The organism is Pseudomonas sp. RP-B7, assembly GCF_059803535.1.
Genome location: NZ_JAPFHC010000002.1, coordinates 1 through 57,671 on the forward strand (window position 1 = coordinate 1; position 57,671 = coordinate 57,671).

General features: G+C 62.3%; 41 protein-coding genes (1 of these 41 running past the window's edge). 22 read left to right on the forward strand and 19 right to left on the reverse strand.

Annotated elements, in window-relative coordinates; translation table 11 throughout:
* Positions 1-62 precede the first annotated feature (62 nt).
* From OPU96_RS02860 to OPU96_RS02870, 3 genes are read right to left on the reverse strand one after another with little or no spacing between them, the layout of a single operon-like run.
* A complete protein-coding gene (locus tag OPU96_RS02860; protein ID WP_226455045.1) occupies positions 63-383 on the reverse strand; it encodes an AtuA-related protein in 321 nt (106 codons plus the stop codon).
* A complete protein-coding gene (locus OPU96_RS02865; protein WP_498558620.1) occupies positions 380-1,702 on the reverse strand; it encodes an acyclic terpene utilization AtuA family protein in 1,323 nt (440 codons plus the stop codon). Before OPU96_RS02865 ends, OPU96_RS02860 begins: the two co-directional genes overlap by 4 nt.
* Position 1,703: 1 nt before the next feature.
* Entirely contained in the window at positions 1,704-2,996 is a 1,293-nt protein-coding gene (locus OPU96_RS02870; RefSeq protein WP_192296933.1) for a CitMHS family transporter, read from the reverse strand.
* Between the two features lie 111 nt (positions 2,997-3,107).
* Between OPU96_RS02870 and OPU96_RS02875 the strand changes: the two genes are divergently transcribed.
* The gene (locus OPU96_RS02875) at positions 3,108-4,004 is read left to right on the forward strand and encodes a LysR family transcriptional regulator (RefSeq protein ID WP_226455043.1); all 897 of its coding nucleotides are present in this window, start codon (positions 3,108-3,110) and stop codon (positions 4,002-4,004) included.
* A 104-nt stretch (positions 4,005-4,108) separates the two neighbouring features.
* Here the strand turns inward: OPU96_RS02875 and OPU96_RS02880 are convergent, their stop codons facing one another.
* Both OPU96_RS02880 and OPU96_RS02885 read right to left on the reverse strand, forming a co-directional pair.
* The gene (locus OPU96_RS02880) at positions 4,109-4,711 is read right to left on the reverse strand and encodes a glutathione S-transferase family protein (protein WP_192296935.1); all 603 of its coding nucleotides are present in this window, start codon (positions 4,709-4,711) and stop codon (positions 4,109-4,111) included.
* Positions 4,712-4,722: 11 nt separating this feature from the next.
* A complete protein-coding gene (locus OPU96_RS02885; protein WP_226455042.1) occupies positions 4,723-5,889 on the reverse strand; it encodes an aminotransferase-like domain-containing protein in 1,167 nt (388 codons plus the stop codon).
* Between the two features lie 81 nt (positions 5,890-5,970).
* Between OPU96_RS02885 and OPU96_RS02890 the strand changes: the two genes are divergently transcribed.
* The 3 genes from OPU96_RS02890 to OPU96_RS02900 all read left to right on the forward strand — a co-directional run bounded on the left by OPU96_RS02890 (position 5,971) and on the right by OPU96_RS02900 (position 8,568).
* On the forward strand, positions 5,971-6,405 hold the full coding sequence (locus tag OPU96_RS02890) for a MarR family winged helix-turn-helix transcriptional regulator (RefSeq protein ID WP_498558621.1): 435 nt from the start codon (positions 5,971-5,973) through the stop codon (positions 6,403-6,405).
* A gap of 177 nt (positions 6,406-6,582) precedes the next feature.
* Positions 6,583-7,929, forward strand: coding sequence for an NCS2 family permease (locus OPU96_RS02895; protein ID WP_192296938.1), 1,347 nt, complete (start codon positions 6,583-6,585; stop codon positions 7,927-7,929).
* Between the two features lie 12 nt (positions 7,930-7,941).
* Positions 7,942-8,568 carry a LysE family translocator gene (locus tag OPU96_RS02900; protein ID WP_498558622.1) on the forward strand — a complete coding sequence of 209 codons (627 nt, stop codon included), beginning with the start codon at positions 7,942-7,944 and terminating at the stop codon, positions 8,566-8,568.
* Here OPU96_RS02900 and OPU96_RS02905 read toward each other — a convergent pair.
* Together OPU96_RS02905 and uraH are read right to left on the reverse strand one after the other, a co-directional pair.
* The gene (locus OPU96_RS02905; protein WP_498558623.1) at positions 8,516-13,627 is read right to left on the reverse strand and encodes a dermonecrotic toxin domain-containing protein; all 5,112 of its coding nucleotides are present in this window, start codon (positions 13,625-13,627) and stop codon (positions 8,516-8,518) included. The genes OPU96_RS02900 and OPU96_RS02905 overlap by 53 nt on opposite strands.
* Positions 13,628-13,782: 155 nt before the next feature.
* On the reverse strand, positions 13,783-14,136 hold the full coding sequence (gene uraH / locus OPU96_RS02910; protein ID WP_226455039.1) for a hydroxyisourate hydrolase: 354 nt from the start codon (positions 14,134-14,136) through the stop codon (positions 13,783-13,785).
* A gap of 386 nt (positions 14,137-14,522) precedes the next feature.
* Between uraH and puuE the strand changes: the two genes are divergently transcribed.
* From puuE to OPU96_RS02945, 7 genes are all read left to right on the forward strand, one after another.
* A complete protein-coding gene (gene puuE / locus OPU96_RS02915; protein WP_192296941.1) occupies positions 14,523-15,449 on the forward strand; it encodes an allantoinase PuuE in 927 nt (308 codons plus the stop codon).
* Positions 15,446-15,961 carry a 2-oxo-4-hydroxy-4-carboxy-5-ureidoimidazoline decarboxylase gene (gene uraD, locus OPU96_RS02920; protein ID WP_226455037.1) on the forward strand — a complete coding sequence of 172 codons (516 nt, stop codon included), beginning with the start codon at positions 15,446-15,448 and terminating at the stop codon, positions 15,959-15,961. Before puuE ends, uraD begins: the two co-directional genes overlap by 4 nt.
* 80 nt (positions 15,962-16,041) lie before the next feature.
* On the forward strand, positions 16,042-17,037 hold the full coding sequence (gene alc / locus OPU96_RS02925) for an allantoicase (RefSeq protein ID WP_226455036.1): 996 nt from the start codon (positions 16,042-16,044) through the stop codon (positions 17,035-17,037).
* Positions 17,038-17,226: 189 nt separating this feature from the next.
* The gene (locus OPU96_RS02930) at positions 17,227-17,730 is read left to right on the forward strand and encodes an ureidoglycolate lyase (protein WP_305392791.1); all 504 of its coding nucleotides are present in this window, start codon (positions 17,227-17,229) and stop codon (positions 17,728-17,730) included.
* 51 nt (positions 17,731-17,781) lie between these two features.
* Complete coding sequence (locus OPU96_RS02935) at positions 17,782-19,068, forward strand: urate hydroxylase PuuD (RefSeq protein WP_498558624.1); 1,287 nt, start codon at positions 17,782-17,784, stop codon at positions 19,066-19,068.
* A 195-nt stretch (positions 19,069-19,263) separates the two neighbouring features.
* Entirely contained in the window at positions 19,264-20,613 is a 1,350-nt protein-coding gene (locus OPU96_RS02940) for a nucleobase:cation symporter-2 family protein (RefSeq protein ID WP_498558625.1), read from the forward strand.
* 228 nt (positions 20,614-20,841) lie between these two features.
* Complete coding sequence (locus OPU96_RS02945; protein WP_305391284.1) at positions 20,842-21,627, forward strand: outer membrane protein OmpK; 786 nt, start codon at positions 20,842-20,844, stop codon at positions 21,625-21,627.
* Positions 21,628-21,751: 124 nt separating this feature from the next.
* On the opposite strand, the gene OPU96_RS02950 is transcribed toward OPU96_RS02945, so the two are convergent.
* Both OPU96_RS02950 and OPU96_RS02955 read right to left on the reverse strand, forming a co-directional pair.
* Positions 21,752-22,900, reverse strand: coding sequence for a patatin-like phospholipase family protein (locus OPU96_RS02950; RefSeq protein WP_498558626.1), 1,149 nt, complete (start codon positions 22,898-22,900; stop codon positions 21,752-21,754).
* Positions 22,901-22,978: 78 nt separating this feature from the next.
* Entirely contained in the window at positions 22,979-23,914 is a 936-nt protein-coding gene (locus OPU96_RS02955) for a lipid A biosynthesis lauroyl acyltransferase (RefSeq protein ID WP_226455031.1), read from the reverse strand.
* 119 nt (positions 23,915-24,033) lie between these two features.
* Here OPU96_RS02955 and minC point away from each other — a divergent pair, with 119 nt between their 5' ends.
* The 7 genes from minC (at position 24,034) to OPU96_RS02990 (ending at position 30,820) form a co-directional block, all read left to right on the forward strand.
* Entirely contained in the window at positions 24,034-24,771 is a 738-nt protein-coding gene (minC, locus tag OPU96_RS02960; RefSeq protein ID WP_192297237.1) for a septum site-determining protein MinC, read from the forward strand.
* A 200-nt stretch (positions 24,772-24,971) separates the two neighbouring features.
* Positions 24,972-25,784, forward strand: coding sequence for a septum site-determining protein MinD (gene minD, locus OPU96_RS02965; protein WP_192296950.1), 813 nt, complete (start codon positions 24,972-24,974; stop codon positions 25,782-25,784).
* Positions 25,785-25,787: 3 nt separating this feature from the next.
* Positions 25,788-26,042: a cell division topological specificity factor MinE gene (minE, locus tag OPU96_RS02970; RefSeq protein WP_003175252.1), complete on the forward strand. Its 255-nt coding sequence runs from the start codon at positions 25,788-25,790 to the stop codon at positions 26,040-26,042.
* Between the two features lie 96 nt (positions 26,043-26,138).
* Complete coding sequence (locus OPU96_RS02975) at positions 26,139-26,774, forward strand: RluA family pseudouridine synthase (RefSeq protein WP_005789965.1); 636 nt, start codon at positions 26,139-26,141, stop codon at positions 26,772-26,774.
* A 187-nt stretch (positions 26,775-26,961) separates the two neighbouring features.
* Positions 26,962-28,251, forward strand: a complete 1,290-nt coding sequence (locus OPU96_RS02980; RefSeq protein ID WP_192296951.1) for a M18 family aminopeptidase — start codon at positions 26,962-26,964, stop codon at positions 28,249-28,251.
* A 192-nt stretch (positions 28,252-28,443) separates the two neighbouring features.
* Positions 28,444-28,620: a hypothetical protein gene (locus OPU96_RS02985; protein ID WP_010208820.1), complete on the forward strand. Its 177-nt coding sequence runs from the start codon at positions 28,444-28,446 to the stop codon at positions 28,618-28,620.
* Between the two features lie 52 nt (positions 28,621-28,672).
* Positions 28,673-30,820 carry a mechanosensitive ion channel family protein gene (locus OPU96_RS02990; protein WP_192296952.1) on the forward strand — a complete coding sequence of 716 codons (2,148 nt, stop codon included), beginning with the start codon at positions 28,673-28,675 and terminating at the stop codon, positions 30,818-30,820.
* A 27-nt stretch (positions 30,821-30,847) separates the two neighbouring features.
* Here the strand turns inward: OPU96_RS02990 and OPU96_RS02995 are convergent, their stop codons facing one another.
* The 5 genes from OPU96_RS02995 to OPU96_RS03015 form a co-directional block, all read right to left on the reverse strand.
* A complete protein-coding gene (locus OPU96_RS02995) occupies positions 30,848-31,069 on the reverse strand; it encodes an MbtH family protein (RefSeq protein ID WP_192296953.1) in 222 nt (73 codons plus the stop codon).
* Positions 31,070-31,151: 82 nt separating this feature from the next.
* Entirely contained in the window at positions 31,152-32,546 is a 1,395-nt protein-coding gene (locus OPU96_RS03000; RefSeq protein ID WP_192296954.1) for an aspartate aminotransferase family protein, read from the reverse strand.
* A gap of 113 nt (positions 32,547-32,659) precedes the next feature.
* Positions 32,660-33,427, reverse strand: coding sequence for an N-acetylmuramoyl-L-alanine amidase (locus tag OPU96_RS03005; protein WP_226455028.1), 768 nt, complete (start codon positions 33,425-33,427; stop codon positions 32,660-32,662).
* Between the two features lie 122 nt (positions 33,428-33,549).
* Complete coding sequence (locus OPU96_RS03010) at positions 33,550-34,872, reverse strand: ATP-binding protein (RefSeq protein ID WP_192296956.1); 1,323 nt, start codon at positions 34,870-34,872, stop codon at positions 33,550-33,552.
* Positions 34,869-35,549, reverse strand: a complete 681-nt coding sequence (locus tag OPU96_RS03015; RefSeq protein ID WP_226455027.1) for a response regulator — start codon at positions 35,547-35,549, stop codon at positions 34,869-34,871. Before OPU96_RS03015 ends, OPU96_RS03010 begins: the two co-directional genes overlap by 4 nt.
* Before the next feature lie 176 nt (positions 35,550-35,725).
* Here OPU96_RS03015 and dsbD point away from each other — a divergent pair, with 176 nt between their 5' ends.
* From dsbD to dsbG, 3 genes are read left to right on the forward strand one after another with little or no spacing between them, the layout of a single operon-like run.
* Entirely contained in the window at positions 35,726-37,453 is a 1,728-nt protein-coding gene (dsbD, locus tag OPU96_RS03020) for a protein-disulfide reductase DsbD (protein ID WP_498558627.1), read from the forward strand.
* Positions 37,453-38,298: a TlpA disulfide reductase family protein gene (locus OPU96_RS03025; RefSeq protein ID WP_226455025.1), complete on the forward strand. Its 846-nt coding sequence runs from the start codon at positions 37,453-37,455 to the stop codon at positions 38,296-38,298. Before dsbD ends, OPU96_RS03025 begins: the two co-directional genes overlap by 1 nt.
* The gene (dsbG, locus tag OPU96_RS03030) at positions 38,274-39,035 is read left to right on the forward strand and encodes a thiol:disulfide interchange protein DsbG (protein ID WP_498558628.1); all 762 of its coding nucleotides are present in this window, start codon (positions 38,274-38,276) and stop codon (positions 39,033-39,035) included. Before OPU96_RS03025 ends, dsbG begins: the two co-directional genes overlap by 25 nt.
* 57 nt (positions 39,036-39,092) lie before the next feature.
* Here dsbG and OPU96_RS03035 read toward each other — a convergent pair whose 3' ends face one another.
* The 3 genes from OPU96_RS03035 to OPU96_RS03045 all read right to left on the reverse strand — a co-directional run bounded on the left by OPU96_RS03035 (position 39,093) and on the right by OPU96_RS03045 (position 55,637).
* Positions 39,093-41,798: a hypothetical protein gene (locus OPU96_RS03035; protein WP_498558629.1), complete on the reverse strand. Its 2,706-nt coding sequence runs from the start codon at positions 41,796-41,798 to the stop codon at positions 39,093-39,095.
* Positions 41,799-41,927: 129 nt separating this feature from the next.
* Positions 41,928-54,833 carry a non-ribosomal peptide synthetase gene (locus OPU96_RS03040; RefSeq protein ID WP_498558630.1) on the reverse strand — a complete coding sequence of 4,302 codons (12,906 nt, stop codon included), beginning with the start codon at positions 54,831-54,833 and terminating at the stop codon, positions 41,928-41,930.
* 51 nt (positions 54,834-54,884) lie between these two features.
* The gene (locus OPU96_RS03045) at positions 54,885-55,637 is read right to left on the reverse strand and encodes a thioesterase II family protein (RefSeq protein WP_192296963.1); all 753 of its coding nucleotides are present in this window, start codon (positions 55,635-55,637) and stop codon (positions 54,885-54,887) included.
* Between the two features lie 302 nt (positions 55,638-55,939).
* On the opposite strand from OPU96_RS03045, the gene OPU96_RS03050 reads away from it, so the two are divergent.
* Positions 55,940-56,491 (forward strand): RNA polymerase factor sigma-70, encoded by a 552-nt coding sequence (locus OPU96_RS03050; protein ID WP_005789991.1) that lies wholly within the window; start codon positions 55,940-55,942, stop codon positions 56,489-56,491.
* A gap of 164 nt (positions 56,492-56,655) precedes the next feature.
* Here OPU96_RS03050 and OPU96_RS03055 read toward each other — a convergent pair whose 3' ends face one another.
* Both OPU96_RS03055 and OPU96_RS03060 read right to left on the reverse strand, forming a co-directional pair.
* Positions 56,656-57,444 (reverse strand): substrate-binding periplasmic protein, encoded by a 789-nt coding sequence (locus OPU96_RS03055; RefSeq protein ID WP_226455021.1) that lies wholly within the window; start codon positions 57,442-57,444, stop codon positions 56,656-56,658.
* 93 nt (positions 57,445-57,537) lie between these two features.
* On the reverse strand, positions 57,538-57,671 hold the final stretch of the coding sequence (locus OPU96_RS03060; protein ID WP_192296965.1) for a TetR/AcrR family transcriptional regulator. It continues 490 nt past the right edge of the window; the window shows 134 of its 624 coding nt (coding positions 491-624); its start codon lies off the right edge, out of view; it ends in the stop codon at positions 57,538-57,540.

Here is a 57,671-nt window from a genome sequence, read left to right on the forward strand (position 1 = left end):
GTGTGTCAGTCACAGATATTTCAACTGACACACCGCATTCGCGAGCAAGCCCGCTCCCACATTTAGTTCGGTGTTATCAGATCAAGATCAAGCAGCGCCGAACCCAGGCACTTGCCATGGGCATCCAGCGCCAGCGAACGCGTGACGCCGCCGCGCAAGATCCCCGGCAGCACAAAATTCAGCGCCTGCACATTGGGCAATTCGTAACGCCGCACCGGCGCCGCACCCGGTGGCAGCAACCCTGCAAAGAATTCGGCCACGCGTTCGGCCGTCAGTTGCTCACACAGCAACGGGTAATCCTCTGCGCGATAAGCAATGATCGAGATGTTCGACGTATCGCCCTTATCCCCGGTGCGGGAATGGGCCAGCGTGTGCAACTTCATGCTTCGATCCTCGGGTTGACCGCATCACGCGGCAGCAGCAACGATGCCACCGCCACCACCTGCCGTACGCTTTTGCTGGCACCGCCGCCGCCGGACGGGCCGTTGGTGTAGAGGGTTTCCACTTCATTGCCAACCCGCACCGCCTCAAGGCGATCCTCACAGCGAGCCGCCACGCGCAGGCGTACTTCCCAAGGCTCGACGCCGCTGCGCGGGCCGTGCAGCGAGTCCATGCCGATCAGCTCGGCGCGTACGTCCTGCATCTTTACGCCCATCAACTCCAGGCGCTTGAGGACGACAGCCCGCGCCAACTCTGCACGTGCGACCGCGCCAGGGCCGCCGTAGGACATCTGCCCTTCGCCAATCCAACCGTCCAGATAGCCGACGCTGACTTTCAATTGCTCGGGACGCGCGCGGCCACCGGCGCCCTGGGCACGCACGCGGTCAACGCCCTCCTCGACAAACCCCACCTGGGAAAAATCCGCGGTCACATCCGGCGTCAGGTAGGCCGCCGGGTCATGCACTTCATAGATCAATTGTTCGGTGCAGGTAGCGCGGCTGACCCGCCCACCCGAGCCCGCGACCTTGGTGATCAAGGCTTCACCGTCGGCATCGATTTCGGCCAAGGGGAAGCCCAGGCGCGCAAGGTCATCCACGTCCTTGAAGCCGGGATCTGCGAAATAACCGCCGCTGACTTGCCCGGCACACTCAAGCAGATGCCCGACCAACGTACCGCGCCCCAGGCGCTGCCAATCGTCCGCCGCCCAGCCGAACTCAAACATCTGCGGCGCGAGGAACAACGAAGGGTCGGCCACCCGCCCGGTGATGACCACATCGGCGTCGGCGTGCAGCGCCTCCAGGATGCCCTCGACACCCAGGTAGGCATTCGCCGAGATCAGCCGTTCACCGAGGGAGCCAACGGTCTGGCCGTTATCCAGCCGAAAATCGGCGTGCAACACGTCCAACACGTCATCGCCAACCACGGCGACCACCTTGAGTTCCAGGCCCAGCTCGCGGGCAATACGCCGCACTTCAAGCGCCGCCGACACGGGGTTGGCCGCGCCCATATTGGTGATCACCCGCAGGCGACGCCCAGTCTTATCGCCCACGAACGGCAGTACACGGCGCATGCGCTCACTCAACAGCGGATCGTAACCGCCCGCGGGATCAGTGATCCGCACCTGTTGCGCCAGAGCGATGGTGCGTTCGGCCAGGCACTCGAACACCAGGTAATCCAGGTCGCCCTGCTCGGCCAACTCGACGGCAGGTTCGATACGGTCGCCGGAATAGCCGGCGCCGGAACCGATGCGCAAGGTTTTCATCTCAAATCACTCCCAGGAGCAGCGCAGTCAGGGTCATCAACACCGACGCGGCAAACAGAAACGGAATGGTGAAGCGCTGGTGATCGGCCAATTCGATCTTGCACAGGCCCACCAACAGGAAGGTCGCGGGGGTCAGCGGGCTGACCGGGAAGCCGGTGGTATGCACGCCAAGCAATGAGGCCTGGGCCACTTGCAGCGGGTCGACGCCCAGGGCCTTGCCCACTTCGGCGATCACCGGCATCACGCCGAAATAGTAGGAATCGGGGTCAAACAGCATGCTCAACGGCATGGAGATGAAACCGACCACGGCCGGGATCAACTTGCCGTGGCCCGCCGGAATCTGCGCTACCGCCACTTCGGCAATCGCCTTGAGCATGCCGGTGCCTTGCATGATGCCGGTGAACACCCCGGCGGCGAGCAGGATGCTGGCCATGGTCAGCGCGGTCTTGGCATGCGCATCGATGCGGGCGCGCTGGGCGTCCACGTTCGGGTAGTTGATGCACAGCGCCACCACGGTGCCGAGCATGAACATCACCACCGGATCGACCCAGCCGGCGATCATCACCACCATCACCAGCACGGTGAGCATCAGGTTGACCCAGAACAGACGCGGGCGGCGCAGCTTGATGTCATCCTCGCTGAGCACCCGTTGCGGCATGGCATCGACGCGGGTGCCGGCGCCCAGGCCCAGGCGTTTTTCTTCCCGGCGACCGAGCCACCAGGCACAGGCGAACACAAAGATCAGGCCGACGATCTGTACCGGGATCAGCGGCTGGAACAGGTCCGCGACGGGCACATGCAAAGCAGCGGACGAGCGCAGCACCGGGCCGGTCCAGGGCAGGAAGTTGACCCCGGCAGCCATCGCGCAAACACAGGCGAGGATACGTTTATCGATGCCCAGCCGCGTATACAGCGGCAGCATCGCCGGCACCGTCACCAGGAAGGTCACCGCGCCGGAACCGTCCAGATGCACCAGTAAAGCGAGGGTCGCGGTGCCGACGACAATCCGCGTAGGACGTGTGCCAACCGTGCGCAGGATGCGATCAATGATGGGGTCGAGCATACCGGCGTCGGTCATGATCCCGAAAAACAGGATCGCAAACACAAACATGCCCACCACGGGGGCGACGTTCTTGATACCGGTAATGATGAAGGCGCTGGTTTGCAGGCCGAACCCACCGAGCAGTGCGGCAATGATCGGCAAGGCGATCAGGGCCACCAGTGGCGAGAGGCGTTTGCTCATGACGGCAGCGAGCAGGCACAGGATGGTAATGACACCCAGGGTAGCGAGCATGGGTTACTCCAGAGCGGCCTTGTTGGCCGGTTATTGTTTTCCCTGGAGTATTGGAAGCGGGTTAGTCTTTGTAAATTGGAATATTCAGCCGAGTACATTCGGAAAAACAAAATGAAGAACAGTATCCAACATATTCAAGCGTTCCTCGCGGTGGCCCGCACCGGCAGCTTTACCAAGGCGGCCAACGAGCTGCACCTGTCACCGTCGGCGCTGACCGTGCAGGTGCAACAGCTGGAAGACTGGCTCGGCGTCGCCTTGCTCGACCGCAGCCCGCGTCACGTGAGCATCACGGCCGCCGGCGAGGAAGCGCGCGGACCGATGGAAAAGCTGCTGCTGGACCTGGACAACATCGTCACCGGCTCCCGCGACCTTGCCGCCCTGCGCCGAGGCGTCGTCACCATCGCCGCCCTGCCCTCCGTCTGCGCTGGCGCCCTGCCGCCGGCACTGCGGCTGTTCCGTGAACGGTTTGCCGGAATTGAAGTGCGCCTGCATGACCTGGTGGCCCATCGCATTCATGCCCAGGTGCGCTCCGGCGAAGTGGATTTCGGCATCGGCGTGCGCGCGCGACTCAGCCACGGCCTAGCGTTCGTCCCCGTCCTGAATGATCGTTTGTGTGCCTTTGTGCCGCTGGATCATCCCCTCACCCGCCATCGCCAGCTGACCCTGGAGCAACTGGCGGACCAACCGATCATCCTCACCGGCCGCGACAGCAGCGTGCGTGAGCAGGTAGACGCGTTGTTCGATGAAACGCGGCTGACGATGAACGCGGGAATGGAGGCCAACTACATGTCGACGGTGTTGGCGCTGGTGCGCCAGGGGCTGGGGATCAGTGTGCTGCCGGAGTCGGCGGCGGACAGCCTGGAGGGGTTGAAGCGGATCAACATCGATCATCCTGGGGTGAATCGGGAGATCGGCTTGATCAGTCGCAGCGGGATCGGTTTGAGCCCTGCGGCACAGCGCTGTTTCGATATGCTCAATGAAGCATTACCTGACACACCGCAGAGATAAATGTGGGAGCGGGCTTGCTCGCGAATGCGGTGTATCAGTGACAGATATAGTGCCTGACACTCCGCTTTCGCGAGCAAGCCCGCTCCCACATTTTTACCTCATTGTCAGTCCAGCATCGTCACATGTCTTGGATGGCTGGCCACTCGCGCCAGCCACGCCTGCACGGCCGGATACGGCGTCAGATCAAACCCGCCCTCATGCGCCACATGCGTGTAGGCATACAACGCAATATCGGCAATCGAATACTGCTCACCCACCAGGTACGGCGTGGCTTGCAACTGCCGCTCCATAACCTTCAACGCCTTGTGGCCGCGCTTGTGGCAGGTCTTGTACTCCTCCAGGCGATCCTCCGGCATGTTCAGGTAGAACTGGATAAACCGCGCCACCGCGATGTACGGCTCATGGCTGTACTGCTCGAAAAACTGCCACTGCAACACCTGGGTGCGCAAACGCGGTTCCGTCGGCAGGAATTCGCTGCCGTCGGCGAGGAAGTTGAGGATCGCGTTGGATTCCCACAGGCAGGTGCCGTCTTCCAGTTCCAGTACCGGGATCTTGCCGTTGGGGTTCTTGGCCAGGAACTCAGCGGTCTGGGTATCGCCGTTGAGGATGTCCACATCGATCCATTGGTACGGGAGGCCCAACAGGTTGAGCATCAATTTGATCTTGTAGCAGTTGCCCGATTTGTAATCGCCATAAACCTTGTACATGGGGGCTCCCCTTATGCCGCTTGCGCGTGCTGTGCTTGACGGACCACCGCGGCCAGGCGCTTGAGGCCTTCATCCAGGCGGGCCGGGTCGATATGGCTGAAATTGAGGCGCAATGAACCCAGGTGTTGGTCGGGCTCGGAAAAGAACGGTTCACCGGGCATGAACGCGACGTCCTGATCCAACGCTTGCGCCAACAAGGTGCGGGTGTCGAGCGGCTGTTTCAAGGTCAGCCAGAAGAATAATCCGCCCTGGGGCACTTGCCAGTCGGCGAGGTCGGCGAAATGCCGCTCCAGCGCAGCCTGGAAAGCGTCGCGGCGCTCGCGGTAGAAGCTGCGCAGTTGCTCCAGATGCTGCTGGTATTTTGGCGTGCCGATCCACTGCATCGCCTGCCATTGGCCGACGCGGTTGGTGTGCAGGTCGGCCGACTGCTTGAGCTTGAGCAGGTGCGGGAACAGGTCCGGGCTGGCGATCAGGTAACCGACACGCAGGCCCGGCAACAGGGTCTTGGACACGGTGCCGGTGTAGATCCAACTGGCTTTTTTCAGGCGCCCGACGATGGGTTTGGCGCTGCCGCCGTCGAAGCTCAGTTCGCGGTACGGCTCGTCTTCGATCAGGGTCACGCCGAACTCATCGAGCAACGCGGCGACCGCTTCGCGCTTGGCTTCGCTGTAGCGTACGGCCGACGGGTTCTGGAAGGTCGGGATCAGGTAGATGAACGCCGGACGATGGCGTTCGAGGTTGGCGCGCAGGGTGCTCAAGTCGGGGCCGTCGGCTTCCAACGGGACGCTGAGGCAGTCGGCGCCGAACAGCTGGAAGATCTGCAACGCGGCCAGGTAGGTCGGGCCCTCCAACAGGACCGGCGTGCCTTTGTCGATGTACAACTTGGCCGCCAGGTCCAGGGTTTGCTGCGAGCCGCTGACCACCAGCACCTGGCTGGCCTGGCACGGCACGCCCAGGGCCCGTGCTTGGGCGGCGAGCAATTCACGCAACTGCGGTTCGCCTTCGCTCATGCCGTATTGGCCGATGTTCGACGGCATGTCATCCCAGTTCAGCGCCGGCAGCATAGCTTCGGCCGGCAGGCCACCGGCGAACGACATCACTTGCGGGCGCTGGGCTGCCGCGAGGATTTCACGGATCAAGGAGCTTTTGAGGCGCGTAACACGTTCAGAGAAGGCCATGGGGTCACCGGTAGCGAAAACTATGGGAAATACGTCAAACTGGTTGACCGAAATTACGACAGCGCCCACGGATACGTCAATATGCTTGACCTTAAAAACCCCACCGCCCAGCAGGAAGCCATGCAAGCGTTCTTCTTCGGTTACCAGGCGTTTACCGCCAAGGCCGACGAAATGCTCGAACGCCGGGGCCTGAGCCGGGTGCACCAGCGCATTGTGTTTTTTATCGCGCGTTACCCGACCTTGAGCGTGAAAGAACTGCTGGAACTGCTCGGCGTGAGCAAGCAGGCGCTGAACATGCCGCTGCGCCAATTGCAGGAAATGCACCTGGTGCACAGCATTGCGTCCGCGACCGACAAGCGCAAACGCTTGCTGGAATTGAGCGAGGAAGGCCTGCGTTTCGAACAGTCGTTGCGCCGTGAACAGGTGAAGCTGCTGCAACGCGCGTTCAGTGAAGCCGGTGAAGAAGCGGTGGCCGGATGGTTGGCTGTAAACCAGGCATTGAGTGCGGCGAACTAGCCCAGCGCAAAGCTATTCGAAAACATTATTTGCTTTCTTTGTATACAAAAGCATAATTCGCCTCGTGCGAGTTCCTGACCTATCGGTCAACAAAACCCGCCAGTACCTCAAAGCGCTGTTGCCCACATCTGTGACCGGCGCTGGAAATAACAATAAAACTCTTGAGGAGTACTCGCTGTGGATAGCCGCAAATCCGAAGCCCCTACGCTGGACGTCGCCCCGCCCACCAACAGCTGGCTAGAACGCCTGTTCAAACTCAGCTTGCATGGCACCACAGTGAGGACCGAGTTGATCGCCGGTCTCACCACCTTCATCACCATGGCCTACATCATCTTCGTCAACCCCAACATCATGGCCGACGCCGGCATCGACCATGGCGCGGCATTTGTCGCCACCTGCATCGCCGCCGCGCTCGGTTGCCTGTTGATGGGCCTGTATGCGAACTGGCCGGTAGGCCTGGCGCCGGGCATGGGCTTGAATGCGTTTTTCACCTACACCGTGGTCGGCACCATGGGCTACACCTGGGAAACCGCGCTGGGTGCGGTGTTTATCTCGGGCGTGCTGTTCATGGGCCTGACGCTGTCGCGGGTGCGTGAGTGGCTGCTCAACAGCATCCCGGTGAGCCTGCGCCACGCCATGGGTGCCGGTGTCGGGCTGTTCCTCGGGGTGATCGGCCTGAAAACCGCCGGGATCATCGTCGACAGCCCGGCCACGCTGATCAAGCTCGGCTCGCTGCATGAACCGGCACCGCTACTGGCGGCCGTGTGTTTCCTGCTGATCGCGATCCTCAGCTACCACCGCGTGTTCGGCGCAATCCTGATCAGCATCATCGCCGTGACCCTGGCCGGTTGGGGCTTGGGCCTGGTGCATTACAACGGCATGATCTCCACCCCACCGAGCCTGGCGCCGACCTGGATGGCCATGGACGTAAAAGGTGTATTCAATGTAAGCATGATTAGCGTTGTATTTGCCTTTCTTTTTGTACACATGTTCGACACTGCAGGTACACTGATGGGCGTCGCGCAACGCGCCGGACTGGTCAATGCCGATGGCAAGATCGATAACCTGTCCCGTGCGCTCAAAGCCGACAGTGCGTCCAGCGTGTTTGGCGCCATGGTCGGTGTACCGCCGGTGACCAGCTACGTGGAAAGTGCCGCCGGTGTTGCCGCGGGTGGCCGAACCGGGCTGACCGCCGTGACCGTGGGCATCCTGTTTGTGGCAGCGATGTTTTTCGCGCCACTGGCCGGCATGATTCCCGCGTACGCCACCGCCGGTGCGCTGATCTACGTGGCGATGCTGATGATGGCGAGCATGGCCCATATCAATTGGGACGAAGCCACCGACAGCATTCCGGCGATTGTCACGGCGATCATGATGCCGCTGACCTTCTCGGTGGCCGACGGCATCGCCCTGGGCTTTATCACGTACGTGGCGCTCAAGGCGGGCACCGGCAAGTACCGCGAGATTTCCGTCAGCCTGTGGGTGCTGTGCGCGATCTTTATTGCCAAATTCATATTTCTATAAAAGGAACACATGATGAACCTGGAAACCTGGCTACTGTTCAGCGGCGCGGCATTGGTGGTGATCCTGATCCCGGGGCCGCTGTCACTGTTGATGATCAGCAACAGTCTGAACTACGGCCTGCGCCGTTCGTATCCAGCGTTTCTCGGTGGTGTGTTTGCCTCGATCTGCCTGCTCAGCGCCTCGGCCCTGGGGCTGGGCGCGCTGTTGCTGGCCTCCGAGCAACTGTTCAGCGCCCTGAAGATCGTCGGCGCGGCGTACCTGTTCTACCTCGCCTGGCAGAGCTGGCAGCAGTCGCGGCAACCGGCCCAGGGTGCCGAAGTACCGCAACTGGCCGCCGTACCGCGCTTTCGCACACTGTTTGGACGTGCCTTTGTGCTGGGCGCCAGCAACCCAAAGGACATCCTGTTCTTCGCCGCGTTCCTGCCGCAATTTCTCAGCAGCCAGCAGCCGTTCCTGCCACAGCTGCTGATCATGATTGCCACCTGGACCCTGCTCGACCTGCTCTGCAAGCTGGCCTACGGTCTCGGCGCACACGGAGCGGCCCAGTATCTGCGCAGCGGCAGCGGCCAGGGCTGGTTCAACCGGGTCAGTGCCGCTTTTTTTGGTAGCGCGGGCGTTGCTGCTTTGCTCCGGGCATAACGCTGCCGAACCGGACGAAATACACCGAAGGGTCACGCCTGGACGTCCATTGCACACCGGCAATGATCTTCACCAGGCGCCCTTCGTCCATCGCCGCAGAGATCGGCGCATAGGCGGCAGCGATGGGAGTCGCGAAAAGTCGTCGCCGGAACCACTCATCGGTCATTTGAATGCCCACGCGGGCCTTTAGATCCAGCGAGCTGCCACTCGCCCAGCGCGTCATGACGAAATACACCGTGTCGGACTGTGGGTGCGTGCAGTAGAAGTCCGACGCCAGCAAGGCGCCAGAGCGTTTTTCCACCACGTGCAAGCTGAACCCCATCTGCTCAAGGTGCACTCGAACCTGCCCCTGGGCCAAGTGACGTCGCTCAGTCAGATTGTGCTGAGTCGCAACTTGCAACGAAGCTTCGGGGGCTTGCGTCAAAGAGAAGTCCAAGCGATCAAACCCTGGGGTCAGGCCTTCGTCGCCAATGAAAATACTGGTTCTGGTCGAGCTCTCGATGGGTCGCAACATCCTCAACACATCGTCCGTCTGCCCAACGGCCGCCGGGGCCAGCCATTTGTCGAGTGTCGCCCTGAGATCGAACCACTGGGTGGCGGTCAGCGTGCTCCCGCTGGAGTCCGACAGATGCAACAGACGCTCCAGCAGAAAATGCCGACTGCTACGGGTCATCAAGGGAAAGGCCCGGTTCAACGACGCCGACACCGGCTCCGTAAACAACCCTCGATGCAACGTCCACACGCCATTGGCCCCCAGGGTCGCCGGGATCGGCTGGTGTGCAATGCCTGGCCCGGTCCAGTAGTACACGTCGATCGAGGCCGGGTGGACCACGGCATGGTTGGGCGTGATGAACACCAGGCGCTGCGACAACCCCTCCTGCGCCTCGGGCAATAGCCGGTAATAGCGAGTTCCCAGCCTCAACACGCTGAAGGCCTGGTCGGGCGTCGCGCTGGACGCCGTAAAGATATTCCTTGGTGGCGTTGCTTCAACTAACGTCATTTCCGTCACGAACCCCCACACCTGCCAACCACCAGGCGCCTCTGGCGATTGACGTATCGCTTGTTCCAGCAATGCTTGCGCAGGTCGGGCCCATTCAGTGGCAGCCGAAGACGAAGCCCAAGGTCGCCACGGGGCTGCGCTGGGCCCTGGCTGCGGCGCATCGGCGCCCAGCAGCCACTCTCGCGGCTCGTCGATGTACAGGATCAATTCATCCTGGCCGTGCGCTTGCTGGTTTCTGAAACGCAGCACCTGCTCATCCTTGCGCCGGTAGACCGGGTAGCGCTCGCTATCGATAACCACAAACTGCTCACCGTCCTTGATGTAGCTGCCTCTGTTCCCCGGGCTTTGCAACTGCAGCGCATCACTGGGCATGCCGCCTTTCTTGTAACGCTCCAACAGCTTCAGCGGCCTGGGCAACGATTGTTTCAGGCCCGTCAGTGTTTGGCGCTGCGAAAAGCGCACCATGGCATTGCGCATCGTCGCCCGTGCGGTCGCGGAGCCGGCGCTGGAGAGCCCCTTGGGGCCAGGCACTAATGTCGTCAGCACATCGACAAAGGCGATCAACGTCAGAAAGGCCACGTCCACCGCCGCCTTGGCATCGCCACTGTGGTGATAGTGCCGTGCAGCCAGCAGCAACTCGTACACACTGATACCTACGCCAATCAGCGGGATAAACGACAACGCACCACGCACCGTCGCCGAGCGCTGTTCACCCAGGCGCAGTTCGCGATACTCCGCCAAGGCATGAGCGGAGCGGGCACTGGCCTGGCTACGATGCTGGATTTCAAACAACCGCGCATGTACCAGCAGCGCCACTGCATGGCTGTGGTCAGTGACGGCGATGTCCAGCCAACGTGGCGCAACCGCCTGGATCTGCTCGCGAATCTGCGCCTCGATCTCCTCCGGCAACACGGACGCCACGCGATGCCGGACCTTGAACGAACGCACAAATCGGGCAACGGCCTCGCCTATCGTCAAGATAAAAAAGCCCTTCATGCGCAATCGCCTAAAGGTGCCCCGCGCCGATTCGGTTGACGGCGGCGCCCCGGGATAACTGGCCAACGCCTCGTGCGCCCAGCCAGGTGCAACCTGCCGCGCCAGCACCTTGATCGGCGCGGGCAAAGCACAGCCGTGGTTGAGGGTGTCCCTCATGGCATCCCAGTGCGGGTATTCGCTGATCACTGGAAACCCCTGCGCCGCCGGCCAATACACCACGCAGCGTTGCGATACCCGGTCAAACATCACCAGCATCCCGGCAATATGCCGGTCGTGCTCAAGGGTGTAGCCCACCAATCGGACGAAACACAGTTGCACGCGATGGCCATTGCGTTCCAGGTCGGCAGGTACAGAGGCGGCGATAGCGGTATTGAACAAACTTCGCCCTTGGGCGCTCAGGCCTTGCTGTTCGGCCGAAAACAGCTGCCATCGTGCGTGCTGCCGAACGACCCGGTAGCTGAGTGCAGGGCAAAGGCCAGGGTAGCCCGACTCCGGATAAAACACCTGGCGGATGCGTGCTTCGTAATGCCCGCCGATGTCCAGGGCGGACAGGGTCTTGATCAGGTAGCGCACGCTCAAGCGGTCTTTCCAGGCGGGGTCCAGATAGCGGGCACGGTTCAGCCGCCATTCGGTCCATGGCGCCTGGGGGTCAAGGTTATGCAGGGCCAATTGCAGGAGGCTGTAGGTGCTGCGTTGCGCGCTCACGACCTTTTTCACGTGCCGGTCACCCACCGCGCACTGGCTCGACCAGCCACAAAAATGCGCGCTGACATCGTCGGGAATATCGAACAATGGGCGGTCGACATCCAGTTGCGGATAGAAGCCATCCAGGGTCAGCTGTGCGATCAGTCGCTCGCGGGCAAAATCTTCCAGCTCGGGCAGCAGGCTCCAGAGTTTTTCCTCAAAAGCCACGGCGCTGGTCAGGTAGTGGTTTTGCAAATGCCTATAGCGCTGGCGCAGTGTCGTCGTGGCGGTGCCGAGCCATGCCGGCAGTTTTTTCGCCTGTGTCGCGGCAACGCGCAACAACTGTACATTGGCCAATGCCAACATTCGGGCGTCGTCCACCGGCACCTGCACATGTTCGCGCAGCTCATCGGCCAGCAACAGCCGAGCCAGGGCGGGGTCGCTGACCTCGCTGTACAGCCGGACCTTGTCATCGAGTCGCGCGGCGAGCCGGGCATACAGTTTGACCAGCCCCTTGAAGCCTTCGTGCAGGACATTGCCCGTGACCGGCGCGTAAGTCACTTCCACCCCCGCTGCGCGCAGGGCACGCTGATCCCGCGCAACGCTGCGCCACAACGGCGATCCGTCGGGGCTTTGCAGGCTGGCCTGCAGGCTGTGGCTCAAGTCAGCCAGGCAATTGAACGCCGACATCCCGCCGTGCGCGCCGCCCACCACCAGTAATACCGGCTGTTGCCGAGTGGGATGGCTGCGCCCCTTGCACGTGGTCACCACAAACACATCGTTCAATGGCACGCCGCGTTCTCCTTCGCGCCCCACTCGGATACGCAACACACACGTGTCATTGCCGGTGCGTTGGCCGGCCAGGGGAGTCTCCAGTGCGTCGACGAGGCACTGCTGATGCGCCGCACTGATCAGCTGTGCACGCTGCAGCAACTCAGCTTCGGCGAGCAGCGCCTGGCGCCGGGCCTCAAGCATCAGGGTCGCACGCTTGCGCGTGCCGTCCGGGCGCTCCAGCCAGAATGCGGGGTCGAATGCACGTTCGGGCGCAACCTCGGTCCACTGCCGCACACGTTCGCGCTGCGCCTGCCAGCGCGCTTGCAGGGCCACAAATGCGAGATAGGGTTCAGTGTCTTTTTCCAAGTCCTGGCTATCGAGCAACGCGAGCAGGCCTTGTTCATGACGGCGCACCCGGTGTTCGCGAATGGCCAGTGAGAGCCCCTGGGTAAAGCGCCCCAACATGACTTGCGCCGCCTGCCGCTGCCCATCCCATTTCAGCAACGCTGCCAGCGACGGCACCAGGCGCGGCTCGCCCACCAAGTGCTTGCGGGCCTTTTCGATCTGGGCAAGAAAGCGACGGGGTTGGGGCGGTGGTTGCCCCGGCGCGGCGACAGCGATGTGATTGATCGTCAGGGCGCATGCCAACTCGTTGTCCCACTGCCCGTCGAGCAGGGCCAATGCACTGTGGGCCAACGCGTCGTCATGCACGATCGGGCCCTGCTCGAGGACTGCATCACGCCGTCGCAGCGGCAGACATTGCCACAACAGGGTGAACAAGCGCCCCTGAAGCAACGCCCCCAAGCCTTGTTGCATCTGCGCCCAGGACTGATATTCATAAAACCCACGCGCCAGGCCGGGCAGGTAGGCGACGTGCAGCGACCCCCGTGAAACATACAGCGCACCCGGAATCGCCAGCGCCGCCTGGTTGCTCCCCGGCCAAAACAATTGACGCACCTGCATGCCCGTCCATTCGCCACCGGCAAGCCGCCGCGCCTGGGGGGTGGGTGCGTCCGCCAGTTGCCGGACCATGGCAAGCCCCGGTTCCGACAGCTCATACAACTGACACGCAATGAATGCCTGGTCGGCAAACTGCGCACCATACAACTGCACCCACCGCTCGCGCCGCGTACGCCAGGAGCCGTAGGCCAGGCGACTCCAATACGCCGCCACAGTCTGGTTGAAGTGCTCCAGCAAACCCAGCGCCCTGACCTTCTCCAGGGCCTGAAGGGGGCTGTAGGGCAGTTTTCGCGCACCATCGTCCTTGACGCTCAACTGGGTGAATTGGTTGATATTGGCCGGTATAAACGGATCGACCAGTAAAGCCAGGGCGCGCTCGGTGAGGCTATTGACCTGACCCGGCTCGGTAAACAAGAGGTGATCGGGATTCAGGGCGAAGGCATCCTGCAATGCCAGCCGGACCATCCGTGAAATACGCGGCGCACGCGCGATCAAGCGCTTGAGCCCTTTGCCCGCTTCGATACAGCGCGTCTGGGCTGCGTGCAACTGATTGATCAGCCTGCCGGGATCGCCAACCGCATTGATCCGCCGGGTCAGCAGCGTCTGAACGCATTCTTCAGGTTGAGCGTCGATAGGGTTGTTCATGGCGGGTTCCTGTCCACACAAAAGTCCAGCCTAAGCAGCTTGCCGCGCGCCGTGCTTTACATACTTGCCGCGCCTTTGAGCGGACGAAAAAAAGCCCGCAGTGTGGGCGGGCGAAAAACCAACGAAGAGCTTTGGGGGTGTGAAGCGAGGTGACGCTAGCTACCGCGATAGGTGGAGTAGCTGTAGGGCGAAATCAGGAGCGGGACATGGTAGTGATCCTGTTCGGCGCTGATGCCGAAGCGCAGCACCACCACGTCTAAAAAGGCCGGTTCCGGCAATGGCACGCCACGGGCGCGATAGTAGTCGCCGGCGCTGAATTGCAGTTGGTACACACCGCTGCGGTAGTCGTCGCCTTGCAGCAGAGGTGCGTCGCAGCGGCCGTCGCTGTTGGTCAAGGTAGTGGCGACCAGTTCCAGCTGCGCGCCTTCGACGCGGTACAGCTCAACCTTGATCGCGCTGCCGGGGCAACCGTGTGCGGCATCCAAAACGTGTGTGGTCAAACGTCCCATGGCGTCTACGCGCCTCCCGAAGTCAGTAGAAGAGAGATCCGCACTTTTTCAGGGCAGCGAAAAAGCCGGCGATGGCTGATTAAGACACTTTTAAAAAAAATTGTACACAATAAAAATCACAAACCTTGCGATCCACCCGCGCTCATTGCTTGTGCAGGCGATTGACCTGTGATCCTTGCTTTTAAACGACCTTTTGTCCATTAGCTGACCAACTGGGCAAGTTTCTTGCTACACCCTTTACACAGAGGCCTGCGGAAAAAATGCAGAAATGTAGGCTTACAAAGTGACAGATAAGTTGTATACAATCACTCATCGCTGTGACGCCACCCAGTCATTTCGCTGCCCGGCCGCCACATGAATGATCACGAACAAGAAGGAAGACTGCAGTGAGCGCTGACTACCCACGCGACCTGATCGGTTACGGCAGTAACCCTCCTCACCCCCACTGGCCGGGCAAGGCACGCATTGCGTTGTCTTTCGTACTCAACTACGAAGAAGGCGGTGAGCGCAACATTTTGCACGGCGACAAGGAGTCCGAAGCGTTCCTCTCGGAAATGGTCTCGGCCCAGCCGCTGCAAGGCGCACGCAACATGAGTATGGAGTCGCTGTACGAATACGGCAGCCGTGCCGGCGTATGGCGCATCCTCAAGCTGTTCAAAGAATTCGATATTCCGCTGACCATCTTCGCCGTGGCCATGGCCGCCCAGCGTCACCCGGATGTAATCCGCGCGATGGTCGAGGCCGGCCACGAAATCTGCAGCCACGGCTACCGCTGGATCGACTACCAGTACATGGACGAGGCCCAGGAGCGCGAGCACATGCTCGAAGCGATCCGCATCCTCACCGAACTGACCGGCGAACGCCCGCTGGGCTGGTACACCGGGCGCACCGGCCCGAACACGCGCCGGCTGGTGATGGAGGAAGGCGGATTCCTCTACGACTGCGACACCTACGACGACGACCTGCCCTATTGGGAACCAAGCAACCCCACCGGCAAGCCGCACCTGGTGATCCCCTATACCCTCGACACCAACGACATGCGCTTCACCCAGGTGCAGGGTTTCAACAAGGGCGATGACTTCTTCGAATACCTCAAGGACGCGTTCGACGTGCTCTACGCCGAAGGCTTGGATGCCCCGAAGATGCTCTCCATCGGCCTGCATTGCCGCCTGATCGGCCGTCCTGCACGCCTGGCCGCGTTGAAGCGCTTTATCGAATACGTCAAAGGTCACGAACAGGTGTGGTTCACCCGCCGCGTCGATATTGCCCGCCACTGGCATGAAACCCACCCGTTCAAGGGAGCGGCCAAATGACTGCGTTCAAGACCCTGAAACCCTCGAGCCTGAGCCGCGACGCATTCGTCGAGGCCTTCGCCGACATCTACGAACATTCGCCATGGGTGGCCGAAAAGGCCTTCGACCTGGGCCAGGACCCTTCGATCGACGAGATCGAAACCCTGCACCAGCGCATGAGCGACATCCTGTTGAGCGCCGATCACGCCAGCCAACTGGCCCTGATCAACGCTCACCCGGACCTGGCCGGCAAAGCCGCCGTCCAGGGCCAACTGACCCAAGCCAGCACCGATGAGCAAGCTGGCGCGGGGATTCACCAATGCACGGCCGAAGAGTTTTCTCGCTTCACCGAGCTGAACGATGCCTACAAGGCCAAGTTCAAGTTTCCCTTCATCATGGCGGTAAAAGGCAGCAACCGGCACCAGATCCTGGCCGCGTTCGAAACGCGCATTCACAACTCGGTGGAAGCCGAGTTCAAATGCGCTTTGGCCGAGATCAACAAGATCGCGTTGTTCCGTTTACTGACCCTTTAAAGCAACCCTGGCCCGAGCGCTCATGACGCCCAGGGCCGGGCAAGCATCCCAAGCCACTCTATCTAAGGCAGACAAGAAGAATGAAAGCTTACGCCGTACCTTTCGAGAAGTTCGTCAACCTGGCCGACGCCCGCCTGGGCACCAAGATCATCTCCGTGACCGATGACTGGTTCGCCGACGCCAACCGCCTGTTCCAGCCGACCCCGGCCGTGTGGAAGGAGGGCGTTTTCGATGACAACGGCAAGTGGATGGACGGCTGGGAGTCACGCCGCAAGCGCTTCGAAGGCTACGACAGCGCGGTGATCCGCCTGGGCGTGCCGGGCTCGATCAAGGGCGTGGACATCGACACTTCATTCTTCACCGGCAACTTCCCGCCATCGGCCTCCCTGGAAGCCTGCTTCCTCGCCTCGGGCGAGCCAGACGCCAACACCCAGTGGGTGGAAGTGCTGTCGGCCGTCGAGCTGCAAGGCAACAGCCACCACTACCACGAGATCAGCAACGACCAGGCGTTCAGCCACCTGCGTTTCAACATCTACCCGGATGGTGGCGTGGCCCGTCTGCGCGTGTACGGCGTGCCGTTCCGCGACTGGTCGTCGGTAGGCGACAACGAACAGGTCGACCTGGCTGCCGCCCTCAACGGTGGTCGTGCCCTGGCCTGCTCCGATGAACACTTCGGCCGCATGAGCAACATCCTCAACCCGGGCCGTGGCATCAACATGGGCGACGGCTGGGAAACCGCACGTCGTCGTACGCCAGGCAATGACTGGGTCATCGTCGCGCTGGGCCATCCGGGCGAGATCGAGAAAATCATCGTCGACACCCTGCACTTCAAGGGCAACTACCCGGACACCTGCTCGATCCAGGGCGCATTCGTGAAAGGCGGCACCGACAGCCAGATCGAAACCCAATCGCTGTTCTGGCGCGAACTGCTGCCGGCACAAAAACTGGAAATGCACGCCGAACATACCTTCGCCGAACAGATCAAGGCGCTGGGCCCGATCACCCACATCCGCCTGAACGTGTTCCCGGATGGCGGTGTGAGCCGCCTGCGTGTACTCGGCAAAGTCGCCAAGTAAACGCTGAACTGGTAGTGAGCGGGCTTGCCCCGCGCGGGGTGGCGAAGCCACCCCAACAAGACCGCTGCGGTGTTTCAGCAAGACCGCAGTGCCTGGGTTTTGGGGCGGCTTCGCCACCCAGCACGGGGCAAGCCCGCTCACTACACAAAAGCAAGAAAACCAACACAGCATTCGGATAAGAAGACAGCCATGCGCACACTAGTGATCGAACCCCTGACCAAAGAAGCCTTCGCCCCTTTCGGAGACGTTATCGAAACCTCTGGCCGCGACCACTTCATGATCAACAACGGGTCGACCATGCGCTTTCACAAATTGGCCACGGTCGAAACCGCCAAGCCGGAAGACCACGCCATCATCAGCATCTTCCGCGCCGACGCGCAGGACATGCCGCTGACCGTGTGCATGCTGGAACGACACCCGCTGGGCAGCCAGGCTTTCATTCCGCTGCTCGGCAACCCCTTTCTGATCGTGGTCGCGCCACTTGGCGATGAACCTGTATCGGGCTTGGTCCGCGCCTTCGTCACCAACGGCAGGCAGGGCATTAATTACCATCGCGGCGTCTGGCACCACCCGGTGCTGACGATCGAAAAGCGGGATGACTTCCTGGTGGTTGATCGCAGTGGCACAGGCAATAACTGCGATGAGCATTTTTTCAAAGAGGATGAGCGGTTGATCCTCGCCCCCCACCAATAAGAGAAGGCTTGATCACCCGACAACAAGGGTGACAGGCGAGAGGTAAAGACTGTGGAAGCACATCTGTTGGAATGGCTGAACCTTAGCGTGCGCTGGGTTCACATGATCACTGGCGTCGCGTGGATCGGCGCTTCTTTCTACTTCGTCTGGCTGGAAAACAACCTCAATCGCGTCAACCCCAAGAACGGCCTGGCCGGTGACTTGTGGGCGATCCACGGTGGCGGCATCTACCACCTGGAAAAATACAAACTGGCCCCACCGACCATGCCGGACAACCTGCACTGGTTCAAATGGGAAGCCTATTTCACCTGGATGTCGGGCGTCGCGCTGCTGTGCGTGGTGTTCTACCTCAACCCGACGCTGTACCTGCTTGCCCCCGGCAGCAGCCTCAGCGGCACCGAAGGCGTATTGCTGGGCATCGGCTCACTGTTCGCCGGCTGGTTCATCTACTCCTTCCTCTGCGACTCGGCCCTGGGCAAACGCCCTGCCTTGCTCGGCTTCATCCTGTTTGTGCTGTTGATTGCAGCGGCCTATGGCTTCAGCAAGGTGTTCAGCGGCCGTGGCGCCTACCTGCACGTGGGTGCGGTCATCGGCACCATCATGGTCGGCAACGTGTTCCGCATCATCATGCCGGCGCAACGCGCCCTGGTCGCGGCCATCGCCGAGAACCGCACGCCGGACCCGGCACTGCCGGCCAAGGGCCTGCTGCGTTCGCGTCACAACAACTACTTCACCTTGCCGGTGCTGTTCATCATGATCAGCAACCACTTCCCGAGCACCTACGGCAGCCAATACAACTGGCTGATCCTGGCGGGTATCGCGGTGGCGGCGGTGTTGGTGCGGCACTACTTCAACACCCGGCATGACAGCCAGAAGTACGCGTGGACCCTGCCGGTCGGCGCATTGGCGATGATCAGCCTGGCGTACGTGACCGGTCCCAAGCCGGTGGCTGAAGTCGCCAAAGCCCCCGCGGCCATCGAGTACCAGCCATTGCCGGAAACGGCGTTGGGCGGTGGCTTGAAACCCGCTGCGCCCGCCCCTGCTCCTGCTGCCGAACCGGTACCCGCCCAGGCCACGATTGATTTCGACAAGGTCCACGGGGTGATCCAGGAGCGCTGCGCCGTGTGCCATTCGGCCAAGCCCACCAGCCCGCTGTTCAGCACCGCACCGGCGGGGGTGATGTTTGATACGCCAGCACAGATCCAGCAGCAGGCGGCGCGCATCCAAGCGCAGGCCGTGGCCAGCCAGATCATGCCGCTGGGCAACATCACCCAGATGACCCAGCAGGAACGGGATTTGATTGGCACCTGGATCAATCAGGGGGCTCGTACAAATTAACTGATTGATGCAAATCCAAATGTGGGAGCGGGCTTGCTCGCGAAAGCGGTGTGTCATTCAACCAAGCATTGACTGAACGACCGCATTCGCGAGCAAGCCCGCTCCCACAGGGGATTGGCAGTGTTTGAAAGATCGCGCTCCAAATGGCAATTGAATGCCAAACAACACAACAATAAAAAAGATCCGAGGTGTTGCATGACCGAGTTAGCCGAACCGCAGATTCCTGCCGCACCCGCCATGGTGCGGCTGCCCCTCTTGCAACTGATTCTGGTAGGCCTGCAACACGTCTTGCTGATGTACGGCGGCGCCGTCGCCGTCCCCCTGATCATTGGCCAGGCCGCCGGGCTGAGCCGTGAAGAAATCGCCTTCCTGATCAACGCCGACCTGCTGGTGGCCGGTATCGCCACCATGGTGCAGTCGTTCGGCATCGGCCCGGTGGGCATCCGCATGCCCGTGATGATGGGCGCCAGTTTCGCCGCCGTCGGCAGCATGGTCGCCATGGCCGGCATGCCCGGTATCGGCCTGCAGGGGATCTTCGGCGCGACCATCGCCGCCGGGTTCTTTGGCATGATCATCGCGCCGTTCATGTCCAAGGTCGTACGCTTTTTCCCGCCATTGGTCACCGGCACCGTCATCACGGCGATTGGCCTGTCGTTGTTTCCGGTGGCCGTGAACTGGGCCGGTGGCGGCAGTGCGGCGGCCACCTTCGGCTCGCCGATCTACCTGGCGATTGCCGCGCTGGTGCTGGGCACCATCCTGCTGATCAACCGCTTCATGCGCGGCTTCTGGGTGAATATTTCGGTGCTGATCGGCATGGGCCTGGGCTACATGCTGTGCGGCCTGCTCGGCATGGTCGACCTCAGCGGCCTGGCCCAGGCGCCGTGGGTGCAGGTGGTCACGCCGCTGCATTTCGGCATGCCCAGGTTCGAGCTGGCACCGATCCTGTCGATGTGCCTGGTGGTGGTGATCATCTTTGTCGAATCCACCGGGATGTTCCTGGCGCTGGGCAAGATCACCGGCCAGGACGTCACCCCTAGGATGCTGCGCCGTGGCCTGTTGTGTGATGCCGGTGCGTCATTTTTTGCCGGGTTCTTCAACACGTTTACCCACTCCTCCTTCGCGCAGAACATCGGCCTGGTGCAGATGACCGGCGTGCGTTGCCGCTCGGTGACGATCATGGCCGGGGCCTTCCTGATTGTGCTCAGCCTGCTGCCCAAGGCTGCTTACCTGGTGGCGTCGATCCCGCCGGCGGTACTGGGCGGCGCGGCAATTGCGATGTTCGGCATGGTCGCGGCCACCGGGATCAAGATCCTCCAGGAAGCCGACATCGCCGACCGGCGCAACCAGTTGCTGGTGGCGGTGAGCATCGGCATGGGCCTGATCCCGGTGGTGCGTCCCGAGTTTTTCGCGCAACTGCCGCTGTGGATGAGCCCGATTACCCACAGTGGCATTGCCATGGCCACCCTCAGCGCGTTGTCGCTGAACATCCTGTTCAACATCCTCGGCGGTGCTGAACGACCTGCTGTCGAGCATGCCCACACCTGAGGCATGCCCCATCGTCGCCCGGTGCGCGCTGTAACGGCGCACTTGAGCGCAGACGTGGGAGCCAGTATTCTCCGCGCCCGCTTAAATCGACGGTTTCTTACCGCCTTGGCGCGGCTTTTGCTGTAGCAATAAAGCTGACCAATCAGACGAGTTTTTCAGCGAACCCAAAGGCGCCACACCAGAGCGCCCCTTAGAAAAAAACATAAAACCTTAACTCGGGAGCACCGAATGAAACCTATGTTCAAAGGCCTGATGCTGGCGGGATCGCTGCTGGCCGGTGGCCAAGCCGTGGCCGGCGATTTGTTGCAGTGGCAGAACAACAGCCTGACCTACCTGTGGGGCAAGAACTTCACCGTCAACCCGCAGATCCAGCAGACCGTCACGTTCGAACATGCCGACGCGTGGAAATACGGCGACAACTTCCTGTTCGTCGACCGCATCTTTTACAACGGCAAGGAAGACGGCAACGTCGGCCCGAGCACCTACTACGGCGAGATCAGCCCACGCTTGTCGTTCGGCAAGATCTTTGACCAGGACCTGTCCTTCGGCCCGATCAAGGATGTGCTGCTGGCCTTCACCTACGAGTTCGGCGAAGGCGACAACGAGTCGTACCTGCTCGGCCCAGGCTTCGACCTGAACGTGCCGGGCTTCGACTACTTTCAGCTGAACTTCTACCAGCGCCAGACCGAAGGCAATCGCGCGGGTGACGGCGTTTGGCAGATCACCCCGGTGTGGGCGTACACCATCCCGGTGGGCAACTCCGACGTGCTGATCGACGGTTTCATGGACTGGGTGGTGGACAACGACAAGAACGCCCGCGGTACTTACCACGCCAACCTGCACTTCAACCCGCAGGTCAAATATGACCTGGGCAAGGCGATGAACTGGGGCGCGAAGCAGTTGTATGTCGGTTTCGAATACGACTACTGGAAGAACAAGTACGGGATCGAAGATTCCGGTGCGTTCAAGACCAACCAAGACACCGCGAGCTTCCTGGTCAAGTACCACTTTTAACTGGCGGTGCCAGTCTCCTGTGGGAGCTGGCTTGTGTGGGAGCGGGCTTGCTCGCGAATGCGGTGTGTCAGTACCAAAAATGTTGACTGATACACCGCATTCGCGAGCAAGCCCGCTCCCACATTTAGACTGGGGACACCCCCAAGAACCGGGTGATTTCGTCGCGCTTGGCCAACGCATCCTGGCGCCCCAACTCGATCAATTCGCTGCAATACCCCGCCTCGAACAGCAAGTAGCTCAACACGCCTGCCCCGCTCGTCTTGGTCGCCCCCGGCCCACGCAAGAACAATCGCAACGCCGCCGGCAACTCCTGGCGATGCCGTGCCGCGATTTCATCAATCGGCTGGCTCGGCGCGATCACCAGCACCTCCACCGGAGCCAAGCCCCGGGCCGCGCTGTCGGCCGGCTGGAAATGACTGAACTGGTTAAGGCGCTCAAGCAACTCGATGTCGCTTTCCAGGCTGTCAATGAACGTGCTGTTGAGCATATGCCCGCCGATCTGCGCCAGGGTCGGCTGCTGGCCGGTGAAGGTACGCTGCACCGCAGTCTCGTTGCCGCGCGGGTTGCCGCTGACACCGACCACCAGCACGCGGCTGGCGCCCAGGTGCAGCGCCGGGCTGATGGGCGCGGATTGGCGCACGGCGCCGTCACCGAAATATTCCTCGTCGAGTTTGACCGGGGCGAACAACAGCGGGATCGCCGAACTGGCCAGCAAGTGCTCTACGGACAGCTGGGTGGGCACACCGATACGTCGGTGGCGCAACCAGGCATCGATGGTGCCGCCGCCCTGATAGAAGGTCACCGCTTGCCCGGATTCGTAGCCAAACGCAGTGATCGCCACGGCATGCAGGTGTTTGTTGCGGATGGCTTCGTCGATGCCGGCCAGGTGCAACTTGTCCTTGAGCAGCGCCTTGAGCGGCGTACTGTTGAGCAGCGCTACCGGCACTTGCGCGCCCAGCCCCAGCAGGCTGTGAATAAAGAAGCGGCTCGCCTGGCGAATCACCCCCGGCCAGTCACTGCGCAACACCAGATGGCTGCGAAAGCCCTGCCAGAAGGCAGTCAGGCGTTGGATCGCCGCAGTGAAGTCCATGGCGCCACTGGCCAGGCTCACCGCATTGATCGCCCCGGCCGAGGTGCCGACGATCACCGGGAACGGATTGGGCGCCCCCGGCGGCAACAGCTCGGCAATCGCCGCCAATACCCCTACCTGATACGCCGCTCGCGCCCCGCCGCCGGAAAGAATCAAGCCTGTAACCGGTTCAGCTGGGCGCATCGCGTCACTCCATGTGGGGAAAGGTCAGTCTTATTGTGGCGAGGGCGCTTGCTCCGTCGCCACAAGTGCTCTCACGTCTTATCGACGGCGTTTTTCGTACAGCTTCGGCTCACCCGGCGGACGACTCTTGAACCGACGGTGGGTCCACAGGTACTGCTCGGGGCATTGGCGTACCGAGGCTTCGACCCACTGGTTGATACGCAGGCAATCGGCTTCATCGCTTTCACCCGGGAAGTCGGTCAACGGCGGATGGATCACCAGTCGGTAACCGCTACCATCGGCCAGGCGCTCCTGGGTGAATGGCACCACCAGCGCCTTGCCCAGCTTGGCGAATTTGCTGGTGGCCGGCACGGTAGCGGCCTGGATGCCGAACAGCGGCACAAAGATGCTTTGCTTGGCGCCGTAGTCCTGGTCCGGCGCATACCAGATGGCACGGCCGGCGCGCAGCAGCTTGAGCATGCCGCGCACGTCTTCACGCTCGATGGCCAGCGAGTCGAGGTTGTGACGCTCGCGGCCACGGCGCTGGATAAAGTCGAACAGCGGGTTGCCGTGTTCGCGGTACATGCCATCAATGGTGTGCTTCTGGCCCAGCAGCGCGGCGCCGATTTCCAGGGTGGTGAAGTGCAGGGCCATGAGGATCACGCCCTTGCCGTCCAGTTGGGCTTGCTTGAGATGCTCGAGCCCTTCGACATGGGCCAGGCGCGCCAGGCGCTGGCGCGACCACCACCAGCTCATGGCCATTTCAAAAAAGGCGATGCCGGTGGAGGCGAAGTTTTCCTTGAGCAACTGCTTACGCTCTTTGGCGGACTTTTCCGGAAAGCACAGTTCCAGGTTTCGCGCGGCGATACGGCGACGTTCGCCGGCCACACGGTACATTCCCGCACCCAGAATGCGACCAATGGTCAGCAGCGCACGGTACGGCAATTGGGTGACCAGCCACAGCAGGCCGAGCCCCAGCCATAACAGCCAGAAACGGGGGTGAAAAAATACAGCTCGAAAACGCGGGCGATCCATTACAGATTCCGGTAAAGACAGGGCCGCGCATTCTACAACGGTTCGACTCGGCTTGCGGCCAGTGGATGTTCTCGTTATAAGTCTCGACACTTTTCGTGACAAGCCGCTTTATGCCGACCATGAGCCAAACCGAACCGCTAGACCAAGATCCCGTGTTCCAGCTGAAAGGCAGCATGCTCGCCATCACCGTGCTGGAACTGGCGCGCAACGACCTCGACGCCCTGGACCGCCAGCTCGCCGCCAAGGTCGCCATGGCGCCGAACTTTTTCAACAATGCCCCGCTGGTGCTGGCCCTGGACAAACTCCCGGCCGGCCAGGGCGTGATCGATTTGCCCGGCCTGATGCGCGTGTGCCGCTCCCATGGCCTACGCACCCTGGCGATCCGTGCCAGCCGCATCGAAGACATTGCCGCAGCCATCGCCATTGAACTGCCAGTACTGCCACCGTCTGGCGCACGGGAGCGTCCGCTGGAACCATTGGTCAGTGAAGAGAAGAAAAAACCGGAAAAACCGCCAGAGCCGACGATCAAGCCTACAAAGATCATCACCTCGCCCGTACGGGGCGGGCAGCAGATTTACGCCGAGGGCAGCGACCTTGTGGTGATCGCTTCGGTCAGTCCCGGGGCGGAACTTCTCGCCGATGGCAACATCCATGTATACGGCCCGATGCGCGGCCGTGCCTTGGCCGGCATCAAGGGTGATACCAAGGCCCGGATTTTTTGCCAGCAGTTGACCGCTGAGCTAGTGTCCATCGCGGGCCGGTACAAGGTTTCCGAAGATTTGCGCCGCGATCCACTGTGGGGGGCCGGGGTGCAGGTCAGCCTGTCGGGCGATGTGTTGAACATCATCCGGCTTTAACGGATACTGCCGCATTTTCCAAGCATCTCTAGACTCTGATAGCACAGCGAAACCGGCAATACTTGTGTAGGAACATCTGAAGGCTGGCGTTTTTCGTACGCCAACCCGTCTTTTCCCTACAAAGGCTGTCCGCCTGCGGCGAGTTCCAAGAGATGTTTTTCAGGGACTGAAAAGTCCTTTTTCCTTAGGGGTGAAACACCTTGGCCAAGATTCTCGTGGTTACATCCGGCAAGGGTGGTGTGGGTAAGACCACCACCAGCGCCGCTATCGGTACCGGCCTCGCTTTGCGCGGCCACAAGACAGTCATCGTCGACTTCGACGTCGGTTTGCGTAACCTCGACCTGATCATGGGCTGCGAACGCCGCGTGGTGTATGACTTCGTCAACGTGGTCAACGGTGAAGCCAACCTGCAACAGGCCCTGATCAAGGACAAGCGCCTTGAGAACCTGTACGTACTGGCCGCCAGCCAGACCCGTGACAAAGATGCGTTGACCAAGGAAGGCGTAGGCAAAGTCCTCGCTGAGCTGAAGGAAACCTTCGAATACGTGGTCTGCGACTCCCCGGCCGGCATCGAGACCGGTGCTCACCTGGCGATGTACTTCGCCGATGAAGCCATCGTGGTGACCAACCCGGAAGTCTCCTCGGTACGTGACTCGGACCGCATGCTTGGCCTGCTGGCCAGCAAGTCCCAGCGCGCCGAGAAGGGTGAAGACCCGATCAAGGAACACTTGCTGCTGACCCGCTACAACCCTGAGCGCGTCAACAATGGCGAAATGCTCGGCGTTGAAGACGTCAAGGACATCCTCGCCGTGACCCTGCTGGGCGTGATCCCGGAATCCCAGGCCGTGCTGAAAGCGTCCAACCAAGGTGTGCCGGTCATCCTCGATGACCAGAGCGACGCAGGCCAGGCTTACAGTGACGCGGTTGATCGCTTGCTCGGCAAGACCGTGGAACATCGCTTCCTCGATGTAAAGAAGAAGGGATTCTTCGAGCGTATCTTTGGAGGCAACTAAACAATGAAATTTCTCGACTTCTTTCGCGCCAACAAAAAGCCAAGTACCGCGTCGGTAGCGAAAGAGCGTCTACAGATCATCGTGGCGCACGAACGCGGCCAACGCAGCACGCCGGACTACCTGCCAGCCTTGCAGAAGGAACTGGTGGAGGTGATCCGCAAGTACGTCAACATCGGCAACGACGACGTGCATGTCGCCCTGGAAAACGACGGCAGCTGCTCGATTCTGGAACTCAATATCACCCTGCCTGATCGTTAATCGACAAGGCGGTCGCCACGGCGGCTCGCACACCTTGATCCCGTTTCGGGAACCGGGTGGGCGAGCCGCCGTTGGCGTTTGTTACGAGGCTGTTTAATGCCGCTGTCCAATATCCATATCCTCCATCAGGACGACGCTGTCCTGGTGGTGAACAAGCCGACCCTGCTGCTCTCGGTGCCCGGCCGCGCCGACGACAACAAGGACTGCCTGATCACCCGCCTGCAGGAAAACGGTTACCCCGAAGCCCGCATCGTCCATCGACTGGACTGGGAAACCTCGGGCATCATCCTGCTGGCTCGCGACGCCGACACGCACCGCGAACTGTCCCGCCAGTTTCACGACCGTGAAACCGAAAAGGCCTACACCGCCCTGGCCTGGGGCCAACCGGAACTGGACAGCGGCAGCATCGACCTGCCGCTGCGCTACGACCCACCGACCAAGCCGCGCCATGTGGTCGACCACGAGTTCGGCAAGCACGCGCTGACCTTCTGGAAAGTGCTGGAGCGTTGTGGCGACTGGTGCCGCGTGGAGCTGACGCCGATTACCGGGCGCTCGCACCAGTTGCGCGTGCATATGCTGTCGATCGGGCATCCGCTGTTGGGGGATGGCCTGTACGCCCACGAACAAGCCCTGGCCGCCTGGCCACGCCTGTGCCTGCACGCCAGCATGCTCAGCTTCACCCATCCGCAAAGCGGCGAGCGTTTGCGTTTCGAGTGCCCCGCACCGTTCTAAAGCTGGCAATACAATCAAAATGTAGGAGCGGGCTTGTGTGGGAGCGGGCTTGCTCGCGAATGCGGTCTTTCAGTACCAAAAATATTGACTGACACACCGCATTCGCGAGCAAGCCCGCTCCCACATTTGTTCTGTGCACTTTTCGCCACCGACGGTAAACTCCGCGCATTGCTGTCTGGAGCTATTTATGCGCGAAGCGTTGAATCAAGGCCTGATCGACTTCCTCAAGGCCTCCCCTACTCCTTTTCATGCCACTGCCGCCCTGGCCCAACGCCTGGAGGCCGCCGGTTACCAGCGTCTCGACGAGCGCGAAACCTGGGCCACTGAAGCCAACGGTCGCTACTACGTGACCCGTAACGACTCTTCAATCATCGCCTTCAAGCTCGGCCGTCACTCGCCGTTGCAAGGCGGGATCCGCCTGGTCGGCGCCCACACCGACAGCCCGTGCCTGCGGGTCAAGCCCCAGCCCGAGCTGCAACGCCAGGGTTTCTGGCAGCTGGGTGTGGAAGTCTACGGCGGCGCGCTGCTGGCGCCGTGGTTCGACCGCGACCTGTCCCTGGCCGGCCGCGTGACCTTCCGCCGCGACGGCAGGGTCGAAAGCCAGCTGATCGACTTCAAGCTGCCCATCGCCATCATCCCCAACCTGGCCATTCACCTGAACCGTGAAGCCAACCAGGGTTGGGCGATCAATGCCCAGACCGAACTGCCGCCGATCCTCGCGCAATTTGCCGGTGACGAACGCGTGGACTTCCGCGCCGTGCTCACCGAACAACTGGCCCGCGAACATGGCCTGAACGCCGACGTGGTGCTCGACTACGAGCTGAGCTTCTACGACACCCAGAGCGCTGCGGTGATTGGCCTGAACGGCGACTTCATCGCCGGCGCACGCCTGGACAACCTGCTGTCGTGCTACGCCGGCCTGCAAGCCTTGCTCACCAGCGACAGCGATGAAACCTGCGTGCTGGTGTGCAACGACCACGAAGAAGTCGGCTCCTGTTCCGCCTGTGGTGCCGATGGCCCGATGCTGGAACAGACCCTGCGCCGCCTGCTGCCGGAAGGTGATGAATTCGTACGCACCATTCAGAAATCCCTGCTGGTATCGGCGGACAATGCCCACGGCGTACACCCGAACTACGCCGACAAGCACGACGCCAACCACGGCCCCAAGCTCAACGCCGGGCCCGTGATCAAGGTCAACAGCAACCAGCGCTACGCCACCAACAGCGAAACGGCCGGGTTCTTCCGCCACCTGTGCATGGCCGAGGAAGTGCCGGTGCAGAGCTTCGTGGTGCGCAGCGACATGGGGTGTGGCTCGACCATCGGCCCGATCACCGCCAGCCACTTGGGCGTGCGGACCGTGGACATCGGCTTGCCGACGTTTGCCATGCACTCCATTCGCGAGCTGTGCGGCAGCCATGACCTGGCACACCTGGTGAAAGTGCTCGGCGCGTTCTACGCGAGCCACGACCTGCCCTGAGACCGAGGTGCGGTCATCGCAGGCAAGCCAGCTCCCACATTTTGATTTGTGAACACATTCAAATGTGGGAGCTGGCTTGCCTGCGATGGGGCAATGTCAAACACCCCAATGCTATCTGACACACATCAACGCCATTTCCCGTATTCCGACCTAGACTTGTCACTATTCCCACTCCGACAAGGCCGTCGCACCATGATCTCCATGTCCTCCTTCCACGCCATGCTTATCCCGATCCTCATCGGCATGATCATGCTGGCCGTGGGCTTCAACTTTCGCGACAAACCCCTCGGCGTGTTCGGCATGTGGATCGGCATGCTGCTGATCCTGGGCACCGTGGTGTACAAAATCCTCGCCAAACTGGCCGAATGACCCCTGCACTCGTACACTCGGTCGATCCGTCGCTTTCAAGGTTGACCGCCTCGTGCTCTCCCGCCTGTTTGCCCTACCCTGCTATCTGCTGATCGCCCTGCTCACCCTGCTGCCGCTCGCGCCCGCCCACGCCGTGGGTTTGCCCGGCCTGCTCGGCAGCGGCAACAAGACCCAACCCCAGGCCGAAGTGCCGTTGGGGCAGTCGTTGGACGAGGTGATCAAGACCCTGGAAAACGATCAGCAGCGTACCCAGCTGCTGAGCGACCTGAAAAAACTGCGTGCCGCCACGCAAAAAGCCCAGCCGGCCGCCGAAGAGGGCGTGCTGGGTCTGATCGGCGGCACCCTGGCCAGCCTCGAAGCGCAGTTTTCCGGGGACGACAGCCCGCTGGGGCGTTGGTCGAATGAGATCGACCAGGCCAAGGATGAGCTCAGTGCCCTGATCCTGCCGGCCAACGAATGGCTGCCGATCATTTTCGGCTTTGCCCTGATCCTCGCGCTGTGGAGCCTGCTGGCCTACGCGCTGATCTGGCTGAGCCACCGCGTGCGCGAACGTTTCGGCCTGCCCGAAGAACTGCCGCAACACCCGCGCACCTGGGACATGGTGCGCTTCGCCCTGCGCAAACTCGGGCCGTGGATGATCGCCCTGGTGATCACGGTGTACCTGAGCTACGCGCTGCCGTCGTCCCTGGGCAAATCCCTGGCGATGGTGTTGGCGTACGCGCTGGTGGTCGGCACCTGCTTTTCGGCGATCTGCGTGATTGCCTTCTCGGTGCTCGACGGCCCCCATCGCCATCGCGCGCTGTATATCCTGCGCCACCAGGCGTTCCGCCCGTTGTGGTGGATCGGCAGCTTTGCCGCGTTTGGTGAAGCCTTGAGCGACCCGCGCCTGGTCCAGGCCCTGGGTCAGCACTTGTCCCATACCGCCGCGACTGTGGCCAATGTAATGGCGGCGCTGTCCACAGGTGTGTTCATCCTGCGTTTCCGCCGGCCGATTGCCCACCTGATCCGCAACCAGCCGCTGTCGCGCCGCCTTACGCGCCGCGCCCTGAGCGACACCATCGAAATCATCGGTTCGTTCTGGTACATCCCGGCCTTGCTGCTGGTGGGTATCTCGCTGTTCGCCACTTTTGTTTCGGCCGGCGACACCAGTACCGCCCTGCGCCAATCCCTGTTGTGCACGGTTTTGCTGGTGTTGTGCATGGTGATCAACGGCCTGGTGCGCCGCCATGCACTCAAGCCGCACCGTGGGCACAAGCGTCATGCGTTGTATTCCGAGCGGCTGAAGAGCTTTTTCTACACCCTGGCCCACCTGGTAGTGTGGCTGGCCTTTATCGAATTGGGCCTGCGGGTGTGGGGCCTGTCGCTGATTCGCTTTACCGAGGGCGACGGCCATGAAGTCAGCGTCAAGCTGTTCGGCCTGGCCGGGACCTTGCTGTTTGCCTGGCTGATCTGGATCCTCAGCGACACCGCGATCCACCACGCCCTCACCCGCTCGCGCAAAGGCCTGGCCAATGCACGCGCACAAACCATGATGCCGCTGATCCGCAACGTACTGTTCGTGACCATCTTTATCATCGCCGCCATCGTCGCCCTGGCGAACATGGGGATGAACGTCACGCCGCTGCTGGCCGGTGCCGGTGTGATCGGCCTGGCGATCGGTTTTGGCGCACAGTCGCTGGTGGCGGACTTGATCACCGGCTTGTTCATCATCATCGAGGACTCCCTGGCCATCGATGACTACGTGGACGTCGGCGGCCACCTCGGCACCGTCGAAGGCCTGACCATCCGCACCGTGCGCCTGCGCGACATCGACGGTATCGTGCACACCATCCCGTTCAGCGAGATCAAGAGCATCAAGAACTACTCACGGGAGTTCGGCTACGCGATCTTCCGGGTAGCGATTCCGTACAACATGGAAATCGACGACGCGATCAAGCTGATACGCGATGTCGGCCAGAAAATACGCAATGACCCGTTGCAGCGTCGCAACATCTGGTCGCCGCTGGAGATTCAAGGGGTGGAGAGTTTCGAGTCGGGCAGCGCGATCCTGCGCGCACGCTTCAAGACGGCGCCGATCAAGCAATGGGAAGTGTCGCGGGCGTTCAACCTGTCGTTGAAGCGGCATCTGGATGAGGCAGGGCTGGACCTGGCCACACCGCGCCTGAGCGTGCAAGTAGTCACCACCACGCCACCCCAGTAGTGGGCGGGCTTGCCCGCTCACTACAGGTCAGGCGAGGGCGGTGCCGTCCATTTTCTGGCGCAGGCTCAGTGGACGCATATCGGTCCAGGTTTCTTCGATATAGGCCAGGCATTCTTTCTTCAAGCCGCTCTTGCCCACGGTGCGCCAGCCTTCCGGCACAGCCTTGTAGTCGGGCCAGATGGAATACTGCTCTTCATGGTTGACCACTACCTGAAACAGGATGTCATCGCGGTCAAATACTGAGGTCATTACTGTTCTCCATCGCTCAAAGGCCGGCTGCGCACCGTGCGCAGCGCTCATATCTGTAGAAACGTACCAAGCCGCCAAAAAATTAGAGGCTGGCGACCGCTGCCGCGACGGCGCGGCCGAAGCGTTCGGCGACGCGGTCGACTTCAGCTGCGGTGATCACCAGCGGCGGCAGGAAGCGCACCACGCTGCCATGGCGGCCGCCCAGTTCCAGGATCAGCCCGCGCTTGAGGCATTCGCGCTGCACCAGCGGCGCCAGTTGGCGATGCACCGGCGGATGCCCCTGAATATCCGGGGTGCCATCCGGGTCGACCAACTCCACGCCAAGCATTAGCCCACGCCCACGAATGTCGCCCAGGTGCGGGAAATCGCGCTGCAGGATGCGCAGGTGTTCACCCAGGCGCTCGCCCATGGCCGCTGCATGACCGGCCAGGTCATGTTCCTTGAGGTAGCGCATCACCGCCGAGCCGGCCGCCATCGCCATCTGGTTGCCACGGAACGTGCCGGCATGGGCGCCCGGCAGCCAGGTGTCGAGCCAGTCGCGATACACCACCACGGCCAGCGGCAGGCTGCCGCCGATAGCCTTGGACATCACCACCACGTCCGGAAGGATGCCGGCGTGCTCGAAGGCAAACATCTTGCCGGTACGACCGAATCCGCTCTGGATTTCATCGACGATCAACGCCACGCCCGCCTGTTCGGTGATGCGGCGCAGGCCGCGCAACCAGTCGAGGTCGGCCGGGATCACACCGCCCTCGCCCTGCACCACTTCGACGATCACCGCGGCCGGTAGCGTTACGCCTGCTTCCGGGTCATTCAACAGGTTTTCCAGATAATGCAGGTTGACCCGCACGCCTTCGGCACCGCCGAGGCCGAACGGGCAGCGGTAGTCGTAAGGAAACGGCAGAAATTGCACGCCACTGCTGAGCAACGCGCCCAAGGGTTTTTTCGGCCCCAGGCTACCCATCAGGCTCAGTGCGCCCTGGCTCATGCCGTGATAGCCGCCCTGGAACGACAACACCGTGCTGCGCCCGGTGGCGGTACGCACCAGTTTCAATGCGGCTTCCACCGCATCGGTGCCGGTCGGGCCGCAGAACTGGATCTTCGCCTGCCGCGCCAGTTCTGGCGGCAACAGGCCGAACAGGTCCTGCACAAACTGATCCTTGACCGGCGTGGTCAGGTCGAGTGTATGCAGCGGCAACTCATCGCTGAGCACTTGCTGAATGGCGGCGATCACCACCGGGTGGTTATGCCCCAGCGCCAGGGTGCCGGCACCCGCCAGGCAGTCGATAAAACTGCGACCTTCCACGTCTTCCACGTAGATGCCCTTGGCGCGTTTGAGCGCCAGGGGGATGCGCCGTGGGTAGCTGCGGGCGTTGGACTCCTGCTGGCGTTGGCGGGCCAACAGCGGGTTTTCGTCAAACTGGTACAGCGTTTCGTGAAGCTGGGTGTCTTCGATATGGCTGATAGCGACGGACATTGCTCGATCCCTCATCTGATTCCTGTTCTGGAAACGCACCAGCGAGGAAAGGATTTAGGCCGCACGGTCGCTAACTGATGGATGCACCTCCTACCTCTCGACCAGGCATAAGGTCACAGGCCTCGGTACTTTTCATTCAGGGCATACAGGATCGCGCAGGTCTGCGCGTCGAGAAAACCGCAATAATCCCGCGGCCGAAAGTGCATCTGGAACGCTCGCGTGCGCTGTTCAAACGCTCGCCGATTCTGCGCAGGCTTGTACCCATAACGCTGAAACGCGCGCTCGACCTCAACCTCCGGCGGCAAACCAAGGCAAAACCGGCGCTGATACATCGCACGGGTGGCGTCATCGAACCAGGCGCCTACGCCCACCTCGTGCAAACGCTGCCACGGCAGACGCGGCCCGGGGTCGCTCTTGCGCCAATAGGCCACATCGGAGTGCCCAAGGACGTCGCTCGGGCCGATCTGCGGGTGGCGCGCCAGGATGTCCCGTGCCAGTGCAATCAGCACTTCGACCTGCTCCTCAGGGTACGTCGGGAAAGTAAACACCCCGGCGTCATCCCGTGCCAGGTTGACCAGTTCGATGCCGATCGCGCGGCTGTTGAGGTTGTCCTGCCCGCCCCAGTGGCTGACCCCGGCATGCCAGGCGCGCTTGCCTTCATCGACCAGGCGGAACGCGCGCAATTCGTCATACCCGGCGGCGCGGTAGCTCGGCTCATCCGGGTCGGGCACCAGGTAGTGGGCGCTGACGCCATCCTGCGTGAGGGTGCGCAGGGATGCGCCGAAGGGGGCGGCGGTGTAATGCAGGATCAACTGGCGCACAGGTTCGCCATTGCGTTCGTTGAAATCCTTGGCTGGGAAACTGGTATCGATCACCAACATAAGAGCTGTCCTTTTCAATCCAGGCCGAGTCGTTCGGCCCGTTCAAGCGCAAAAAACCAACGCCATCCTGAAGGGTTCACCTTCAGGCGGGCGGTAACTATGTGGCGCTTGAAAGAAAAAGATCAGTGCCGCAGCGGCATGCCCAGGTCGACGCGCAGGCCATCGGCCTGGCTGTCGAATTTCAACGAGCACGAGCAGCGCTGCACAATCGCTTGCACGATCGCCAGGCCCAGGCCGCAACCTTCGCTGCTGCCGTTGCGCCAGAAGCGTTGGGTCAGGTATTGCAGGTCTTCGCTGGAGATCTGCTGGCCATGGTCACGTACGCGAAATACCACATGGTCGGCGTCGGTGAACACGCGCAGTTCCACCCGGGTGTGCGCCGGGGTATGGCGCAAGGCGTTGTCCAGCAGGTTGCGCAGGGCCGCAACGGCCAGGCCCACGGGCATTTCCACCGGGGTGGTGCGCAGGTTGTCCGCCAGGATCAGGTCGATACGCCCGTTATCGCCGGCGTTGGCGTCCTGGATCGCCAACCGCGCCACTTCCTCGGCGCTGGACTGCAAACCATCGTCAAACGACAAACTGCCTTCGACCCGTGCCAGCAGCAGCAATTGTTCCAGGGTGCGATGCAGGCGGTCGGCGCCCTCTTCGGCGTGGGCCAGGGACTGGTCGCGGGCCGCGCCGTCGGTCATGCGCGCCACTTGCAGGTGGGTCTTGATCGCCGTCAGCGGGCTGCGCAGCTCATGGGCAGCGTCGCCGGTGAGCCGACGTTCGCGCTCGATGGTCTTGGCGATGCGCTGCAACAGTTGGTTCTGGGTGTCGAGCAGCGGCTTGAGTTCGCTGGGCAACGGGTGGATCTGCAACGGTTCGAGGGAGTCGGCGCTGCGCCGCATCAGCGCGTCACGCATGCGGTTGAGCGGCAGCAGGCTCTGGCCGATGCCCAGCCACAACAGGCACAGGCAACCGAGCATCGCCACGCCCACCGGCACCGATGCAGCGAGCAGGATCGACAGGTTCAGCGCCTCGCGCTCCACCTGGCGGTCGGCGGTGGTGATCAACAAATCGCCCCGGGACAGGGTAAAACTGCGCCAATTCACGCCATCGATCACCTGGTCGCGAAAACCGCTTTTGCGCGACTCCAGGCCTTCGTCCGGCGTTGCGTGGCTGCGCGCCAGGACTTCGCCGCGCAAGGAACTGACCTGACAGGCCATGCCCCCCGGCACATTCAGTTGCTGCGCGCTGAAATGCGCACCGCCGCTCATGCTGGCCAGGCCCGGCATCTGCTCGGTCAGCCCGGCGACCATGCGCGCCGATGCCACCAGGCGCTGGTCGAGGGAAAACATCATCTGGTTGCGCAAGTCGTTGAGCATCCACGCTGCCGCCAGGGCCCAGATCAGCACAAAGGCGGCGCCAAGCTTGAACGTCAGGCGCAGGCGCAGGCTTTTCACGGCGCGTTCTCTCCGTCATCCGCCGGGCCCAAGCGGTAGCCAAGGCCGCGTACGGTCTCGACGATGCCGTTGCCCAATTTGCGCCGCAGGTGGTGGATGTGCACGTTCAACGCGTTGCTTTCCAGCTCGTCGTTGAAACCGTAGACGCTGTCCTTGAGTTGCTCGCTGGACAGCACGCGGCCCTTGTTGTGCAGCAGCGCCTGCAACAGCGCCTGTTCGCGGCGGGACAGGTCCACCGGCTGACCGCCGAGGAAGGTTTCGCGGCTGCTCGGGTCATAGGCCAGGCGTCCGTGTTCGATCAGGTTGACGCTGCGCCCCGCCACCCGGCGCAACAGGGTTTGCAGGCGTGCGGCCAATTCGCGCAGGTCGAAGGGCTTGAGCAAGTAGTCGTCGGCACCGGCTTGCAGGCCGTCGACGCGATTGGTCACAGAATCCCGTGCCGTGAGGATCAGCACCGGAATCTCCAGGCCCTGGCTGCGCTGCTGCTGCAACAACTTGAGGCCATCTTCATCGGGCAGGCCAAGGTCGAGCACCATGATGTCGAAGGTCGCCGCCTTGAGCATCGCCCGCGCAGCCGCCGCCGTGCCCACGCGCTCGACCGTGAAGCCCTGGGCGGTGAGGCCGGCCACGATGCCGCTGGCGATCAGTTCATCGTCTTCGCAGACCAGTACGTGCATGCTGAACCCTTCATAAAAGATGGGGGAGATTAAAGGTGCCACGGATTAAGCGCAGATTATGCCGTGAAAAGAGGCGCGCTCAGACACTCCCTACACTCTAGAATAGCGCCGGTTAATCATCGGTTAATCAACGCCACACATTGTGTGCCTCACTTGCATCGAACTAAGGCTTGACCATGCGGCATCTGTTTATCTTTCTGCTGGTGTTGTTCGCGGGGTTCGCCCAGGCCGCGCCGGGCAATCCGTTTGAGACAAAACCCGACTTCCTCCCGGTGGGCAAGGCCTTCGCCTTTACCTCCGAGCGCCTGGAAAGCGGCGAAACCCAGCTGTATTGGCAGATTGCCGACGGTTACTACCTGTACCAGCAGCGCATGAAATTCGACGGCCTGGCCGAGAAACCCGTGCTGCCCCAGGGTGAAGCCCATAGCGATGAGTTCTTCGGCGAGCAGCAAGTGTATCGCCAGGGGCTGGAAGTGAAGATCCCCGCCGGTGTCACCGGCAAGGTCAAGCTGGGCTGGCAGGGTTGCGCCGATGCGGGCCTGTGTTATCCGCCGCAGTCAATGACGGTGGACCTGGGTGGCAACCCGGCTGTGGCCGCCACCGCCGAAGCCAGCGACCAAAGCCTGGCCAGTGGCCTGCAACAACGCAGCCTGGGTTGGAGCCTGCTGGTGTTCTTTGGCCTGGGCCTGTTGCTGGCGTTCGCCCCGTGTTCGTTGCCGATGCTGCCGATCCTCGCCGGGCTGGTAGTCGGCAGTGGCGCCAGCCCGCGTCGCGGCTTTGCCTTGGCCAGCAGCTACGTGGTGTGCATGGCGCTGGTGTACGCGGCGCTGGGCGTGTTGGCGGCGCTGGCCGGCGGCAACCTTGCCGCATTGCTGCAAACCCCGTGGATTCTCGGCAGTTTCGCCGCGTTGTTCGTGTTCCTCGCCCTGCCGATGTTCGGCTTCTTTGAACTGCAACTGCCCGCCTTCCTGCGTGACCGCCTGGACACCGCCAGCCGCCAGCAAAGCGGTGGCAGCCTGGTCGGCGCCGGGGTGCTCGGCGCGCTGTCCGGCCTGCTCGTCGGCCCGTGCATGACCGCCCCGCTGGCCGGCGCCCTGCTGTATATCGCCCAGAGCGGCAACGCGCTGCATGGCGGCCTGATCCTGTTCGCCATGGGCATTGGCATCGGCATCCCGTTGTTGCTGCTGGTGACCGTGGGCAATCGCTTTCTGCCCAAGCCGGGCAGCTGGATGAGCGTGCTCAAGGGTATCTTCGGCTTCCTGTTCCTCGGCACCGCCGTGCTGATGATCCGCCCGGTGGTCGATGAAAGCCTGTGGATCGGCCTGTGGGGCGCACTGGCGTTGATCATGGCCTATTGCGGCTGGACCCTGGCCCACGAATACGGCCTGACCGCCAAGGTGTTCGGCTCCGGCTCCCTGGTGTTGGGCCTGTGGGGGGCGGTGCTGGTGGTGGGCGCGGCCGGTGGCGGCGACGACCTCTGGCAACCGTTGAAGGTCTACGGCGGTTCACAGACGGCTGCCGCGCCGACAGCCCACGACACCTTCATGACCATAAACGACCCCAACGTGCTGCAAACCCAACTCGACAGCGCCAAGGCCCAGGGCCAATGGGTGCTGGTGGACTACTACGCCGACTGGTGCGTGTCGTGCAAGATCATGGAAAAACAGGTGTTCGGCAAACCCGAAGTCCTCGACGCGCTGAAAGACGTGCGCCTGCTGCGCCTGGACGTCACCGCCGACAACGCCGCCAGCCGCGAACTGCTCGGCCGCTACAAAGTCCCCGGCCCGCCGAGCTTCGTATGGATCGGCCCGGACGGTGAAGAGCGCCGCGCCCAACGCATCACTGGCGAAGTGGATGCCGCCGGCTTCCTGCAACGCTGGACGCAAACCCGGGACGCGCGCTGATGCTGACCCTGACCATTGGCACCTTTGCCATCGCCCTGAATCACCTGCTGCTGATCAGCGCGCTGATCTTCGCCACCCTGGTGGGCTGGCGCGTGGCCAAGCGTGGCGGCGAGAACCCGGAATCGGTGCTGTTCAGCCTGTTCCTGCTAGGGATGCTCGCGGCGCGGGTCAGCTTTGTGTTGATGTACTGGAACGACTACAGCAACGACTGGCTGCAAATGGTCGACGTGCGCGACGGCGGCTTCCTCGCCTGGCCCGGCGTGATCGCCCTGGTCCTCGGCGCCCTGGCCTATGGCTGGCGCCGCCCGCCCCTGCGCAAGCCACTCGCCGCCGGGGTGGTTACCGGCCTGGTGTTCTGGGGGCTGGCCAGCCTGTCCCTGAGCCTGTACGACAAAGGCGTGCAACTGCCGGACATCGCCTTGCGCAATGCCAACGGTGAAGCCGTGCAACTGGCCGACTACAAAGGCGGCCCATTGGTGATCAACCTGTGGGCCACCTGGTGCCCACCGTGCCGCCGGGAAATGCCGGTGCTCGAACGCGCACAGCGCCAACGCCCCGACGTGACCTTTCTGTTCGTCAACCAGGCCGAAAGCATGCAAAGCGTCAGCACCTTCCTCGCCACCCAGGGCCTGACCCTCGACAATATGCTGTTCGACGCCAGTGGCCGCCTTGGCCAGGCCGTGGGTTCCATGGCCCTGCCGACCACGTTGTTCTATCAGGCCGACGGGCGCCTGATCCACAGCCACCTGGGCGAACTGTCCCAGGCCAGCCTGGCCCGTTCGCTCGAAGCCTTCGACACTGCCCCAACAAGGAAACCCACATGCCAAGCCTCCGCCACCTGCTGACCCTGCTGCCACTGACGCTGACGGCTACCCTGGCCCACGCCGAAGACTGGCCCGCGCCGATCAAACAGATCGAGGCCAAGGGTGCCAAGATCATCGGCAAATTCGACGCCCCCAGCGGCCTCACCGGCTACGCCGCGCAATACCAGAACCGCGGCATGGCCCTGTACCTGACCGCCGACGGCAAAAGCGTGCTCGCCGGCAACCTGTATGACGCCCAAGGCAACGACCTGAGCAGCGCACCGCTGGAGAAGCTGGTGTACGCACCAATGGCCAAGGAAGTCTGGGCCAAGATGGAAAAAAGCAGCTGGATCCAGGACGGCGACGTCAAGGCGCCACGCATCGTCTACCTGTTCAGCGACCCCAACTGCCCCTACTGCAACATGTTCTGGGAACAGGCGCGGCCATGGGTGAAGGCCGGCAAGGTGCAGTTGCGCCACATCATGGTCGGCATCATCCGCGAAGACAGCGCGGCCAAATCCGCCGCATTGTTTGCCGCCAAAGACCCGCAAAAGGCGTTGCAAGAGCACGAAGCCGCCGGCAAGGGCAGCAAGTTGCAGGCACTGGCGAAGATCCCGGCGGATATTGAAGCCAAGCTGGATGGGAATATGAAGCTGATGGATGAGCTGGAATTGTCGGCGACGCCGGCGATTTTCTATCTGGATGACAAAGGTGGGTTGCAGCAACAGCAGGGGGCGCCGTCGCCGGAGAAGTTGGTGAAGATTCTTGGCCCGCAGTGATTTTCTGTAATAAAGGTGACCATTCAAATGCATGGGCACCTTTATCGAGCCCCAGTCTTACGTCAGATAGAAAGTAAACGTATCAACCATCACCCAGTCATTGGTACTCGTTTTTAAAGTAATTGTTGAGATGCTAGTGTTCAAGGGTGCGGAGAAATCGACCCAATGATTAAGTGGTCCACCCGTTTCCTGGCCGCGTAGCACCATTCTCCCTATTGAGAAATGACTGCTGTCTAAAAACTCAATCGTAAATAAACCATCAAGCCATATCAGTGAAAAGGTCACGCGTCGACACGAGAATTTTAAATCCAACTCAATATTCTGAGGGCCCGTGTGGAGGTAACCTATCATGAGCCCAGGGCCCGACGGTGAGGATGGCTCAAACATAACACCGGACTGACCGGGACCACTTATGTGCCTGACGGTCATACGTGGAGTTTCAAGACTGCCGCCAGCAGTGATAATTTGAGGGTTGGGTACATCACGAACATCGAAGTTCTCATAGAGAATTAAAGCTGGCGTAACCACGCTCAACATCCGTTTTGGACATACCACATTCTCATCTGAACTACCGTCCGTTGCGACGCTGAATGTGAGGGACAAGTTGGTTGTGTCCTTTAGCTTAGCCAACTCGGATCGCAGTACAGGAGCCGCCACCCCTGCAGTCAGCTCTGGCGACGTAATGGCTCTGGCCGAGTACACATTAAACGAGTAGGCATTGCCGTTTTTGTCCGTACCCTCCGCTCGTAACCAGCACTTCTGCCCTGCCCGCAGAAACCACATCGGATCTTCGAGAGAATTGGCATTCCCGGTAAATGTCCTCAGGTCCAGAACGGCGTTCTGAGTCCTGGGTGGCGTCGCCTCCAGCACGTTTGGCGTTTCCAGGCGCACAGGCAAACTGACGTTCAAGTTCAAAGGCAGTGAGGTCTGCACCTTGCATGCAGTGGTGACCGTGTAAGTGATCTGCACCACTTTCCCCATACTCTCGATCACGGCTTCCGACGGCAGAAGGAAGATGACCGGCCCCGAAGCGCTGCCGGATTGGGAAGCCAGAGACCAACACGTACCATCAGCCTTTTTCCAGCAGACGCTGATGGTGTGCTTGGGGTTCATGCCGACGTAATTCACTTCAACGTGTACGCCATTGCGCCCATTGTAAGCAGTCAAGTTGGAGCCCACCGCCTCTGTAACGCTGGGCTCAAGCAACACCAGCGGCTCTTGCTCGATAGTGAACGTCTGCGAAGGAAACTCAATGGCGGTCGCCCGATTGCATTTGCCATCAAAACCCACTGCGAAATGCAGTTGGAATTCGCTGCAATCCGCCAGTTTTTTCAACTCACTGCGTGAGATGGGGGCATCCACCCCCCTCTGCACCCAATCTGCGGTAAGGGGCTTACCCACCAATACGTCGAACTCATGGATGTTGCCATTCTCAAGCTCACCGGTTACCCACATCCAGCAGCATTGACCCACGGCGGCGTAGTCAAAGAGAGGAACGATACCTGTGCCGTCACCAATGAATGTGCTCAGATCCACCGTACTCGCGGTTGCTTGCTCAATGCCCGGGTGTGGAAGCTGTGGCGCCAACACGTCGATATAGCGCAGCGGCGAAGGTTGTGGTGCGTAATCATTGAATTGAAGGGTGTAGCCCAGTTTCAGCGTCTTATTGAATAGCGCAGCAAAGACCTCGGGAGTAACCTCAAATGACAAGCTGCTTTCGCCCGCGCTTACGTGCTGACAACCAAGCGATATAGGTCCATAGTCGCCCCCTTCAGCCTGAGCGCAAACAAGATCGCCTTCAGTCATACCCTCATAATTGACAATCGCATGTCCGCCGTTGACCGTGTTGGTTGGGTTTACCTCCCAATGCCCGGGACGCAGCTCGACCGACTCTCGCAGATTTGGAGGGTTCAGTTCCTGGTACGGGTCCACCTGCAGCAGCGTGGTGGTACGCAAGTGGAAATCCTGGGCGTTGATAGGCAGTGGAGTTTCAAAAAGAGGGTCGCCTGGCTCAGGGAATACAGGCTGGCTTGTATCCCAGATAACACCTAAGTGGGCCGTCAGCGCCGAGTAGTCATCCAGTCTGGACATCCATGGGCGTGAAAGAGGAAACCTGAAGACATAACCCGCATGAGCCTCATGGGGCTGTACCACATAATCCAGCGCAACCCAGATGAAGCGGTACGGCGCGACGTGCTGGTTGCCGGCGACGGCGATAAACAACCGTTGCCCTGCATAGATAAAAGGCCAGGCCTCGACTGCGACGATTTCATTACCAGTGAAACTCTGCATCCTCAGCCACAATGTGTTCCACTCATTCTTGGCGTGCGTATACACCGGCCTCGATACAACCAGATCGTTCTCCCGCAAGAACTGAACTTCCACCTCCAGCACTTGGGAAGCCTCCTCCTTGCCCCCCACCATAGCCGTGTACCACATCTTCACCGTGTGTCCGATCATCAAACTGACTGACTGCGCAGAAATCGGAACGACATCATCGCCGTCATCCACAGAAACGGGCTCGAATGCAGGCTCGGCCTGATCCTTGATAGCGATAAAAAATGTGCAGCCCGTGGCACCCGCAGGCAGCGTCAACTTGGCCTGCGTCCCGTCAATCGCATCCATGGGGTACAGCACGCTGTTATTGGCTGCGAACTCGACAACAGGAACGGGGAATTGTGCCTTGGGCCCTTTCGGCGAGCGCGGTGGAGTGCTGGCCGGTTGAAGAGATGAGGTATTTTCAGAGATCGGTTTTTTAGCCACGATAAGACTCCTGTCAAGCATTAGATCACTGTCATAGCTGGCCATATCGGCCAGAGCCTTCGGTGATCTAACGCTTGGATCAGGAGCTTTGCCTACTGTCAGATCTGACAGTTCTGACTAGCGGCCCGCTCAAATCCCTTCCAACTGCGCCATCAAATCACTCAACCGATCCACCTTCTCGGCGCTGACCTCATTGGCCGCCAACCCATCGATATACTCGGCCAACTCCGCCACCGTGCTGCACTCGAACATCGCCCGCAACGGCACATCACGCTGCAAGCTCTTTTGCACCCGCGAGGCAATCTGCGTGGCCAGCAACGAGTGCCCGCCCAGTTCGAAGAAGTTGTCCTGCACCCCTACCCGCTCAACCTTCAGCACCTCGGCCCAGATCGCAGCCAGGGTGGTTTCCAGCGGGTTGCGCGGCGCCAGGTAATCCTGGCTCTGGAGCTGGCCGATTTCGAGCAAAGGCAACGCCTTGCGGTCGAGTTTGCCGTTGGCATTCAACGGCAGACGCTCAAGCCACAGCCAGTGCAGCGGCACCATGTATTCCGGCAGTTCGGCGCGCAGGCGTTGCTTGATGCGGTCCAGGCGTTCGCTCGGGTTGAGGGTTTCATTGGCAGCGACCAGATAGCCAACCAGGTGTTTGCCGTTGACGCCGTCCTGCACGCCAACCGCCCCGTCGCGCACTTCCGGTTGCTCGTGCAGGCGTGCTTCGATTTCACCGAGTTCGATGCGGTAGCCACGAATCTTCACCTGATGGTCGATACGCCCGACGTACTCCAGCACGCCATCGCTGCGCCGACGCGCCAAGTCGCCGGTGCGGTACAGGCGCTCGCCCGGTGCACCAAACGGATTCGGCACAAACACCGGTGCGGTGCGCAGCGGGTCGCTGACGTAACCACGCCCGACGCCCGTACCGGCCACGCACAACTCGCCGACCGCGCCTTGCGGCACCAGCTCCAGCGCACCGTCCAGCAGGTACAAACGGTTATTGTCGGTCGGTGTGCCAATCGGCAGGTAAGTGCCACGGGTCGAGGCCAGGTCGACGCGGAAGAACGCCACGTCATCCGAACACTCCGCCGGGCCGTAGGCGTTCACCAGCCCAATCCCGGGGTAACGCTGCAACCACTGATGCGCCAGTTCCGGTGGCATCGCTTCGCCGGTCGGCAGCATCCAACGCAGGCCGTCGAGGTGGATGCGGTCCTGGGCGAGCATGCCCTGGATCAATGACGGCACGCTCTCCAGCACCGTGATGCCTTGCACCTGGACATGCTCGAGCAAGCCTTGCGGATCATGGGCCAGGGCGTTCGGCACGATGTCCACCCGTGCGCCAAACAGCGGCGCGGCGAGGAACTGCCAGACGGAAATATCGAAACTTTGCGAGGCGGTCTGGGCGATCACATCCGCGTCGCTCAGGTTCAGGTACGGCACCTTGCTCAACTGGTTGTTGAGCATACCGCGCTGTTCGACCATCACGCCCTTGGGCAACCCGGTGGAACCCGAGGTGTAGATCACGTAGGCGAGGTTGTCCGGGCCGCTGTAGACCCCAGGGTTGGCACCGCGAGCCGGCACTTCTTGCCACACCAGCAACTGGCAGTCGAAGCCTTCGAGCAATTCGATGGCCTGCTCGCGGCACGCCTCGCTGCACACCAGCAATGGCGTACGACTCAGCTCGATAATGCTGCGCAACCGCTGGCTCGGCAGGCCCGGGTCCAACGGCAGGTAACCGGCTCCAGCCTTGAAGCTGCCGATGATCATGCCCAGCAGGTCCAAGTTGCGCTCGCCGAGCAACGCCACTGGTTGATCAAGGCCGACACCGGCTTCGATCAACGCATGGCCCAGGCCGTTGCTGCGCCGGTTCAGCTCGTCATAGCTCCAGTGCTGGTCCAGGCAACTGGCGGCGACACGCTGTGGATGCGCCGCCACCTGGGCTTCGAACAGCTCCACGTAGCTGCTTTGCAGCGGATAGTCGTGGTCGCTCTGATTGCAGCCCTCCAGCAAAAACTCACGCTCCTGCTCGCCAATCAACGGCAAGTCGGCCATGTCGCCATGGAAGCCCTGCACCAGCGCCAGCAACAGACGCTTGAACTCGCCGAGCATGCCTTGCACGGTGGTTTCGTCGAAGTAACGCTGGTCATAGGACAGGTGCAAGCCCAGATCATCCCCCGGATAACACACCGCCGTCAGCGGGAAGTTGGTGTGGGTGCGGCCGGAGTCCGAGGTGGCATTCAGGCTTTGCGCACGGTCCAGCACCGAGACTTCCACCGGCGCGTTTTCAAACACGAACAGGCTGTCGAACAGCGGCTGGCCCTTGGGCAGTTCGCTGTGTTCCTGGATCGTCACCAGCGGCAGGTATTCGTACTCGCGCAGTTGCATATTGCTGTCGAGCAGGCCGCTCAACCATTGGCGCACGCTGCACGGCTGACCGTCCTCGGGCAGTTTCACCCGCAGCGCGATGCTGTTGATGAACAGGCCGACGGTGCGCTGCATCTGCGGCATTTCCACCGGGCGACCGGCCACGGTGACGCCGAACAACACGTCGCGCTCACCGCTCAAACGTCGCAATACCAAAGCCCATGCGGCCTGGGCAAAGGTGTTGACGGTCAGTTGATGGGCCTGGGCCAGCTCACGCAATTGCGCCCCATCGCGGGCATCCAGACGAGTGTAGCAATCCCCCACCACCATGCCGCCGTGGCCCGCGTGGTCACGCATAAAGGGGCGGTCGCTCGGGATCGGCGTGGTGCGCTCAAAGCCTTGCAGGTTCTGCTGCCACCACTGGCGCGCCTCATCCAGGTTCTGGCGTTGCAGCCAGGCGATGTAGTCGCGATAACGCGGCGGCGCCGCCAGTTGCGCCTCGCGGCCTTCGCCGAGGGCCATGTAAATGTCGAAGAAGTCGTTCATCAGCAATGAACGGCACCATGCATCGATGAGGATGTGGTGGTTGCTCATCATGAACCAGTAGCGCTCGGCGCCGACGCGGATCAAACGCAGGTGGAACGGCGCCTGGTTGAGTAGATCGAAACCGGCTTCGCGCTCGGCCTTGAGCAAGGCTTGCAGGCGCGGTTCCTGCTCTTCTTGAGGAGCATTGCTCCAATCCAGGTATTCAATCGGCGTGCTGCCCGGCTTGTGGATCACTTGCAACATGTCTTCGCCGACGTTCCAACAGAACGACGCACGCAAGGCTTCGTGACGGGCGATCACTGCCTGCCAGGCCTGGGCGAAACGCTCGGGGTCCAGGGCGCTATTGATGCGGTAGCGATCCTGCATGTAGTACAGGCCGGTGCCCGGCTCCAGCAGGGTATGCAGCAACAGGCCCTCCTGCATCGGCGTCAGCGGGTAGACGTCTTCGATGACGCTGGCCGGTACGGGCAAGGCATCCAGTTGCACCTGGGTCAGCTGTGCCAGTGGGAAGTCGGACGGCGTGAGGCCGCCGGCATCGTCCTTGAGGCAGTGGGCGATCAGGCTGTGCAGTTCGGCAAGGTAGGCGTCGGCCAGTTCGTGGATAGTTTGCGGGGCGTGGCGTTCGCGGCTGAAGGTCCAGCGCAACACCAGTTCACCACCGTACACCTGGCTGTCGACGCTCAGTGCGTTGGGCAGCGGCGCGTCCGGGTCGTGGGCGAGGCCGGCGGATTCGTCCAGCGGGTGGAACAGCGCATCGCTGCCAAAGCTCTGGTCGAACTGGCCGAGGTAGTTGAAGGTGATCTCGGCGCTCGGCAGTGCCGCCAGGGTCTGCTGGGTCACGTCGTCCGCGAGATAGCGCAACACGCCATAACCCAGGCCTTTGTGCGGCACGCCGCGCAGTTGCTCCTTGATCGCCTTGATCGAGGCGCCCTGCCCGGCGGCTTCTTCGATGTGCAGCGGGGTCAGGCGCAGCGGGTAGGCGCTGGTGAACCAGCCGACGCTGCGGGTCAGGTCGATGTCGTCGAACAGGGTTTCGCGGCCGTGGCCTTCCAATTGGATCAGCGCCGAAGCATGCCCGCTCCAGCGGCACAGCACGCGGGCCAGGGCGGTCAGCAGCAAGTCATTGACCTGGGTGCGGTAGGCGCTTGGCGCCTGTTGCAGCAACTGGCGGGTGCGTTCGGCATCCAGGCGCACGCTGACGGTCTCGGCATCGCGATGGCGCAGGCTGCCGTGTGGACGGTCCACCGGCAAGCTCACCGCAGGCCCGGCCAACTGTTCTTGCCACACACCGAGTTCTTCGCGCAGGGATTCGCTGCCGGCATACGCCTGCAAACGTGCTGCCCAATCACGCAACGCGCTGGTCTTGGCCGGCAGGCTGACGGACTGGCCGTCGCTCAACTGGCGATAGACGTTTTGCAGGTCTTCGAGCAAGACACGCCACGACACGCCGTCCACCACCAGGTGATGGATCGCGATCAGCAGGCGTTGTTGCCCCTCGGGGCCGTCCACCAGCAAGGCACGCAGCAACGGGCCGTGTTCCAGGTCAAGGCTGCGCTGGGTGTCGGTGAACAGCGCGGTGCAATCTCTCATGTCGCGCACTTGCGCCTGCATCAGCACACCGCCTTTAGGCACTGCCAAGTGCTCGGCGTGCCACTGCGCATCGCGCTGGGTGAAGCTCAGACGCAGTGCATCGTGGTGCTCCAGCACCGCCAGCAGCGCTTGCTCCAGGCGATGTGGTTCGAGCAACTGCAGCGGCTGGAGCAGCAGCGCCTGGTTCCAGTGCTGGCGCTGGGCAATCTCGGTATCGAAGAACCAGTGCTGGATCGGCGTAAGGCCCGAGCTGCCGACCAACACGCCCTGCTCCGCGGTGACCTGCTCGGAGCGGGTGGCGACGGCGGCGAGGGTTTGCACGGTCTGGTGCTGGAACAGGTCCCGCGGGCTGAAATGAATCCCGGCCTGGCGCGCACGGCTGACCACCTGAATCGACAGGATCGAGTCGCCACCCAGCTCAAAGAAGTTATCGTCGAGGCCGACCTGCTGCACGTTCAACACTGCGCACCAGATCGCCGCCAAGGTGCTTTCCAGTTCGTTGCGCGGCGCCACGTACTCTTGACGATTGGCCTGCGGGTCCGGTTGCGGCAAGGCGCGGCGGTCGAGTTTGCCGTTGGCGGTCAGCGGCATGCTGTCGAGCACAATCAGGTGCGCGGGCACCATGTAGTCCGGCAGTTGTGCTTTCAGATGGGCCTTGAGTGCTTCGCGCAATGGGGCGTGGTCGGCATCGCTGACCAGATACGCCACCAGCTGTTTGCCGCTTGGCGCGTCCAGCGCCAGCACCACCGCTTCGCGCACCGCGTCGTGTTCCAGCAGGCGGGTTTCGATCTCGCCCAGTTCAATGCGAAAGCCACGGATCTTCACCTGATGGTCGATACGCCCCAGGTACTCGACCAAACCGTCGGCGCGCTGACGCACCAGATCGCCAGTGCGGTACAGACGCCCGCCATTGCCGGCAAACGGATCGGCGACAAAACGCTCCGCCGTCATCCCCGCACGCTGGTGATACCCCTGGGCCAAGCCTGCGCCGCCGACGTACAGCTCGCCAGTCGCGCCTTGCGGCACCAGGGCCAGGTCAGCGTCGAGAATGTACGCCACGCGCTCGCCGATAATGCTGCCGATCGGCACGCTGGCGGCGCCCTCTTCCAATTGCTCGGGGGCGAGGCTGGCCAGCGGCATGACCACGGTTTCAGTCGGGCCGTAGGCGTTGAAGAACACCTCGGGCTGGAACGCCGCGCGGATCCGCTGCAAGTGTTCGCCGGTCAGCGCCTCGCCGCCGGTGATGCACATGCGCACCGGCAAGGTCTGCTGCTGGGTCGCCAGCCACTGCGCCAACTGGCTGCCGTAGCTTGGGGTGAAGCCGAGGATACTGATGCGATGGGTGCGGATCAGCGCGCAGATTTCTTGCGCGTCCCACTGCCCTTGCGCCCGCAACACCACCTGCGCACCACTGAGCAACGGCACCAACAGGCGCTCGGTGGCGGCGTCGAAGTTGATCGAATAGAAGTGCAGCTCGCAGTCATCCGCGCGCATGCCGAAACGTTCGATCACCGCCTGGCAATGCATGGCGATTTCGCCGTGGGCCACCACCACGCCTTTGGGTTTGCCGGTGGAGCCGGAGGTGTAGATCAGGTACGCCTGATGCTGCGCCAGGCTGAGCAACGGCAGCTCGTCCAGCGGGTAGTTGCCAAGCACTGGCAGGTCATCTTCCAGGCACCAGCAGGCCACCGTTGCCGGCAGTTCACCGAGGGCTTCGAACATCGCTGTGTCACTGAGCAGCAGGCCGATGTCGCTGTCTTCGATCATGTAGTGCAAGCGGTCCAGCGGGTATTCCGGGTCCAGCGGCACGTAGGCGCCGCCGGCCTTGAGGATCGCCAACAGGCCGACGACCATTTCCAGGGATCGCGGCAACGCCAGGCCGACCCGCACCTGCGGGCCGACGCCACGCTCGCGCAGCATCCAGGCCAGGCGGTTGGCGCGTTCGTTGAGTTCGCGGTAGCTGAGGGTCGCACCGGCAAAGGTCAGCGCCGGCGCATCACCGCGGGCCAGCGCCTGCTGGCTGAACAACTGATGGATGCACTGGTCGAGACGGTGTTCGCCCGGTTCGCTGCCTAGGCTGTGCTGCAAGGCGCGCTGCTCATCGCGGCTGAGCAACGGCAGTTCGCTCAGACGCTGCTGCGGGTCGGCGATCAACGCTTCGAGCAGGTTGCGCCAATGTTCGGCCATGCGCGCAATGCGCGGCTCGTCGAACAAATCGGTGCTGTAGGTCAGGCAGCAACCCAGACGATGGTCAAGATCGGTGACTTCCAGATTGAGGTCAAACTTGGTCGCCCGTGCATCGTTGGCCAGGTACTCGACGGTCATGCCGGCGAGTTCGCGGCTCTGCTGGAATTCCCAGCGCTGCACGTTGCACATCACCTGGAACAACGGGTTGTACGCCGCACTGCGCGGCGGTTGCAGGGCTTCCACCAGGTGGTCGAACGGCAGGTCCTGGTGGGACTGGCCTTCGATCACGGTGTGGCGCACCTGCTCAAACAGCTCGGCGACATTCATCTGCCCGCTGAGTTGGCAACGCAGCACCTGGGTGTTGAGGAACGCGCCGATCAGCCCTTCGCTTTCCGGGCGGATGCGGTTGGCCACGGGGGCGCCGATGCGCAGGTCGGTCTGGCCGCTGTAGCGGTAGAGCAGCACGGCGAGGGTGGCGGTCATGGTCATGAACAGGGTCAGGCCGCGTTCGGCATTGAACGTGCGGACGCGGGCAGCCAAGTCGTCGCTCAAGTCGAAGCGGTACAGCTCGCCCTGATGGCTTTGCACCGGCGGACGTGGACGGTCGCCGGGCAGTTCGAGCAGCGGGTGTTCGCTGCCCAGTTGCGCGGTCCAGTAGTCCAGTTGGCGCTGGCGTTCGCCGGACTCCAGCCACTGGCGCTGCCACACGCTGTAGTCGAGGTACTGCACCGGCAACGGCGCCAGCGGCGAGGTACGCTCGTCGATAAACGCCTCGTACAGCGCGCTGAGCTCACGGGCAAAAATGTCCATGGCCCAGCCTTCGGTGACGATGTGGTGCAGGGTCAGTACCAGGTAGTGCTCACGCTCGCCGGCCTTGACCACACAGGCGCGCAGCAACGGGCCGGTTTCCAGGTTGAACGGGGTGTGGGCTTCGTGATCCGCCAGTTGCTGCAAACGTTGCTGGCGTTCGCTCTCGTCCAGCGCCGAGAAGTCCTGCCAGCCCATGCGCAGGCCGGTCTGCGCCGAGACTTTTTGATAAGCCACGCCGTCCACACTCGGGAAGGTGGTGCGCAGGGTTTCGTGACGCATGATCAAGGCCTGCAACGCCGCCTCGAAACGCCCCACATCCAGCACACCGCGCAAGCGCGCCATGCCGCCGACGTTGTAGGCCGGGCTGTCCGGTTCCATCTGCCAGAGGAACCACATGCGCTGCTGGGAATAGGACAGCGGCACGGGTTGGCTGCGGTCGACCTGGGCGATGGCGGTCTGTTGGTTGCGCTGGCCCGAGGCCTGGATCAAGCCGACCTGCTCGGCAAACGCGCCCAGCTCGCTGGCTTCGAACAAGGTCCGCAGCGGCAACTCGACGTCACAAGCCTGGCGGGTGCGCGAGATGATCTGCGTGGCCAGCAACGAGTGCCCGCCGAGGGCGAAGAAATCATCGCGCAGGCCAATGCGTGGCAAGCCGAGCACCTCGCGCCAGATCGCGGCGATCTGCTGTTGCAGCGGCGTTTGAGGTTCGACGTGTTCGCGGGTTTGCCACACCGGTTCCGGCAGGGCACGGCGCTCGAGTTTGCCGCTGGGGCTCAGGGGCATGGCATCCAGGCGCATCAACAGCGCAGGCACCATGTACTCCGGCAACTCGGCGGCCAAGGCGCTTTTCACGTCCTCTTCGTCCAATGCGGTGTGGGCGGTGTAGTAGCCGATCAACTGCGCGTCACGCACCAGCACCACGGCTTGGGCAATGCCCTCAAGGGCGAGCAGGCGCGCTTCGATTTCTTCCGGTTCCACGCGAAAGCCGCGCAGCTTGACCTGCTGATCGAGGCGGCCGAGGTAGTCGAGCACACCGTCGGCGCTCCAGCGCACACGGTCACCCGTGCGATACAAGCGTGCGCCCGCCTCGCCCAGCGGGTCGGCGATAAACCGCTCGGCGGTCAAACCGGCACGCCCGAGATAACCGCGCGCCAGACCGATGCCGCCGATGCACAGCTCGCCCGGCACGCCGACCGGCAGCAGGTTCAGGTGCTCGTCGAGCACACGGCAGATCACATTGCCCAACGGCCGACCAATCGGCGAACGCTCGCCGTCTTCGGCGTGGCAATGCCAGTGGGTCACGTTGATCGCGGTTTCGGTCGGGCCATAACGGTTGTGCAATTGCACCGCCGGCAACTGCGCCAACACACGGTTGCGCAGCTCGGCGGGCAACGCCTCGCCACCGGAGAACAGGCGACGCAGGCTGGTGCATTCGGCTGCCAGCGGTTCGTCGATAAACAGCTGCAACAACGGCGGCACAAAGTGCAGCGTGGTCACGCCGTGTTGCTGCACCAACTGCGCGATGCGGTGCGGGTCGCGATGCTCACCGGGGCCGGCCAGCACCAGGCGGCAGCCGCTGATCAGCGGCCAGAAGCATTCCCACACCGACACGTCGAAACTGATCGGCGCCTTTTGCATCAGTACGTCGGTTGCGTTCAGTCGGTAAGTCGCCTGCATCCACTGCAAGCGCTCGGCCAGGGCTGCATGGGTGTTGCCCACGCCCTTGGGCTGGCCGGTGGAGCCGGAGGTGTAGATCACGTAGGCGAGGTTGTCGCCGTGCAGGTGCAGGCCCGGCGGCTGGGTCGGCCAGCTGTCGAGGTGCAGGCTGTCCATGGCGATCACACTCACGCCGTCCGCCGTGGGCAGTTGTTCCAGCAGCGAGGTTTGGGTCAGCAGCAGTTCAACCCCGCTGTCGTTGAGCATGTAGGCCAGGCGCTCGGCGGGGTAATCCGGGTCCAGCGGCACGTAGGCGCCGCCAGCCTTGATGATCGCCAACAGGCCGATCAGCAGTTGCGGCGAACGCTCGGCGGCGATGGCCACGCACACGTCCGGGCCGACGCCTTTGTCACGCAGGTAGTGGGCCAGGCGGTTGGCCTGGGTGTGCAGTTGGGCAAAGGTCAAGGTGCCGCCCTGCGACACCAGTGCGGTGTTGTCCGAGGTCTGCGCGTTGAGCAATTCGGGCAGCCACTGTTGGGCAGGTGCGCACGGCGCGGCGCCCCACGGCTGGAGTTCGGTTTGCAGCAGTTGCAGATCGCCGATGGCTTGATGCGGTTGTTCGCAGATGGCCTGCAGCAGGTGGGTGAAGTGCTCGGCCAGGCGCTGGATGGTCGCGGTATCGAACAGCTCGTCGGCGTAGTCGAACGACAGGCTCAGGCGCCCGTTGCGGTCTTCTTCGCTGTGCAGTTGCAGGTCGAACTTGGCTTCGCGGCTGTGCCACGGCAACTCATCGGCAAGCATCCCCGGCAGGCGGCGCAAAGCGCTGAGGTCGCGTTGCTGGTGGTTGAACATGACCTGGAACAGGCCTTGTTCGCGGGCCTGGGGGAAGGCTTCGAGCAGCTGTTCGAAGGGCAGGTCCTGATGGGCCTGGGCGCCCAACGTCGTCTGGCGGGTTGCGGCCAACAACTGGTTGAACGGCAGGCGCCCGTCCAGTTCGGCGCGCAACACTAACGTGTTGATGAAGAAGCCGATCAGGCCCTGGGTTTCCTGGCGCGGGCGGTTGGCACTGGGCACGCCGATACGGATGTCGCGCTGGCCGCTGTAGCGGTAGACCAACGTCTGGAACGCCGCGAGCAGCAGCATGAACGGCGTCGACTCATAGGCTTGGGCAGTCTGGCGGATCGCTGCGCTGAGGCGGGCATCCAGGCGCACGCTGTGGCGCGAAGCGCTGTGCAGGTGTTGCGCCGAGCGCGGGTGGTCGGTGGCCAGGCCGAGCGGCGGATGCTCGTCGCCGAGCTGGGCTTTCCAGTACGCCAGTTGACGCTGGCCTTCCCCTTCGGCCAGCCATTGACGCTGCCAGCTGCCGTAGTCGGCGTATTGCAGCGCCAGGGGCGGCAGCTCCAGGGTCTGGCCTTGGGCGGCCGCGGCGTACAGGCGTGAGAATTCGTCAATGAGGATGTTCAGCGACCAGCCGTCCGCGATGATGTGGTGCAGCGTCACCAACAACTGGTGATCTTCATCGTCCAGACGCACCAGGGTGACCCACAGCAGCGGGCCTTGTTCCAGGTCGAACTGGGTGCGCGCTTCGTCCTCGCGCAGCTGCCGGGCACGGGCTTCGCGGTCGGCGGCGGGCAGGTCACTGAGGTCGATGATTTGCAGGTCGAACGCCGTGTTTTTATCGACACGCTGGAAGGCTTGGCCGTCGCGCTCGTAGAAGCGCGTGCGCAGGGCTTCGTGGCGCTGGATCAGGTGTTCGAAGCTGGCGCGCACGGCGTCTTCATCCAGTTCGCCACGCAAACGCAAGGCGCCAGGGATGGTGTAAGCGCTGCTCTGCGGGTCGAGTTGCCAAGTGATCCACAGGCGGTTTTGCGCCAGGGACTGCGGCAGCTCGTCCTGGCGTGACAGTGCGTGGATGGCGCCTTGGGCGACGCCGCCGTCCTGCTGCAATTGCGCAACGCTGGCGGCAAAGGTCGAGAGTGTCGGCGCTTCGAACAGCAGGCGCAGGTTCAGCTCCAGGCCGAGGGTTTCGCGCAGCCGGGCAACCACTTGGGTGGCGGTGATGGAGTTGCCGCCGAGCAGAAAGAAGTGGTCATCGGCGGCGACGCTGGCCAGTTGCAGCTGCTCGCACCAGATCGCGGCGATCTGGTTTTGCAGGTCGGATTCCAGCGCCGCAGTGCTGACTGAGGCGCCCGCGTCGGGGAACTGCGCGTAGCTGTCGAGGCTGCCATCGGCATGGCGCAGGCCACACGCGGCACGTTGCACCTTGCCGCTGGAGGTCTTGGGCAAGGCGCCGGGGTTGAGCAACACCACCACGCTTGGCGCTTCTTGATAGGCCTCGGCGACGGCTTGGCGGATCGCCTTGATCAGCGCTGCGGGCGGCAGGATCTTCTGCACGCTGCGGCTGATCTCGGCAGCGATACCAATGCCTTCCAGGCCAGCGTCATTCACCGCGAACGCCGCAACCCGACCCTTGCGCACCACTTCCACCTCGCGTTCGATGGTTTGTTCGATGTCCTGGGGGTACAGGTTGTGGCCACGCACGATCAGCAGGTCTTTGAGGCGCCCGGTGATGTACACCTCGCCAAAGCGGATAAAGCCCAGGTCGCCGGTGCGCAGCCAGGTACGGCCGTTGTGTTGGACGAAGGTCTTGGCGCTGGCTTCGGGGTTGCGCCAGTAACCGTGGGCGATGCTCGGGCCGGTGGCCCAGAGTTCGCCGACGCTGTTGTCCGGCAGTTCGGCGAGGGTGTGCGGGTCGGCGATCAGCACCGCGTGCTCCGGCTGGCTGGTGCCGCAGCTCATGATCGCCCTGCCCTGCCCCGGCTCGGCGCGGTTGGCGGCCAGCGCTTGCTCGTCGATGTGCAGCGCGGGGATGCCACGGCCACGGGTGCCGCCGGCGACAAACAAGGTCGCTTCGGCCAGGCCGTAGGAGGCGAAGAAATTGTCCGCGCTGAAACCGCACACCGCGAACTTCTCGGCGAAGCGTTCCAGGGTGTCGAGGCGGATCGGCTCGGAGCCGGAATAGGCCACGCGCCACTTGCTCAAGTCCAGGCGTTCCAAGGCCGACTCGCTGACCCGTTCGCTGCACAGGCGATAAGCGAAATCCGGGCCGCCGCTGATGGTGCCGCCGTATTCGCTGATCGCTTCAAGCCAACGCAACGGCCGCCCCAGGAAGTACGCCGGCGACATCAGCACGCACGGCACGCCGCTGAAAATCGGTTGCAGCAGGCCGCCGATCAGGCCCATGTCGTGGTACAGCGGCAGCCAGCTGACGATCACGTCGTCGGGGTTGAGGTCGATGCCAAAACCACGGCGGATCAGCACCTCGTTGGCGACCAGGTTGCCGTGGCTGACTTGCACGCCCTTGGGCAATGCGGTGGAGCCGGAGGTGTATTGCAGGAAGGCGATGTCGTCAGATTGCAGGTCGACGGCGCTCCAGCGGTCGGCGAGCGTTGCCTCCAGGGTGTCGACGCTCAACACCGGCGGCGCATTTTCGATCTGAGCCAGGCCGTCGCCGAGGCTGGCGATGGTCAGCAGCAGGCGCGGTTCGGCATCGCTGATGATCGACAGCAGGCGCTCCTGATGATGGCGACGGGTCGACTCCGGCGGGTAGGCCGGCACCGCGATCACCCCGGCGTACAGGCAGGCAAAAAACGCCGCGACGTAGTCCGGGCCGCTGGGGAACAACAGCACCGCGCGGTCGCCCGGTTCGGCATTGGCCTGCAAGGCGGCGGCAATGGTACGTGCGCGCCTGTCGAGGTCGCGGTAACTGAGCACGACGCTGTGCTCGGCGGACTCGGCGAGGAAGCGCAGGGCAACCTGGTCCGGGGTCTGCGCGGCGCGGCGTTGAAGGGACTGGACCAAAGTGCGGGGGAGTTCGAAGGCGTCCATCATGGGGTTCCTGCCTGGAATCGGCTTACGGGAAATTCGGGAAGTCGGGTGCGTTCAGCCAGCGATCAATTGCCGCGCCGCGCCATTGCGCCAGCGGGCCAGGTGTTCGTCGGCGTAACGGCGGATGCAACGCAGCACGGCGCTTTCGTGCTGCACGAGGAAGAAGTGGTGGCCGTCGAACATGTCCAGGGAGAAGCCGCTGGCGGCGTCGTCCTGCCAGTCGAGCAGTTGATCGGCGCGCACGCTGTCTTGCTTGCCGCCGAACACGTGGATCGGCATGCGCAGCGGCGCGCGTCGGCCGTAGCTGAAACTGCCGCAGAGCAGAAAATCCGCCCGCAGGATCGGTAGCATCAACGCCATCAATTCGGGGTTGGCCAAGGCTTCTTCGGCGGTGCCTTGCAGTTCGCGCAGGCGGGCGATCAGTTGCTCATCGGTCTTCTCGATGGCGTACTCGCTGACGTCACGCCGCGCCGGGCCGGCGGTGCCGGAGGCGAACAGCGCAAGGGGCGCTGGCAGGTTGCGGGCGCTGAGCGCGTGGGCCAGTTCGAATGCCAGCAGGCCGCCGAGGCTGTGGCCGAACAAGGCGTAGGGGCCGTTCAGGTCGCGCCCGATTTCCTCGGCGAGCTGCGCGGCCAGGGCCTGGATGTCGCGCTGCAACGGCTCGTCCATGCGCATGCCGCGCCCGGGCAATTCCAGCGGACAGACCTGCAACCAATCCGGCAAAGACCGCCGCCAGCGGGCGTAGACCATGGCGCTGGCGCCCGAATAGGGCAGGCAAAACAGGCGCAGGCGCGTCGGCGTACTCATCTGGCGAGCACTCCACACTGAAACACGCTGTGTGCACGATAAAAACCCATTTCGCCCTCCTGCGGGTGCTGATCCTTGGCCGTTTTACGAACGGACCTGTCACCCATGAGAACGGACGGAGCCGGCAAATAATTAGTCGCAGGCTTTGCGCCAGACGGGGTTCACATCGAACCAGAAAGCATAAGATTAGTTCGCCTTCTCATTTGACAATCATTATCATTCAGCATAATTTGTTGCCCGATGTGTAGGAGGCCTCAGCAAGGACGCCCTCCCCTAACCTCTTTGCGACAAGGTGATTTTCCATGACGGAACAAGTATCCACAGGCAGGTGCGACTCACCCCTTCTACAGGCATTTGTCGACAATCGACTGATCCTGGTGAAGATCGCGGCACGCATTACCGGGTGCCGTTCCCGTGCCGAAGACGTAGTGCAGGACGCCTACTTCCGACTGCAATCGGCGCCGACGATCACGTCATCGTTCAAGGCCCAATTGAGTTACCTGTTTCAGATCGTGCGTAACCTGGCGATCGATCACTATCGCAAGCAGGCCCTGGAGCTCAAGTACTCCGGGACAGAAGAGGAAGGCTTGAATGTGGTTATTCACGGCGCTTCACCGGAGACGTCCCACATCAACTTCAACACCCTGGAAAACATCGCCGACGCGTTGACGGAGTTGCCCCAGCGCACCCGCTACGCATTCGAGATGTACCGCTTGCACGGCGTGCCGCAAAAAGACATCGCCAAGGAACTCGGCGTGTCGCCGACGTTGGTGAACTTCATGATCCGTGATGCGCTGGTGCACTGCCGCAAGGTGTCGGGCAGCCATAGCGATACGTTTGCACGGCGGGTCTGAACACAGCACAAAACTGACTGTGTGGGCTTTTGTGGGAGTTACTGGGGAGTGAGTGCTCGGCTGCAGATCCCCACGCACTGCTAGTTCTCTGTGGGAGCAGTGTTGGCTGAACCACCGCTTTCGCGGGCAAGCCCGCTCCCACAGGTTGGTCCGCGTTGTGCCGGTCAGGGCATCGGCATTACATCGATGCGATAGGGCTCGAATATTTTCAGCATCTGCCCACTATCGCGCAAACGCTTGAGCAACTCGGTAAACGCCTGCGCCGTAATCGGCGCTTTCGGCCGCAGCAACGCATAGTGGTGATACACCTGGTCAATGCGTTGCGAAACCAGGAACTGCCCGGCCATCTGTGCATTGCGCACCATGAAATCGCTCAGGTACGAACGGGTCACCAAGGCAATATCGGCACGCCCGCGTGCAACCATCAGCAGGTTGCTGTCATGGGAATAGGTCAACGTCGCGTTGAAGTGTTCGACCAGGTACTTGGGGTCGGGGTTGAAGTTGGCGAAGGCGTAGTGATAACCGCTGAACACCGCCAAACGTTTGCCATCCAGGTCGGTGAAATAGCTTTGGTCGCGTGCAGGCAGGCGTTGAGCGACGAACACTTCGGCGTCTTCCAGCCCCATGTCGACGCTGGTATGGGCAATCTTCTGCCAGCCCCAGTCGGGGTTTTCGAAGATCGCCATGTCGACCCGGCCCTGCTCGAAGTCACGGAAGCGCCGCGGAATGGAGGTGGGTACCAGCACGAACTGGTAGTCGGTTTGCGACGTGTTCAAGGCCTCCACCAGTTGCGGCAGCAGCCCAGTGTCGGCGCCTTGCTCAGGGCGTACGGTGTAGGGCGGGAAGTGTGCCGCGCCGATCCTCACCAATTGCGCAGCCGAAGCCGGCACCCAACATGCGGTGCCCAGTGCCCATAAAGTAACTCCTGCAGCCAGCCGCCATGGCGAAAACATCGAGGCACGCACCGTTTCATACTGTGATGGCGATAAGCTAGGCGTTTTTGTCGAGGGAGACAACTTTCCACCGCCAAATTAATAGCTTGCGCCTCAATCGGCCTTCAGAACCATCAGCAGCGCTTGCTCGGCCAATTGCTCCAGGGTCAGGCTGCCCTCGGCGCGAAACCAGGTGGTGGTCCAGGACAAGGCCCCGGTCAAAAAGCGCCGGGTGATAAACACATCGC

What these genes read in the sequence shown, in the direction of transcription:
- OPU96_RS03045 (WP_192296963.1), bottom strand. Translation starts at nt 55,637, where the DNA reads ATGAGTACGCCGACGCGCCTGCGCCTGTTTTGCCTGCCCTATTCGGGC.
- OPU96_RS02890 (WP_498558621.1), top strand. Translation starts at nt 5,971, where the DNA reads ATGCTTGACCTTAAAAACCCCACCGCCCAGCAGGAAGCCATGCAAGCG.
- OPU96_RS02885 (WP_226455042.1), bottom strand. Translation starts at nt 5,889, where the DNA reads ATGGCCTTCTCTGAACGTGTTACGCGCCTCAAAAGCTCCTTGATCCGT.
- OPU96_RS03055 (WP_226455021.1), bottom strand. Translation starts at nt 57,444, where the DNA reads ATGTTTTCGCCATGGCGGCTGGCTGCAGGAGTTACTTTATGGGCACTG.
- OPU96_RS03005 (WP_226455028.1), bottom strand. Translation starts at nt 33,427, where the DNA reads ATGTTGGTGATCGATACCAGTTTCCCAGCCAAGGATTTCAACGAACGC.
- OPU96_RS02865 (WP_498558620.1), bottom strand. Translation starts at nt 1,702, where the DNA reads ATGAAAACCTTGCGCATCGGTTCCGGCGCCGGCTATTCCGGCGACCGT.
- OPU96_RS02955 (WP_226455031.1), bottom strand. Translation starts at nt 23,914, where the DNA reads ATGGATCGCCCGCGTTTTCGAGCTGTATTTTTTCACCCCCGTTTCTGG.
- OPU96_RS02905 (WP_498558623.1), bottom strand. Translation starts at nt 13,627, where the DNA reads ATGAACAACCCTATCGACGCTCAACCTGAAGAATGCGTTCAGACGCTG.
- OPU96_RS02900 (WP_498558622.1), top strand. Translation starts at nt 7,942, where the DNA reads ATGAACCTGGAAACCTGGCTACTGTTCAGCGGCGCGGCATTGGTGGTG.
- OPU96_RS03000 (WP_192296954.1), bottom strand. Translation starts at nt 32,546, where the DNA reads ATGTCCGTCGCTATCAGCCATATCGAAGACACCCAGCTTCACGAAACG.
- OPU96_RS03050 (WP_005789991.1), top strand. Translation starts at nt 55,940, where the DNA reads ATGACGGAACAAGTATCCACAGGCAGGTGCGACTCACCCCTTCTACAG.
- alc (WP_226455036.1), top strand. Translation starts at nt 16,042, where the DNA reads ATGAAAGCTTACGCCGTACCTTTCGAGAAGTTCGTCAACCTGGCCGAC.
- OPU96_RS02945 (WP_305391284.1), top strand. Translation starts at nt 20,842, where the DNA reads ATGAAACCTATGTTCAAAGGCCTGATGCTGGCGGGATCGCTGCTGGCC.
- OPU96_RS02940 (WP_498558625.1), top strand. Translation starts at nt 19,264, where the DNA reads ATGACCGAGTTAGCCGAACCGCAGATTCCTGCCGCACCCGCCATGGTG.
- OPU96_RS02980 (WP_192296951.1), top strand. Translation starts at nt 26,962, where the DNA reads ATGCGCGAAGCGTTGAATCAAGGCCTGATCGACTTCCTCAAGGCCTCC.
- OPU96_RS02995 (WP_192296953.1), bottom strand. Translation starts at nt 31,069, where the DNA reads ATGACCTCAGTATTTGACCGCGATGACATCCTGTTTCAGGTAGTGGTC.
- OPU96_RS02950 (WP_498558626.1), bottom strand. Translation starts at nt 22,900, where the DNA reads ATGCGCCCAGCTGAACCGGTTACAGGCTTGATTCTTTCCGGCGGCGGG.
- minC (WP_192297237.1), top strand. Translation starts at nt 24,034, where the DNA reads ATGAGCCAAACCGAACCGCTAGACCAAGATCCCGTGTTCCAGCTGAAA.
- OPU96_RS02930 (WP_305392791.1), top strand. Translation starts at nt 17,227, where the DNA reads ATGCGCACACTAGTGATCGAACCCCTGACCAAAGAAGCCTTCGCCCCT.
- OPU96_RS02870 (WP_192296933.1), bottom strand. Translation starts at nt 2,996, where the DNA reads ATGCTCGCTACCCTGGGTGTCATTACCATCCTGTGCCTGCTCGCTGCC.
- dsbD (WP_498558627.1), top strand. Translation starts at nt 35,726, where the DNA reads ATGCGGCATCTGTTTATCTTTCTGCTGGTGTTGTTCGCGGGGTTCGCC.
- OPU96_RS02860 (WP_226455045.1), bottom strand. Translation starts at nt 383, where the DNA reads ATGAAGTTGCACACGCTGGCCCATTCCCGCACCGGGGATAAGGGCGAT.
- OPU96_RS03040 (WP_498558630.1), bottom strand. Translation starts at nt 54,833, where the DNA reads ATGATGGACGCCTTCGAACTCCCCCGCACTTTGGTCCAGTCCCTTCAA.
- OPU96_RS02880 (WP_192296935.1), bottom strand. Translation starts at nt 4,711, where the DNA reads ATGTACAAGGTTTATGGCGATTACAAATCGGGCAACTGCTACAAGATC.
- OPU96_RS03015 (WP_226455027.1), bottom strand. Translation starts at nt 35,549, where the DNA reads ATGCACGTACTGGTCTGCGAAGACGATGAACTGATCGCCAGCGGCATC.
- uraD (WP_226455037.1), top strand. Translation starts at nt 15,446, where the DNA reads ATGACTGCGTTCAAGACCCTGAAACCCTCGAGCCTGAGCCGCGACGCA.
- dsbG (WP_498558628.1), top strand. Translation starts at nt 38,274, where the DNA reads ATGCCAAGCCTCCGCCACCTGCTGACCCTGCTGCCACTGACGCTGACG.
- OPU96_RS03025 (WP_226455025.1), top strand. Translation starts at nt 37,453, where the DNA reads ATGCTGACCCTGACCATTGGCACCTTTGCCATCGCCCTGAATCACCTG.
- minE (WP_003175252.1), top strand. Translation starts at nt 25,788, where the DNA reads ATGAAATTTCTCGACTTCTTTCGCGCCAACAAAAAGCCAAGTACCGCG.
- OPU96_RS02975 (WP_005789965.1), top strand. Translation starts at nt 26,139, where the DNA reads ATGCCGCTGTCCAATATCCATATCCTCCATCAGGACGACGCTGTCCTG.
- uraH (WP_226455039.1), bottom strand. Translation starts at nt 14,136, where the DNA reads ATGGGACGTTTGACCACACACGTTTTGGATGCCGCACACGGTTGCCCC.
- OPU96_RS02875 (WP_226455043.1), top strand. Translation starts at nt 3,108, where the DNA reads ATGAAGAACAGTATCCAACATATTCAAGCGTTCCTCGCGGTGGCCCGC.
- OPU96_RS02985 (WP_010208820.1), top strand. Translation starts at nt 28,444, where the DNA reads ATGATCTCCATGTCCTCCTTCCACGCCATGCTTATCCCGATCCTCATC.